The organism is Cupriavidus sp. C3SS-1, assembly GCF_057073755.1.
Window position 1 is genome coordinate 1 of the sequence record NZ_CP172702.1, and the last position, 54794, is coordinate 54794.

58 protein-coding genes and 2 pseudogenes (1 of these 60 running past the window's edge) are annotated in these 54794 nt (G+C 64.8%); 33 read left to right on the forward strand and 27 right to left on the reverse strand.

Annotated elements, in window-relative coordinates:
* Positions 1–918 precede the first annotated feature (918 nt).
* Positions 919–1200, reverse strand: a complete 282-nt coding sequence (locus ACIGJC_RS31455; protein WP_011114071.1) for a type II toxin-antitoxin system YafQ family toxin — start codon at positions 1198–1200, stop codon at positions 919–921.
* Positions 1187–1450, reverse strand: a complete 264-nt coding sequence (locus ACIGJC_RS31460) for a type II toxin-antitoxin system RelB/DinJ family antitoxin (protein ID WP_011114070.1) — start codon at positions 1448–1450, stop codon at positions 1187–1189. The genes ACIGJC_RS31455 and ACIGJC_RS31460 overlap by 14 nt, the downstream gene beginning before the upstream one ends.
* Before the next feature lie 172 nt (positions 1451–1622).
* Between ACIGJC_RS31460 and ACIGJC_RS31465 the strand changes: the two genes are divergently transcribed.
* The 13 genes from ACIGJC_RS31465 (at position 1623) to kfrC (ending at position 9700) form a co-directional block, all read left to right on the forward strand.
* Positions 1623–2051, forward strand: coding sequence for an antirestriction protein (locus ACIGJC_RS31465; protein WP_011114069.1), 429 nt, complete (start codon positions 1623–1625; stop codon positions 2049–2051).
* A gap of 44 nt (positions 2052–2095) precedes the next feature.
* Positions 2096–2314, forward strand: a complete 219-nt coding sequence (locus tag ACIGJC_RS31470) for a hypothetical protein (protein ID WP_012478187.1) — start codon at positions 2096–2098, stop codon at positions 2312–2314.
* An 11-nt stretch (positions 2315–2325) separates the two neighbouring features.
* On the forward strand, positions 2326–3534 hold the full coding sequence (locus ACIGJC_RS31475; protein WP_011114068.1) for a hypothetical protein: 1209 nt from the start codon (positions 2326–2328) through the stop codon (positions 3532–3534).
* Between the two features lie 16 nt (positions 3535–3550).
* The gene (korC, locus tag ACIGJC_RS31480) at positions 3551–3808 is read left to right on the forward strand and encodes a transcriptional repressor KorC (RefSeq protein ID WP_011114067.1); all 258 of its coding nucleotides are present in this window, start codon (positions 3551–3553) and stop codon (positions 3806–3808) included.
* 157 nt (positions 3809–3965) lie between these two features.
* On the forward strand, positions 3966–4202 hold the full coding sequence (kleA, locus tag ACIGJC_RS31485; protein ID WP_011114066.1) for a stable inheritance protein KleA: 237 nt from the start codon (positions 3966–3968) through the stop codon (positions 4200–4202).
* A gap of 208 nt (positions 4203–4410) precedes the next feature.
* Positions 4411–4737, forward strand: coding sequence for a KleE stable inheritance protein (gene kleE / locus ACIGJC_RS31490; protein WP_011114065.1), 327 nt, complete (start codon positions 4411–4413; stop codon positions 4735–4737).
* 1 nt (position 4738) lies between these two features.
* Positions 4739–5068 carry a DUF2761 domain-containing protein gene (locus tag ACIGJC_RS31495; RefSeq protein ID WP_011114064.1) on the forward strand — a complete coding sequence of 110 codons (330 nt, stop codon included), beginning with the start codon at positions 4739–4741 and terminating at the stop codon, positions 5066–5068.
* A 106-nt stretch (positions 5069–5174) separates the two neighbouring features.
* A complete protein-coding gene (locus ACIGJC_RS31500; protein ID WP_011114062.1) occupies positions 5175–5483 on the forward strand; it encodes a transcriptional regulator KorA in 309 nt (102 codons plus the stop codon).
* Entirely contained in the window at positions 5480–6244 is a 765-nt protein-coding gene (locus ACIGJC_RS31505) for a ParA family protein (protein WP_011114061.1), read from the forward strand. The genes ACIGJC_RS31500 and ACIGJC_RS31505 overlap by 4 nt, the downstream gene beginning before the upstream one ends.
* Entirely contained in the window at positions 6241–7290 is a 1050-nt protein-coding gene (locus tag ACIGJC_RS31510) for a transcriptional repressor gene korB (RefSeq protein ID WP_011114060.1), read from the forward strand. The genes ACIGJC_RS31505 and ACIGJC_RS31510 overlap by 4 nt, the downstream gene beginning before the upstream one ends.
* A 178-nt stretch (positions 7291–7468) precedes the next feature.
* Positions 7469–8500, forward strand: a complete 1032-nt coding sequence (locus tag ACIGJC_RS31515; RefSeq protein WP_011114059.1) for a DNA-binding protein — start codon at positions 7469–7471, stop codon at positions 8498–8500.
* Between the two features lie 170 nt (positions 8501–8670).
* Positions 8671–9018 carry an IncP plasmid survival protein KfrB gene (kfrB, locus tag ACIGJC_RS31520; RefSeq protein ID WP_000664557.1) on the forward strand — a complete coding sequence of 116 codons (348 nt, stop codon included), beginning with the start codon at positions 8671–8673 and terminating at the stop codon, positions 9016–9018.
* Between the two features lie 28 nt (positions 9019–9046).
* Positions 9047–9700: an IncP plasmid survival protein KfrC gene (gene kfrC / locus ACIGJC_RS31525; RefSeq protein WP_000826922.1), complete on the forward strand. Its 654-nt coding sequence runs from the start codon at positions 9047–9049 to the stop codon at positions 9698–9700.
* Between the two features lie 202 nt (positions 9701–9902).
* On the opposite strand, the gene ACIGJC_RS31530 is transcribed toward kfrC, so the two are convergent.
* The 3 genes from ACIGJC_RS31530 to ACIGJC_RS31540 are packed head-to-tail and all read right to left on the reverse strand — an operon-like array spanning position 9903 to position 11466.
* Entirely contained in the window at positions 9903–10343 is a 441-nt protein-coding gene (locus ACIGJC_RS31530) for a conjugal transfer protein TraM (RefSeq protein WP_000718516.1), read from the reverse strand.
* Positions 10343–11068 carry a nucleotide-binding protein gene (locus ACIGJC_RS31535; protein ID WP_011114058.1) on the reverse strand — a complete coding sequence of 242 codons (726 nt, stop codon included), beginning with the start codon at positions 11066–11068 and terminating at the stop codon, positions 10343–10345. The genes ACIGJC_RS31530 and ACIGJC_RS31535 overlap by 1 nt, the downstream gene beginning before the upstream one ends.
* A complete protein-coding gene (locus tag ACIGJC_RS31540) occupies positions 11068–11466 on the reverse strand; it encodes a TraK family protein (RefSeq protein ID WP_001127128.1) in 399 nt (132 codons plus the stop codon). Before ACIGJC_RS31540 ends, ACIGJC_RS31535 begins: the two co-directional genes overlap by 1 nt.
* A gap of 373 nt (positions 11467–11839) precedes the next feature.
* Between ACIGJC_RS31540 and traJ the strand changes: the two genes are divergently transcribed.
* The 8 genes from traJ (at position 11840) to ACIGJC_RS31580 (ending at position 25108) form a co-directional block, all read left to right on the forward strand.
* Positions 11840–12214 (forward strand): conjugal transfer transcriptional regulator TraJ, encoded by a 375-nt coding sequence (traJ, locus tag ACIGJC_RS31545; RefSeq protein WP_000426567.1) that lies wholly within the window; start codon positions 11840–11842, stop codon positions 12212–12214.
* 34 nt (positions 12215–12248) lie between these two features.
* Positions 12249–14489 (forward strand): TraI/MobA(P) family conjugative relaxase, encoded by a 2241-nt coding sequence (gene traI, locus ACIGJC_RS31550; protein ID WP_011114057.1) that lies wholly within the window; start codon positions 12249–12251, stop codon positions 14487–14489.
* A complete protein-coding gene (locus ACIGJC_RS31555) occupies positions 14486–16399 on the forward strand; it encodes a type IV secretory system conjugative DNA transfer family protein (protein ID WP_000694765.1) in 1914 nt (637 codons plus the stop codon). The genes traI and ACIGJC_RS31555 overlap by 4 nt, the downstream gene beginning before the upstream one ends.
* Entirely contained in the window at positions 16396–16932 is a 537-nt protein-coding gene (traF, locus tag ACIGJC_RS31560) for a conjugative transfer signal peptidase TraF (protein WP_006122512.1), read from the forward strand. The genes ACIGJC_RS31555 and traF overlap by 4 nt, the downstream gene beginning before the upstream one ends.
* An 11-nt stretch (positions 16933–16943) precedes the next feature.
* Positions 16944–19007, forward strand: a complete 2064-nt coding sequence (locus ACIGJC_RS31565) for a DNA topoisomerase III (RefSeq protein WP_011114056.1) — start codon at positions 16944–16946, stop codon at positions 19005–19007.
* 21 nt (positions 19008–19028) lie between these two features.
* Positions 19029–19418 carry a protein TraD gene (locus ACIGJC_RS31570; RefSeq protein WP_006122510.1) on the forward strand — a complete coding sequence of 130 codons (390 nt, stop codon included), beginning with the start codon at positions 19029–19031 and terminating at the stop codon, positions 19416–19418.
* 3 nt (positions 19419–19421) lie between these two features.
* Complete coding sequence (locus ACIGJC_RS31575) at positions 19422–23768, forward strand: zincin-like metallopeptidase domain-containing protein (protein ID WP_011114055.1); 4347 nt, start codon at positions 19422–19424, stop codon at positions 23766–23768.
* Positions 23769–24256: 488 nt separating this feature from the next.
* On the forward strand, positions 24257–25108 hold the full coding sequence (locus ACIGJC_RS31580; protein WP_011296189.1) for a recombinase family protein: 852 nt from the start codon (positions 24257–24259) through the stop codon (positions 25106–25108).
* Position 25109: 1 nt separating this feature from the next.
* On the opposite strand, the gene ACIGJC_RS31585 is transcribed toward ACIGJC_RS31580, so the two are convergent.
* From ACIGJC_RS31585 to ACIGJC_RS31670, 18 genes are all read right to left on the reverse strand, one after another.
* Complete coding sequence (locus ACIGJC_RS31585; protein ID WP_011178411.1) at positions 25110–25784, reverse strand: DNA adenine methylase; 675 nt, start codon at positions 25782–25784, stop codon at positions 25110–25112.
* A gap of 154 nt (positions 25785–25938) precedes the next feature.
* Positions 25939–26370: an OmpA family protein gene (locus ACIGJC_RS31590; RefSeq protein WP_001665065.1), complete on the reverse strand. Its 432-nt coding sequence runs from the start codon at positions 26368–26370 to the stop codon at positions 25939–25941.
* Between the two features lie 15 nt (positions 26371–26385).
* A complete protein-coding gene (locus tag ACIGJC_RS31595; protein ID WP_011114053.1) occupies positions 26386–27084 on the reverse strand; it encodes a TraX family protein in 699 nt (232 codons plus the stop codon).
* The gene (locus tag ACIGJC_RS31600) at positions 27084–27350 is read right to left on the reverse strand and encodes a hypothetical protein (protein ID WP_010890140.1); all 267 of its coding nucleotides are present in this window, start codon (positions 27348–27350) and stop codon (positions 27084–27086) included. Before ACIGJC_RS31600 ends, ACIGJC_RS31595 begins: the two co-directional genes overlap by 1 nt.
* A gap of 28 nt (positions 27351–27378) precedes the next feature.
* Entirely contained in the window at positions 27379–28014 is a 636-nt protein-coding gene (locus ACIGJC_RS31605; RefSeq protein WP_011114052.1) for a transglycosylase SLT domain-containing protein, read from the reverse strand.
* A 13-nt stretch (positions 28015–28027) separates the two neighbouring features.
* Complete coding sequence (locus ACIGJC_RS31610; protein WP_010890138.1) at positions 28028–28615, reverse strand: TrbM/KikA/MpfK family conjugal transfer protein; 588 nt, start codon at positions 28613–28615, stop codon at positions 28028–28030.
* A 17-nt stretch (positions 28616–28632) separates the two neighbouring features.
* Positions 28633–30351: a P-type conjugative transfer protein TrbL gene (gene trbL / locus ACIGJC_RS31615; protein ID WP_011114051.1), complete on the reverse strand. Its 1719-nt coding sequence runs from the start codon at positions 30349–30351 to the stop codon at positions 28633–28635.
* Between the two features lie 10 nt (positions 30352–30361).
* Positions 30362–30589 (reverse strand): entry exclusion lipoprotein TrbK, encoded by a 228-nt coding sequence (trbK, locus tag ACIGJC_RS31620; RefSeq protein WP_000644148.1) that lies wholly within the window; start codon positions 30587–30589, stop codon positions 30362–30364.
* A gap of 9 nt (positions 30590–30598) precedes the next feature.
* Entirely contained in the window at positions 30599–31363 is a 765-nt protein-coding gene (gene trbJ / locus ACIGJC_RS31625; protein WP_010890135.1) for a P-type conjugative transfer protein TrbJ, read from the reverse strand.
* Positions 31364–31383: 20 nt separating this feature from the next.
* Positions 31384–32805 carry a TrbI/VirB10 family protein gene (locus ACIGJC_RS31630; protein ID WP_011114050.1) on the reverse strand — a complete coding sequence of 474 codons (1422 nt, stop codon included), beginning with the start codon at positions 32803–32805 and terminating at the stop codon, positions 31384–31386.
* Positions 32806–32809: 4 nt separating this feature from the next.
* Positions 32810–33298 (reverse strand): conjugal transfer protein TrbH, encoded by a 489-nt coding sequence (locus tag ACIGJC_RS31635; protein ID WP_006122479.1) that lies wholly within the window; start codon positions 33296–33298, stop codon positions 32810–32812.
* Positions 33299–33300: 2 nt separating this feature from the next.
* Positions 33301–34200 carry a P-type conjugative transfer protein TrbG gene (trbG, locus tag ACIGJC_RS31640; RefSeq protein WP_006122480.1) on the reverse strand — a complete coding sequence of 300 codons (900 nt, stop codon included), beginning with the start codon at positions 34198–34200 and terminating at the stop codon, positions 33301–33303.
* Positions 34201–34217: 17 nt separating this feature from the next.
* Positions 34218–35000, reverse strand: a complete 783-nt coding sequence (locus ACIGJC_RS31645) for a conjugal transfer protein TrbF (protein ID WP_011114048.1) — start codon at positions 34998–35000, stop codon at positions 34218–34220.
* Positions 34997–37555: a VirB4 family type IV secretion/conjugal transfer ATPase gene (locus tag ACIGJC_RS31650; RefSeq protein ID WP_011114047.1), complete on the reverse strand. Its 2559-nt coding sequence runs from the start codon at positions 37553–37555 to the stop codon at positions 34997–34999. The genes ACIGJC_RS31645 and ACIGJC_RS31650 overlap by 4 nt, the downstream gene beginning before the upstream one ends.
* Positions 37552–37863 (reverse strand): conjugal transfer protein TrbD, encoded by a 312-nt coding sequence (locus tag ACIGJC_RS31655; protein WP_001207961.1) that lies wholly within the window; start codon positions 37861–37863, stop codon positions 37552–37554. The genes ACIGJC_RS31650 and ACIGJC_RS31655 overlap by 4 nt, the downstream gene beginning before the upstream one ends.
* 3 nt (positions 37864–37866) lie before the next feature.
* Positions 37867–38331, reverse strand: a complete 465-nt coding sequence (trbC, locus tag ACIGJC_RS31660; protein WP_011114046.1) for a conjugal transfer system pilin TrbC — start codon at positions 38329–38331, stop codon at positions 37867–37869.
* Positions 38332–38347: 16 nt separating this feature from the next.
* Positions 38348–39310: a P-type conjugative transfer ATPase TrbB gene (gene trbB / locus ACIGJC_RS31665; RefSeq protein ID WP_000132020.1), complete on the reverse strand. Its 963-nt coding sequence runs from the start codon at positions 39308–39310 to the stop codon at positions 38348–38350.
* A gap of 309 nt (positions 39311–39619) precedes the next feature.
* Positions 39620–39982 carry a transcriptional regulator gene (locus ACIGJC_RS31670; RefSeq protein WP_011114045.1) on the reverse strand — a complete coding sequence of 121 codons (363 nt, stop codon included), beginning with the start codon at positions 39980–39982 and terminating at the stop codon, positions 39620–39622.
* A 113-nt stretch (positions 39983–40095) separates the two neighbouring features.
* Between ACIGJC_RS31670 and ACIGJC_RS31675 the strand changes: the two genes are divergently transcribed.
* Complete coding sequence (locus ACIGJC_RS31675) at positions 40096–40437, forward strand: single-stranded DNA-binding protein (RefSeq protein ID WP_000019167.1); 342 nt, start codon at positions 40096–40098, stop codon at positions 40435–40437.
* Between the two features lie 46 nt (positions 40438–40483).
* Positions 40484–41704: a plasmid replication initiator TrfA gene (gene trfA / locus ACIGJC_RS31680; protein WP_011114072.1), complete on the forward strand. Its 1221-nt coding sequence runs from the start codon at positions 40484–40486 to the stop codon at positions 41702–41704.
* Positions 41705–41816: 112 nt separating this feature from the next.
* On the opposite strand, the gene ACIGJC_RS31685 is transcribed toward trfA, so the two are convergent.
* Complete coding sequence (locus tag ACIGJC_RS31685; protein WP_003131969.1) at positions 41817–42251, reverse strand: mercury resistance transcriptional regulator MerR; 435 nt, start codon at positions 42249–42251, stop codon at positions 41817–41819.
* Between the two features lie 71 nt (positions 42252–42322).
* Between ACIGJC_RS31685 and merT the strand changes: the two genes are divergently transcribed.
* The 6 genes and pseudogenes from merT to ACIGJC_RS31715 form a co-directional block, all read left to right on the forward strand.
* Positions 42323–42673: a mercuric ion transporter MerT gene (merT, locus tag ACIGJC_RS31690; RefSeq protein WP_003131974.1), complete on the forward strand. Its 351-nt coding sequence runs from the start codon at positions 42323–42325 to the stop codon at positions 42671–42673.
* A 12-nt stretch (positions 42674–42685) separates the two neighbouring features.
* Positions 42686–42961: a mercury resistance system periplasmic binding protein MerP gene (merP, locus tag ACIGJC_RS31695; protein WP_003131987.1), complete on the forward strand. Its 276-nt coding sequence runs from the start codon at positions 42686–42688 to the stop codon at positions 42959–42961.
* A 71-nt stretch (positions 42962–43032) separates the two neighbouring features.
* On the forward strand, positions 43033–44718 hold the full coding sequence (merA, locus tag ACIGJC_RS31700; RefSeq protein ID WP_003158917.1) for a mercury(II) reductase: 1686 nt from the start codon (positions 43033–43035) through the stop codon (positions 44716–44718).
* Between the two features lie 17 nt (positions 44719–44735).
* On the forward strand, positions 44736–45101 hold the full coding sequence (gene merD, locus ACIGJC_RS31705) for a mercury resistance co-regulator MerD (RefSeq protein ID WP_000995360.1): 366 nt from the start codon (positions 44736–44738) through the stop codon (positions 45099–45101).
* Positions 45098–45334, forward strand: coding sequence for a broad-spectrum mercury transporter MerE (gene merE / locus ACIGJC_RS31710; protein WP_003132004.1), 237 nt, complete (start codon positions 45098–45100; stop codon positions 45332–45334). The genes merD and merE overlap by 4 nt, the downstream gene beginning before the upstream one ends.
* Positions 45331–45756 (forward strand): annotated as a pseudogene (locus ACIGJC_RS31715) (EAL domain-containing protein); the annotation flags it as partial. The gene merE and the pseudogene ACIGJC_RS31715, both read left to right, overlap by 4 nt.
* A gap of 142 nt (positions 45757–45898) precedes the next feature.
* Here the strand turns inward: ACIGJC_RS31715 and ACIGJC_RS31720 are convergent.
* The 3 genes and pseudogenes from ACIGJC_RS31720 to ACIGJC_RS31730 form a co-directional block, all read right to left on the reverse strand.
* A pseudogene (locus ACIGJC_RS31720) lies at positions 45899–47932 on the reverse strand (Tn3-like element IS1071 family transposase); the annotation flags it as partial.
* A gap of 401 nt (positions 47933–48333) precedes the next feature.
* A complete protein-coding gene (locus tag ACIGJC_RS31725; RefSeq protein ID WP_483674383.1) occupies positions 48334–49119 on the reverse strand; it encodes a glycosyltransferase family 2 protein in 786 nt (261 codons plus the stop codon).
* A 33-nt stretch (positions 49120–49152) separates the two neighbouring features.
* Complete coding sequence (locus ACIGJC_RS31730; protein ID WP_007180429.1) at positions 49153–50844, reverse strand: site-specific integrase; 1692 nt, start codon at positions 50842–50844, stop codon at positions 49153–49155.
* Positions 50845–50987: 143 nt separating this feature from the next.
* Here ACIGJC_RS31730 and ACIGJC_RS31735 point away from each other — a divergent pair, with 143 nt between their 5' ends.
* From ACIGJC_RS31735 to ACIGJC_RS31750, 4 genes are all read left to right on the forward strand, one after another.
* Positions 50988–54014: a Tn3 family transposase gene (locus ACIGJC_RS31735; RefSeq protein ID WP_007181927.1), complete on the forward strand. Its 3027-nt coding sequence runs from the start codon at positions 50988–50990 to the stop codon at positions 54012–54014.
* The gene (locus ACIGJC_RS31740; RefSeq protein ID WP_156903410.1) at positions 54011–54373 is read left to right on the forward strand and encodes a hypothetical protein; all 363 of its coding nucleotides are present in this window, start codon (positions 54011–54013) and stop codon (positions 54371–54373) included. Before ACIGJC_RS31735 ends, ACIGJC_RS31740 begins: the two co-directional genes overlap by 4 nt.
* A complete protein-coding gene (locus tag ACIGJC_RS31745) occupies positions 54370–54633 on the forward strand; it encodes a hypothetical protein (RefSeq protein ID WP_007180432.1) in 264 nt (87 codons plus the stop codon). Before ACIGJC_RS31740 ends, ACIGJC_RS31745 begins: the two co-directional genes overlap by 4 nt.
* 76 nt (positions 54634–54709) lie before the next feature.
* On the forward strand, positions 54710–54794 hold the 5' portion of the coding sequence (locus ACIGJC_RS31750) for a hypothetical protein (RefSeq protein WP_007180433.1). The gene runs 488 nt beyond the window's last position; only the first 85 of its 573 coding nucleotides appear in the window; it begins with the start codon at positions 54710–54712; the stop codon falls past the right edge of the window.

Consider the following 54794-nt stretch of genomic DNA (forward strand, 5'->3'; position numbering starts at 1 on the left):
TTTCCGGGGCCTTCCCTGCCCTGCCCCACCGGCGCGGCCGTTGTGGACAGTTTCGGGACAAGTCGGCCGAGGCCGGCCGGCGCAGCCCTGACGTTGACACTTGAGGGGCAGCGGGGCCGGCGCGATGTTGACACTTGGGGGGCAGCGGCCGATTTCGGCCTGGTCGAGCCGTCCAGGCGGCCGCCGAGGCGGCCTAAGTGCCTGATCGGCATGGAGTTATCCACCGAAGTTGTGGATAACCCTGTTAGGAACCCTGCCCCGGTATTGACACTTGAGGGGCGGCCCTACTGACACTTGAGGGGCGCGGTTCTTGACACTTGAGGGGCAGCGTATTGACACATGGGGGGCTTATCCATTGACACTTGAGGGGCGGCCTCTTCGCGCTTTTCCTTGGCGTGACAACGGTTTACGCGCGTTTTTCGGTCATGCTAACCAGGTTTTTAACCGTCTTTATAACCTTTTTATATAACCAGGTAGTTTTAACCAGAGGCTGGCGAAAAAAACGGCAACACGGCCCAAGCTACCGCGCAGCATGACCGGCCGCCGAAGGGGGGAAACCCCCCTTCTCGATCCCACCCGGCCGCAAGCGGCCTCCCATCCCCCCAGGGGCTACGCCCCTCGGCCGCCTTGCGGCCTCACCCCACAATGGAGCGCCTTCGGCGCTACGGCTTAGGAGAGCCAGGCGCAAGCGCCTGGCGGAAGGCAGTAAGTTCGAGAGCTTGCGAGGGGGCAAAGCCCCCTCACACTCCCCAACCAGGTCGCCGCGGTTCGACCGGCCGCGCGATCCTCAAGCATCGCAGCAGCTCCACCGCCGCAGGTTTTACGCCAAGGAAGGGGGTCGGCCAGCTCGGCCGGTGGCGCGGAAAGCGCCCCTCAAGTGTCAATGAAACGTGAGACGCGGGGCCAGGCCCGCGCCGATCACAAGCCGAGTTCGGAGTGAGAGCCGAGGCGCACCAGGCGCAGCGTGTCGGCGTCGGGCTTCTGGTAGATCAGCACCAGGTCGGGCTTGACGTGGCAATCCCGGTGATCCTTCCAGTCCCCGGTCAGCGCGTGGTCGCGGTGCCGAGGTTCCAGCGGCTGGTCGTCGGCGAGCGCGACCAGGACGGGCACCAGGTCGGCGTCGAGCGTGGCCCGGTGCTGCCCTTTCGCCTCGCGCTTGTAGTCGCGCTTGAACTGGCCGGTGCGCTCAATCTGCCGCATGCAGATCGGCCATCAGATCGTTGACGGTGGCGAAGCGCGGCAGCTTGCCCTTGCGGGCTTCCTTCATCGCCTCGATGGTGGTGGCGTTCGGAATCAGCGGCTCGAAGGGCAGCGCCTTGTCCTGGGCCACCTTCGTGAGCAGCAGCCGCACCGCGTCGGACACGGTAAGGCCCATCGCGGCCAGGACGGCCGCCGCTTCTTCCTTGATCGCGCCGTCGATGCGCGTTTGTACGAGCTGGTTTGCAGCCATGATTGGTTCTCCGGTTGGGTTCGTGAATTACATTGTAATGCACGCCAAGGGAAAGGGCAAGGTTTAGCGGCTAAAACGTTTAGCTAAAGTGCTTGACGATTAGGACATTTTGCCCTAATATAGCACTTGAAGGCCGGGCATTTCGCCCAGGTCAACTACCGGAGAAAGTCCGATGAACACCCAAGAGCAACCCGTTACCGCTTCCCTGGTCGCCGAGGCCCAGCGCCTCGACTTCCTGCCCGCCTACTTCGGCCCGCGTCTGATGATGCGCGGCGAGGCCCTGGTGTATGCCTGGCTTCGCCGGCTCTGCGAACGCTACAGCGGCGCGTATTGGCACTACTACACCTTGTCGGACGGCGGTTTTTACATGGCCCCCGACCTGGCCGACCGCCTGGAGATCGAGGTGGACGGCAACGGCTTCCGAGGCGAGTTGTCGGCCGACGCCGCCGGCATTGTCGCAACCCTGTTCGCGCTGGGTCAGCTCGCGGCCGAGGCCGCCGACACGGACGCCGGCGATGCCCTGATCGACCGCTATCACTTCCTGCGCGGCTTCGCAGCCAGCCACGCCGAGGCGGCCGCGATCTACCGGGCTATTGACTGATGAGGGGCGGCCCCGGCTTCGGCCGGGGCTTCCAGGAGGCGACCATGACCAGGAACAACGCTCCCCAGGCACCGACGAACAGCTACGCGACGGACGGCAAGTGCCACAACGCCGAGCCGGGCACCTACGGCCACGAATGCGGCAAGCCGGCCGCATGGATCGGCACGAACCACAAGGGGTTCAGCTCGGGATTCTGCGACGACTGCAAGCGCCACGGCTACGAAGCCCGCGACGTGATCGCGTGGCGGCGTGCTGACACTTGAGGGGCCGGCCGATGGCGAAGAAACGCAAGACGCCGGCCCAGCCGGGCCAGGACTGGAACGCGCCGGCGGCCGAGCTGCTGGCCGAGCTGCCCACCGACCGCGACGAGCTGCTGGCCGCCGCCGTGGCGGCCGTGGTGGAGATCGACGCGGCGATCATGCGCGGTGACGGTGCGGCCGCCGAGGCGGCCAGCGACCGATACGAGGCCGTCATCTGGAAGATGAACGGCGGAACGCACGTGGGCAGCATGGCCGACCACGACGCGCCCGGCCAGGTCATCGAGCGCCATTGCGCGGCGGTGCCTGGCGACGTGCCCTTGTGGGGCCAGCGCGGCCAGTTCCTGGTCGCGGATGGCGACATGCGCGCCCTGGTGGAGTACGAGGCCGGCTACGGCGGGCCGCTGGGTGCCCACTTCCAGTTCCACGTCATCGACCTGGACAGGCCGTTTATCTCCGAAACGGGCTACCGCTCGCACTTCGACACGGCGCAGGGCTGCATGACGGTGGACGAGGTTGCGCGCGGCATCCTGGCTGCGCAGCGAGCCGAGAAGAAGCGCCCGGTGATGGTCGAGGCCAGCTACCGCGACCGCCTGGCCGATGCTCCCCTGCCCGCTTGGCTGGCCGGCTTGGAGCCGCCGGCGCGGCGCGCACCGGCGACCGTCCTGGTGCCGCCGGGGTTCGTCCTGGTCGATGTGGTGCTGCCCTCGCATCGGGCCTTCATCGCCAGGCGCTGGGCGGCCGAGGCCGCGACCAGGATCAAGGCGGCCAGGGCCGCCGGGTTGGACGCCAAGGGAAAAATCACCGGCGCAGGCCCGGAGCGAGATCCCGCATCGCCAGAAACGACGATGACCTGCAGCATCGTCAAAGCCGACGATGCCGAGCCGGGCGAGGGCGGGCCTGTATCGCCGGAAACAACGATGCCGCGAGCGAGCGCGGCAACCTGCAGCATCGCCAGGAATGGCGATGGAGGCCCGGCCGACCTGGTGGAGTTCAAGCCCGGCCAGCGGTGCGAGATCGTGAGCGTCCATCACCCGGTTTTCGACCGCTACATCGGCAAGCGCATCATCATCGTGAAGGTGCATCCCGACACCCGCCAGGTGTGGGCGCACGACGACAGGCCGGTAACGTACAAGACCAATCGCGCAGGCCGGCGCGTGGTCGATTCAGACCCGAGCTGCATCCAGTCGATCTACGGCTTCGACCAGTTGCGGCTTATCACTTGACCAGGAGAACGAACGAATGACGAACGACGCCAATATCCGGCTGGAGTGCTTGAAGCCGGCCGAACGCTGGGCGCAACCGACCGGCGAGGAAGTCCGAGAGGTGCTGCGCCTGGCCGGGTTCAGCGGCAGCAAGGCCGCGAAGGCGCTGGGGCTGGGCGCGAAGGGCGACCGCACGATCCGCCGCTGGATCGGCGAGGACACCCCGATTCCCTATGCGGCATGGGCGATCCTGTGCGACCAGGCCGGGCTGGGCGTGATCTGGAAAGAGGATTGACGCCAAGGGAAAGGTTTTAGCGGCTAAAGTTTAGCCTTCGGATTCCGGTAAAGCGAAAAAAGTTTAGCTAAAGTGCTTGACAGGTTAGGGCATTTTGCCCTAATATAGCACTTGAAGGCCGGGCACATTGCCCAGGTCAACTACCGGAGAAAGTCCGATGAGCGACAACAAGATTATGCCCTGGATTGACGAGCTGGAGGGCGCGGCAGCGACCGACTTCCCGGCCCGCCGTGACGAGATCGCGGCCATGATGGCCGAGGCGGCCGAGCTGGTGTGCAAAGCCGAGGAACTGCGCGGCAAGGCGTACTTCGCCGGATGCTCCCTGGAGGGGCAGGCCAAGGGCCATTGGTCGATGGAAGCCGTCGAGCAGGCCAAGCGCCGGGCCGGCTGGTAAGAGCACATGGCCCGGTCGGCAACGGCCGGGCCTATCGAGGACGCCAAGAAGGAGTATTGCGTGAGCCGAGGCAAGATCAAGGGCGGCCCCAGGTGGAGGAACGCCCCGGAGTGATCCGGGGCGCTTGGCCTGGTGCTGGCACACCGTAACCATGCTTCCGAGTGGGAGCACCCAGCATTCAACACGTAAGCGCGTGGAGGGTCAAGCTATGTCCAACATCATCAAGTTCCCCAAGGAGATCGAGCAGCCCGCCGCGCCCGCGCCGGTGGAGCCTGCCGCCGCGTCTGCTGCCCCCAACAAGGCCCCCGGTGCTGGCCTGCTGGCCGGCCTGGTCAAGTTCGTATGGGTGGCGACCGTGCTGGTCTGGCCGATCCTCAAGTGGGTGCTGTCGATTGCCACCTTCTTCCAGTTCGTGCGGATGCTCTACCACTGGAACACGCCTGGCGTGTATGCCGGTTGGTCGTTCCTGGCGTACTTCGCGGTGCTGACCGCGATCACCTACTTCGTTTCGATCTACAAGCCGAAGGGGCTTTGACATGAAAAAACAGACCCTACCCTACCCGCCGGGATTCGTGGAGCCGAACACCGGCCGGGTGGCCGTCCTGGTGCGCGAGTACGCGGCCAGCGACTTGAACGGCGATGCGCCGGCCTATTGGTACAGCGCGCAATCCGAGGAATGGGGCCTTGACCCCTGGCGACTGGTGGAAGGCGTCGATCCGCACACCGCCGGCGGTCAGTTCGACGTGTGCTTTGCCAACGGTTCGAGCCGCACGGTCGGCCCGCTGATGACGTTCTTCATGAGTGCCGCTGACGCGGCCAGGTTGAACGCCAAGAAAGAAGATCACGCGCCCATTTTTAGCCGCTAAAACGCTTGACGCGGGCGGCGAGTTTAGCTAAACTTCTGCACATGGTCGGCGGCTGGCACCGCCTTTTGTTCAACAACCGGGTGTGGAGTTTATATGGGTGTTCTCCATGAAGAAACGGCTAACCGAAGCCCAATTCCAGGCGGCGATCAAGGGCCTGGAGATCGGGCAACAGACCATCGACATAGCGCGCGGCGTGCTGGTCGATGGAAGGCCCCAGGCCGAGTTTGTGGCCTCGCTGGGGCTGACCAAGGGGGCGGTATCGCAAGCGGTCAGCCGCGTGTGGGCAGTGGCGGGGGAAGTGCTCCCGCAGGGCTTCGAGCGGGTGACGGCGGTACTGCCGGAGCATCAAGCGTTCATCGTCAAGCGTTGGGAAGCCGACGCCAAGGGAAAGAGGAAACAGGAACCCAACTCATGAAAACACTGGTCACGGCAATTCAGAAAGGCGGTCAAGGCAAGACGTTCGCAACCTGCCACCTGGCGTTCGACTTCCAGGAGCGCGGCCTTCGGGTTGCAGTGATCGACCTGGACACCCAGGGCAATGCGAGCTGGACGCTGGCCGGCCACGACTCGGGCTATCCCGCCAGTCGCATGTTCACCGCCGGCGGCGACGAGCTGCGCGCCTGGTTCGCTGACCGGGAGGATGACGGCCTGGCGCTGATCGCGGCAGACGCCAACCTGGCGAACCTGGACAAGATGGAGCTTTCCCAGGCGGCCGCCGCGCTGCGGGCCAGTGTGGCCGCGCTGGGCGAGTTCTTCGACGTGTGCCTGATCGACACGGCCCCCTCCCTTGGCGTCGCCATGACGGCGGCCGTGCTGACGGCCGACTACATGCTGTCGCCCATCGAAATGGAGGCGTACAGCTTGCAGGGCATGAAGAAGATGGTCGCGGTCATCAGCAACCTGCGCAAGCAGAACCCCAAGCTGCGCTTCCTCGGCATGGTGCCGAACAAGGTGGACGCGCGGAAGCCGCGCCACGTCAACAACCTGGCGACGTTGCAGCAGGCATACCCGCAGCTCATCTTGCCGTTCAGCATCGGCGCGCGTGACAGCATCGCCGAGGCGCTGGGCGAGCAGATGCCGGTGTGGAAGATCAAGAAGACCGCCGCGCGGAAGGCCACCCAGGAGGTGCGTGCGCTGGCGGATTACGTGTTCACGAAGATGGAGATCGCGCAATGAGCGCCAAGACCAACGCCAAGAAGAAGGAGCAGGACAAGCCGCAATCGTCCGGGCTGGGCCTGGACGGGCTGGGCGACCTGGCCGGCCTGCTGAACGAGCAGCCGGCGGCCAACGCCGGCGGCGCAGGCCCGCAGGAGCTGCCGCTTGACCTGATCGACGAAGACCCGCACCAGCCGCGCACGGCCGACAACCCCGGCTTCTCGCCGGAGAGCATCGCGGAGATCGGCGAGACGATCAAAGCGCGCGGCGTGAAGTCGCCCATCAGCGTGCGCGAGAACCCGGACGCACCGGGGCGCTACCTCATCAACCACGGCGCGCGGCGCTATCGCGGCTCGAAGTGGGCGCACAAGACCACGATCCCGGCCTTCATCGACAACGACTACAACGAGGCCGACCAGGTTATCGAGAACCTGCAACGCAACGAGCTGACGGCGCGTGAGATCGCCGACTTCATCGGCCGCGAGCTGGCGAAGGGCAAGAAGAAGGGCGAGATCGCCAAGGAGATCGGCAAGTCGCCGGCCTTCGTCACGCAGCACGTCACGCTGCTGGACTTGCCCGAACCCATTGCCGAGGCGTTCAATAGCGGCCGGGGCAAGGACGTGACTGTCATCAACGAGCTGGTGACGGCCTACAAGAAGAACCCCGACGAGGTGGCCGCCTGGCTGGCCGACGACAGCCAGGAGCTGACGCGCGGCTCGGTGAAGCTGCTGCGCGAGTTCCTGGAGGACAAGCGCAGTCACGAGGACGGCGACCGTGATCCCAACACCGTCGATGCGCTGACCGGCAAGACCGACGCCGAGGCCGGCGACGGCGAGCAGGGGCCGCAGGATGATGACGCCAAGGGGAAGAAGGAGCCGAAGGAGGCCGACCCCGACAAGCTCAAGAAGGCCATCATCCAGGTCAAGCACGACGACCGGCCGGCACGGCTGATCCTCAACCGCCGGCCCCCGGCCGAGGGCTGGGCCTGGCTCAAATACGAGGATGACGGCCAGGAGTTCGAGGCCGACCTTGGCACCGTGCAGCTTGTCGCGCTGCTGGAGGGCTGACACGCCCAGCGCCGGGCATCGCCGACCACCGACCCCCACCCATCGCCCCGCCATCGAGCGGGGCTTTTTTTGCCCGCGTTTTAGCCGCTAAAAAAAGTTCAGCTAAACCGCTTGCGTAGTGTTGTATGTTGTAGTATGCTTCACGCTACAACATACAACCGGCCAAAGGAGGCCCGACATGGCGATCTCGAAGGAGCAGATATTTGCGGTGGCCGACGAACTGGACGCGGCCGGCCAGAACCCCACGCTGGCGAACGTGCGCAAGCAGCTCGGCAGCGGCAGCTTCACCACCATCAGCGAGGCGATGAACGAGTGGCGCGCACGCAAGGCCAGCCAGGCCGCCCCGATCCGCGAGCCGGCACCGCAGGCGATCACTGACAAGCTGGCCGAGCTGGGCGGCGACTTGTGGGCCGTGGCGCTGGAAATGGCGAACAACCGCCTGGCCGCCGAGCGCGAGGCGCTGGAGGCCGTGCGCCAGGAGACGGAAGCAGCGCGCCAGGAAGCCGCAGAGCTGGCCGACCAGCTCACCGGCGAGCTGGACGAGGCCAAGGCCCGCATCGCGGCCCTGGAGGCCGTCGAGGCGGCCGCCAAGGGCGAGGCCGACGAGCTGCGCGGCAAGCTCGCGGCGACCAGCGAGCGCGCGGCCACGGCCGAGGCCAGGGCCGGCGAGCTGCGCACGGAGCTGGATCACGCCCATCAGGAAGCCCGCCAGGCGCGCGCAGAGCGCGACAAGGCCCAGGAGAGGGCCACGGCCAGCGCCGACCAGGTGGAGGCCCTGCGGGCCGACCTCGCGGCCGCGAACAGCCGTACCGCCGAGATCGAGCGCCGCGCCGGCGAGCTGCGTGCCGACCTGGAGCGGGCGAACCAGGCGACCGACCAGGCGCGCGCCGCTCAGGCCGAGCAGCGGAAGGCCACCGAGGCGGCCGCCGCCGAGCGCGACCAGGTGCGCGCGGAGCTGGTGAAGGTGCAGGCCAAGGCCGAGGCGGCCGAGCAGGCCCACCAGGAGCAGCGCAAGGCGATGGCGGCCGAGGCACACCGCCAGGCCGAGCGGCTGACCGCCGCCCAGGGCGAGCGCGACCAGGCGAAGCGCGACGCTGCCCAGGCCCGCGAGGAAGCGGCCGGGCTTCGCGGCCGGCTGGAGGCCCTGGAAACCGTCATGGCGCAAGGCCGGGCGGCCGATCCGACCAGCGGCGGACGCAAAAAGACCTGATAAATCGGTTGGTTTTCCTTAAAATTACCCTGGAACCCTGACAAAACGCACAACCCGGCCGCTGGGAAGAGCCGGCCTCGCTTTGCCGAGGTCGGCTTTTTTGTTGGAGCGCGGCTTGCATGGGGCCACCATCACCCTTTTGAGAACTACGGCAACCATAGGAGTGCCCGATGAAAGAACGCCTCTTGGTCATGAACGGTCAACGCATCGTTCAGGCCGAAAAGGACGGCGCTTGGACGAATCAGAAAGTAGACAAGGCGGGCGCGTTGAAGCCCGGCATCTACAACCTGTACACGGCCCAAGCGGCCGACAAGAAGCAGACCCACGCCGGCGTGATCGTTCATGCCGACGCCACCAACGTGTACCAGCAGATCGGCAAGAACTTTGTCATGCACGCTCGGTCAGATTTCGATAAAGTACCTGAAATTGGGAGCGCAAAGAGCATCAGCTACAACGCCCAGGGCAAGGCGGCAGTCGCCGCAGAGGCCCCGAAACTGACGCGGGGGCGCTCCATGTAGCTTTAGCGGCTAAAAAGGAGGCACGCCCTTGAAACGACTCACCATCCCCGGCAGCGGCACCGAGAGCCGCGCCACCAAGCCGGCCCGCGTCAGCGCGCCGGCCACCCTCGGCGGTGCCGCCTTCGGCGCTTCGCGCGAGGACACCGGAGCCGACTTGCTGGAGGCCGCCCAGGCGGCCGAGATCGAGCAGCAGGCCACCCTAGAGGCGGCCCCGGTCGAGCAGTCCTACCCCGAAACCCTGGCGCTCTACGTGCAGGCCAAGCACGACCAGGTGGAGCACATCGAGGACAGGCTAGAAAACCTGATCGACCGGCAGCAGGCCCGTTTGCAGCAGACCCAGGCGTCCGCGCCTGGCCGGCTTTCCTTGCCCGGCTCTAAGCGAGCCTGGCAGAACCAGCAGGCGCAGCAGCAGGCCCGCTTGCAGACGCTTCACGCGCGCCTGGAGGCCGTCCGCGAGATCAAGGAAGGCATGGGCCTGCACTCGCCGAAGATCGAAGAGCTGGCGACGCGCAAGATGCGCGCCGAGAACCCCGAGCTGGCTTCCGATTGGGATGCCATGCGCGAGGCCGCCCGCCGGCATGAGCTGCTGATGCGCAAGCAGGAGCAGGAGCGCAAGCAATCCCAGGCCCAGGAGCGGCCAGGGAGATCGCAGTCCTTGGGCCTGTCAGCCAGGCCCGCATAAAAACGAAGCCCGGCGGTCGCCGGGCTTTTTTCTCGAGCATCGCCATTTCTGGCGAGGGAGGCCCGCCGAGGGCCTGGTGGAATCATCCTGCAGCATCGTCACAAGCGACGATGCCGGGAGCTGGCCAGCATCGCCGAACCTGGCGATGCCGCCGGCGCGGTCGACCATCGCCAGTTCTGACGATGAGATCCCGCATCGCCATCTACAGCGAGGCCCACAGGGCCAGGCCGGCGGCCACGACCGCCATGCCGGCCGCGACCATGTTCATCATGGCGACGCGCCGCGCCTCGCGGATCGGCGCGACGAGCTGCGCCGTCACCGCCTCAACCTCACGCCGCACGGCCTCGGCGGCCGCCTTCGCGCCCTCCTGCATTCCCCGCGTCATGGCGTCCTTGCTGGCCGCCAACGCCGCGTTGAGCGTCCTTTCCGCCTTTCCCTTGGCGTCATCACCCCATCGGTGGGCGATGGACTCCAGTTCCGACTTGAAGGCGTCCAAGATTTCCTGCTGGGCCGATGCGCTGTCCTGCATCAGCTTCATGTTGATGGTCTGGAGGATCAAGATCGGATCGTCGCGGCCCACGGCGATGCCGTGCTTGGCCGCGATCTCCCGTATCAGCTCCTCGATCTTGTCGTCGGCCGCCATCAGAGCACCGCCGCGTTTTCGAGCTGGGCGAAGAGCTGGGTTTTCACGATCTTGAGCCGCTGCCGCGTCATGATCGTGAGCGCCGAATCGGCCAGGGCCTCATCGAAGGTGCGCCGATCCTGGAGCATTTCGGCGAAGTCGCGGCCGTAGGTTTCCTCTTTCAGCGCCGGAATCTGGATGATGGCGGACACACGGCCCTTGTTGGTCGTGTACGCCTTCAACTGCTCGAACCCCTTGCCCTCGTGCTCGATTGGCCCCCAATACGGGTTCAGCCAGACCACGAACAGGCATTCGGCCGGGAACTGGCTGGCGAGCTGGGCGAAGCCGCTCACCGTGTCCACCAGGGCCTGGCCGCCGGTGACGACCGTATGCACCACGAGTTCGTGGCCCATGTCCTGGAGCAGCGCCGGCACCTGGTTGCTGATGAGGTAGTGCGACAGCGGCACGAACGAGCTGGCCCCGTTGTCGATGATGACGTCGCCCTCGGCCGACGCGATCATCTCGACCAGGGCGTCGAAATTCCGGGTGTTGATCTCGTCGCCGTCCATGATGTTGAGCCGGCGCACGTTGAGGGCTTTGTAGCCCTCGAACGTCGCGTTCACCGGATCGGTGTCGATGCAAAGCGGCTTCTGTCCCTTGCCGGCTTTGTACTGCGCGATGGTGGCCGCGATCATCGACTTGCCGACGCCGCCCTTGCCTTGCAGAACCATGTGAATTTTCGCCATTACAGTAAATCCTCTTTCTTTGGAGTCGCATCAAACGTGAAGCCGCCGATCTTGGGCGGCTCACTCTTGGATTCCGAGGCCGGCGGGGCGGCCTTCGGCTCGGGCTTCGCGCCCTTGGGCTGGCTGTCCGGGGGAGTGGCGGGAGGCGGCGGGGAAGCTACCGGCGCGGCCTTGATGTACCGCTTCACGTGCTGGGTGAAGGTTTCGTACCGACAGCGCAGCCGGCCGGTTTCCTTCATGTGCTCCCAGATCGTTTTCATCGCATAGCCCGCATCGAGCGCCGCTTGAACGTCGCTCTTGACGGCCAGGAACGCGACCACGTGCTTGTCCTGGCGCGGCTTCTTGGCTTCCCGTCCCTTCACCCATTCAGCCAGCTCTTCGGGGTAGGTCTTTGGCATCGTGTTCGTCCATCTAATCCTCTCATCGCAAATGTAACGCTACTAAGCGGCGCTACGGAAACGCAAAAAGTCCGCTATCGGCGTGCATTGGCACGCTTCGATAGCGGCATTATGGGCCATTGTGGCGGTTTTCGCTATATCCGTTGCTGCTTTTGCGGCCTGATAGCGCGATAGTTGCGGATAAATCGTAATGGCTGGTGTAGACTTTCCTTGGTGTTATTAACGCCGTAAGGCGGGCAGGATGTGTGAAGTTAGCTAACCGGCGAGCCGGTTATCTATCTTCACTGTCCCTTATTCGCGCCGGGGGCGCTCAACGGGTCATCCTGCTCTGCGAGGCAGCCGGCTACCGCCGGCATGAGAGACGAGGCGAGGCATGGAGAACGACGAAAAGGAACACGGCCGCCGGCGGCGGCAGCACCTGCGGGTGCCGGTGTTCCCCGAAGAGAAAGACGAGATCGAGGCGAACGCCAAGAGGGCGGGCGTCAGCGTGGCGCGCTATCTGCGCGACGTGGGCCAGGGCTACCAGATCAAGGGCGTCATGGACTACCAGCACGTGCGCGAGCTGGTGCGCGTCAACGGCGACCTTGGCCGCCTTGGCGGCCTGCTCAAGCTCTGGCTGACCGATGACGTGCGAACGCTCCAGTTCGGCGAGGCGACCATCCTGGCCCTGCTGGGCCGGATCGAGGCCACCCAGGACGAAATGAGCCGGATCATGAAGGCCGTGGTTCAGCCGAGGGCCGAGCCTTGACTTCTTTAGCGGCTAAAAAGCCGGAGGGGCGGCCATGATCGCCAAGCACGTGCCGATGCGCTCGCTTGGCAAGAGCGACTTCGCGGGCCTGGCGAACTACATCACCGACGCCCAAAGCAAAGACCACCGGCTGGGCCACGTGCAGGCGACGAACTGCGAAGCCGGTTCCATCCAGGACGCCATCACGGAGGTGCTGGCGACCCAGCACACGAACACCCGCGCGAAGGGCGACAAGACCTACCACCTGATCGTCAGCTTCCGGGCCGGCGAGCAGCCCAGCGCCGACACCTTGCGCGCGATTGAGGAACGCATCTGCGTCGGGCTGGGTTATGGCGAGCATCAGCGAATCAGTGCCGTCCACAACGACACCGACAACCTGCACATCCACATCGCCATCAACAAGATTCACCCGACGCGGCACACGATGCACGAGCCGTACTACCCGCACCGGGCGCTGGCGGAACTCTGCACGGCCCTGGAGCGCGACTACGGCCTGGAGCGCGACAACCACGAGCCGCGCAAGCGCGGCGCGGAGGGCCGGGCCGCCGACATGGAGCGGCATGCCGGCGTTGAAAGCCTGGTCGGCTGGATCAAGCGCGAGTGCCTGGACGAGATCAAGGGCGCGCAGTCCTGGCAGGAACTGCACCAGGTCATGCGGGACAACGGAATGGAGCTGCGCGTCCGCGCCAATGGCCTCGTGTTCGAGGCCGGCGACGGAACGATGGTGAAGGCGAGCACAGTAGCCCGCGACCTTTCCAAGCCGAGCCTGGAGGCGCGGCTTGGCCCGTTCGAGGCTTCGCCCGAACGGCAGGCGCAAACCACCGCGAAGCGGCAGTACCGCAAAGACCCCATCCGCCTTCGCGTCAACACCGTGGAGCTGTACGCGAAGTACAAGGCCGAGCAGCAGAGCTTGACCACGGCGCGCGCCCAGGCCCTGGAGCGCGCCCGGCATCGCAAGGATCGGCTGATCGAGGCGGCCAAGAGGTCGAACCGCCTGCGCCGCGCCACGATTAAGGTGGTCGGCGAGGGCCGCGCGAACAAGAAGCTGCTGTACGCCCAGGCGAGCAAGGCCCTGCGCAGCGAACTCCAGGCGATCAACAAGCAGTTCCAGCAGGAGCGCACGGCCCTCTACGCCGAGCACAGCCGGCGCACGTGGGCCGACTGGCTCAAGAAGGAGGCGCAGCACGGCGGCGCCGACGCCCTGGCCGCCCTGCGCGCCCGCGAGGCGGCCCAGGGCCTCAAGGGCAACACCATCCGGGGCGAGGGCCAGGCGAAGCCCGGCCACGCGCCGGCGGTGGACAACATCACGAAGAAGGGGACGATCATCTTCCGCGCCGGCATGAGCGCCGTGCGCGATGACGGTGACCGCCTGCAAGTCTCCCGCGAGGCCACGCGCGAAGGGCTGCAAGAAGCCCTGCGCCTGGCGATGCAACGCTACGGCAACCGCATCACCGTCAACGGCACGGTGGAGTTCAAGGCGCAGATGATCCGCGCCGCCGTCGATTCCCAGCTACCCATCACCTTCACCGATCCGGCTCTTGAGAGCCGGCGGCAGGCGCTTTTGAACAAGGAGAACACCCATGAGCGAACCGAAAGACCAGAGCATCGAGGACGAACTGGACGCGGCGCTGGCGGCCCTGGACAGCGGCCCGCTGCCGACCAGCACGCTACCGGAGCCGCAGCCGTCGCCCGAGCAGGCGACGGCCGGCCAGCCGCCGGCCGAGGCGACCGCGCCGACGCCGGCCTTCACGCCGCCACCGTCCACCGGAAGCCCGACGTTGGACGCCTTGGAAGAAAACCGCCGCCCCAAAGCCAGCACCGTTTGCGAGCACTGTCCGAACTCGGTGTGGTTCGCATCGCCGGCGGAAGTGAAGTGCTATTGCCGCGTGATGTTCCTCGTCACGTGGAGCAGCAAGGAACCCAACCAGATCACGCACTGCGACGGGGAATTTCTCGGCCAGGAACAGGAGTAGGCCAGACGCCGCCGGGCGTCGCCGCCGCCGACAAGTACATCGCCGAACGCGAGGCAAAGCGCCTAAAAGGTTTCGATATACCGAAGCATTCCCGATATACTGCCGGTGATGGTGCGCTCACGTTCCAGGGCACCAGGACTATCGAGGGCCAGGCGCTGGCCCTCTTGAAACGAGGTGATGAGGTCATGGTTATGCCCATCGACCAGGCCACGGCCCGGCGCTTGACGCGCATCGCGGTCGGCGATGCCGTCTCGATCACCGCGAAAGGCTCCATCAAAACGTCGAAAGGAAGGAGTAGATGAAGATCAAGATGAACAACGCGGTAGGGCCGCAAGTCCGAACCGCCAAACCGAAGCCGAGCAAGCTGCTGCCGGTGCTGGGCGCGGCCTCGATGGTCGGCGGCCTCCAGGCCGCGACGCAGTTCTTCGCCCACACGTTCGCCTATCACGCGACCCTCGGCCCCAACGTGGGCCACGTGTACGCGCCCTGGTCGATCCTGCACTGGACGTACAAGTGGTACAGCCAGTACCCGGACGAGATCATGAAGGCCGGCAGCATGGGGATGCTGGTTTCGACCGTGGGCCTGCTGGGCGTGGCCGTGGCGAAGGTCGTCACGTCCAACAGCTCGAAGGCGAACGAGTACCTGCACGGCTCGGCCCGCTGGGCCGAGAAGAAGGACATTCAGGCGGCCGGCCTGCTGCCACGCGAGCGCAACGTCCTGGAGATCGTCACCGGCAAGGCCGCACCCACGGCTACCGGCGTGTACGTGGGCGGCTGGCAGGACAAGGACGGCAATTTCTTCTACCTGCGGCACAGCGGCCCCGAGCACGTGCTGACCTACGCGCCCACGCGCTCGGGCAAGGGCGTCGGCCTGGTGGTGCCCACGCTGCTGTCGTGGGGCGCGAGCAGCGTCATCACCGACTTGAAGGGCGAGTTGTGGGCCTTGACCGCCGGCTGGCGGCAGAAGCACGCCAAGAACAAGGTGCTGCGCTTCGAGCCGGCCAGCACCTCGGGCGGCGTCTGCTGGAATCCGCTGGACGAAATCCGCCTCGGCACCGAATACGAGGTGGGTGACGTGCAGAACCTTGCCACGCTGATCGTTGACCCGGACGGCAAGGGCCTGGACTCGCACTGGCAGAAGACCGCCTTCGCGCTCCTGGTCGGCGTGATCCTGCACGCGCTGTACAAGGCCAAGGACGATGGCGGCACCGCCACGCTGCCGTCCGTCGATGCGATGCTGGCCGACCCGAACCGGGACATTGGCGAGCTTTGGATGGAAATGGCGACCTACGGGCACGTAGACGGCCAGAACCATCACGCCATCGGCTCGGCGGCCCGCGACATGATGGATCGGCCCGAGGAAGAAGCCGGATCGGTGCTGTCCACGGCCAAGTCGTACCTGGCCCTGTACCGCGACCCCGTGGTGGCCCGCAACGTCAGCCGGTCGGACTTCCGCATCAAGCAGTTGATGCACGAGGACGACCCGGTAAGCCTCTACATTGTCACCCAGCCCAACGATAAGGCCCGCCTGCGGCCGCTGGTGCGCGTCATGGTGAACATGATCGTGCGCCTGCTGGCCGACAAGATGGACTTCGAGGGCGGCCGGCCGGTGGCGCACTACAAGCACCGGCTCTTGATGATGCTGGACGAGTTCCCGAGCCTCGGGAAGCTGGAGATCATGCAAGAGTCGCTGGCCTTCGTGGCCGGCTACGGCATCAAGTGCTACCTCATCTGCCAGGACATTAACCAGCTCAAGAGCCGCGAGACGGGCTACGGCCACGACGAAAGCATCACGTCGAACTGCCACGTGCAGAACGCCTACCCGCCCAACCGCGTCGAGACGGCCGAACACCTGTCCCGCCTCACCGGGCAGACCACCGTGGTGAAGGAGCAGATCACGACCAGCGGCCGCCGCACGGCGGCGATGCTGGGCCAGGTGTCGCGCACTTACCAGGAAGTGCAGCGGCCCTTGCTGACGCCCGACGAATGCCTGCGCATGCCGGGGCCAAAGAAGAACGCCCAGGGCGAGATCGAAGAAGCCGGCGACATGGTGATCTACGTCGCGGGCTACCCGGCGATCTACGGCAAGCAACCCCTGTACTTCAAAGACCCAGTGTTCTCGGCACGCGCCGCGATCCCTGCGCCCAAGGTCAGCGACCGCCTGCGCGCCGTCGCACAGGCCGAGACGGAAGGGGAGGGCATCACGATATGAGCCGCATCCTGAAACGCATCGCGGCAGGCGTCGTCATCGCGGGCGTGGCCGCCCTGCTGCTGGCCGCCGGCGGCTATGCCGCCGGTGCCCGCGTGAACACCACCAAGAGCATTCCGGTCGGCCTGTACTGGACGAGCAGCGCGCCGGTGGAGAAGGGGGCCTACGTCCTCTTCTGCCCGCCGCAGCTCGGCGTGTTCGATGACGCCAAGGAGAGGGGCTACATCGGGGCCGGCTTCTGCCAGGGCGGCTACGGCTACATGATGAAGCGCGTTTTAGCCGCTAAAGACGATGCCGTCGCCGTCGCCGATGACGGCGTGCGCGTCAACGGCGAGCTGCTGCCCCTCAGCGCGCCGATCAAGGCCGACAAGGCCGGTCGGCCGCTGCCGCGCTATCAGTCCAACAGCTACACGCTCGGCAATTCCGAGGTGCTGCTTATGTCGGACGTGAGCGCCACATCCTTCGACGGCCGCTACTTCGGCCCGATCAATCGTTCGCAAATCAAGACCGTGATCCGTCCGGTCATCACCTGGTAGGGAGACACACCATGCGCCTTTTCATCGCAGAAAAGCCGTCCGTCGCCAAGGCCATCGCCGGCGAGCTGGGCGCGACCGGCAAGGGCGACGGCTTCATCGAGTGCGGCACCGACAAAGTGACCTGGTGCTTCGGGCACATGCTCGAACAGGCCGACCCCGACGAGTACACGCCCGATGACGTGCCGCGCGGCCAGTCCGGCAAGAAGGTCTGGCGCGTCGATGAGCTGCCCATCATCCCCGAGAGCTGGATTCTCAAGCCCAAGGACGACGCGAAGAAGCAGCTCGCCGTGATCGGCAAGCTGCTCAAGGAGGCCAAGGAGATCGTCAACGCCGGCGACCCCGACCGCGAAGGCCAGTTGCTGGTTGACGAAGTGCTGGAGCACTTCCGCAACAGCAAGCCGGTGCGCCGCTTTTGGGTGAGCGCGCAGGACTCCGTTTCCGTCAAGCGCGGCCTGGCCGCGTTGAAGGAGAACACCACCTATGCAGGCTGGGCCGACGCTGCACGCGGGCGGCAGCGCGCCGACTGGCTGATCGGCATGAACCTCAGCCGCGCGTACACGCTGCGCGCGCAGCGCGGCGGCTCGCGCGCCCTGCTGACCGTGGGCCGCGTGCAGACGCCGACGCTGGCCCTCGTGGTCGCCCGCGACCGCGAGATCGAGGCATTCAAGGCCGTGCCGTACCACACCATCCGGGCGGTGGTGCAGCACGCCGGCGGCAGCTTCGCCGCCGCATGGAAGGCGAAGGAGGATCAAGCCGGTCTGGACAGCGAAGGCCGCCTTGTCGATACCGCCGTCGCCGACGCCCTGGTGGCCGCCGTCAAGGGCCAGCCGGGCACCATCGCCGCGTACAAACAGGAGGCCAAGAAGCAGAACCAGCCGCTGGCCTTCGCCCTGTCCGACATTACGGCACTGGCCTCGGCCAAGTTCGGCTACAGCGCCGAGGACGTGCTGAACACCTGCCAGGCGCTCTACGAGACGCACAAGCTGACCTCGTACCCGCGCACCGACTGCGCCTACCTGCCGGAGTCGCAGCACGCCGACGCGCCGCGCGTGCTGGAGGCGATCAAGCACGTCAACCCCGAACTGGCCGGCCTGGTCGATGGTGCCGATCCGCGTATCAAGTCCAAGACGTGGGACGACTCGAAGATCACCGCGCACCACGGCATCGTGCCGACCATGCAGAAGGGCAGCAAGGCCGCCCTCAGCGAGCGCGAGCGCAACATCTACGACCTGATCGTGCGCGCCTACCTGGCGCAGTTCTACCCGCTGCACGAGTACATGCAGACCACCGTGGGCGTCGAGATCGCGGGCGAGAACTTCGCCGCGAGCGGCAAGGTAGTCACGCGCAACGGCTGGCGTGACGTGTACAGCCAGGCCGACGAGGAAGGCGAGAAGGACGAGGACGACGACAGCGGCACGCAGGCCCTGCCGTCGATGGCCCAGGGCGACGCCGTGACCTGCACGGACGCCACCCGCAAGGACGCCAAGACGAAGCCGCCAGCGCGCTTTACCGAGGGCACGCTGATCCGCGCGATGGAGAACATCCACAAGTTCGTCAGCGATGCCGAGCACAAGAAGATGCTGCGCGAGGGCGACGGCATCGGCACGTCGGCCACCCGTGCGTCGATCATTTCCGAGTTGAAGCGGCGCGAGTTCCTGGCCGTCAAAGGCAAGCAGATCATCAGCACGACCCTCGGCCGCAGCGTCATCGACGCGCTGCCCGAGGTTGTGAAAAGCCCGGTGCTGACCGCGCTCTACGAGCGGATGCTGAAAGGCGTCGAGCAGGGCACGGCCGCCCTGGACGCCTTCATCACGAAGCAAGAGACGTTCATCCGCGACCAGGTGGCGAAGGCCAACAGCGGAGCCGTGACCATCGCCGGCGGCAAGGAAGCCGCGCCGGTGTCATCCCTTCACAAGTGCATGGCCTGCGGCAGCGGCTTGTCGCGCCGGCCGAGCAAGAAGAAGGGGCAATTCTGGTGGGGTTGCAGCAACTTCCCCACATGCAAGCAGACCTACCCCGACCTCAAGGGTCGGCCCGACTACAGCAAGGGCCGCAACGGCCCGGCATCCGAATGACCACAGCGAAGGAGATCGACCATGAACGAGCAAACCACCACCAACACCGCCGCCCACGACGAGCCGCTGGCCGTCCTGCCGCCGGTTGACGACGACGCCGCCGGCCGCGAGGCCGTGCGCGAGAAGATGGCCGACGCGCTGACGCCCGGCTTCCAGGTCGAGTTCGACCCCGACGAAGCCGAGCGCGTGGGCGCGTTCGTGGAGGACGCGCTGTCCGAGCAGGACGCCGCCGCGAGCGGCGACGACCTGGTGGAAGTCGATGGCGCGCTGGAGCCGGCATTCCTGGACGACGAAGGCCCGAGCGCCGACATCCCGCCGTTCATCACCACCACGAACGCCCGCGAGCTGTACGACCTGCGGCCCGGCGAGACGGTTGCCCAGGCCGCCGCGCGCAAGGCGTCGGAGGGCTGACCCATGCCGATCACGAAAGCCGAGGCGCAAGGGGTGACGCGGGCTTTCGTCCGCGACTACCCCGGCGCGCTGGAGCTGGCCTACAAGTTCCGCGAGGACGCGGCCGAGCTGTACGGGCCGCGAGCGGCCGAGGTGCCGGCCGACATGAAGGGCGGCTACGTGCCCAAGGAGACGCTGCACGCCGGCCGCGCCTACCGTGGCCGCGTGGACGTGCCCTTGCAGAACGTCGAGAGCGCCGGCGACCTACTGATGACGCTGCGGCACGAGGTGCTAGGCCACTACGGGGCCAACACCTTCGCGCCGGGCGAGAAGCGCGCCTTGCTGGACGGCCTGGCGGCCGCCCGCAACGAACCCACCCTCAAGCCGCTATGGGATGACGTGAACCGGCGCTATGCCGGCCAGTCCCTGGACGTGCGCGCCGAGGAAGTGTTTGCCCTGCACTGCGAGGGCATCGAGCCGAGCCAGCACCAGGTCGCCGACCAGGTGCAGCAGCGCGGCCAACAGTCATTCACGGAAACCTGCATCGCCCGCGTGCGGCCCATGCAGGCCGACGACCTGCACAACATCGTGTGCATGGTCGCCCAGGGCCTGCGCGACCGTTCCCGGACACAGCAGAACTTCCCTCAGTTCAACGAGCTATTCCGAAGGGACGAGAACATGGAGCCGAAGAAGCCGTTTCACGAAGTCGTGGCCGAAAAGCTGATCGAGCAGCTCAAGGCCGGCACCGCACCGTGGCAAAAGCCGTGGGAGCCGGGCGAACCCAACGCCTACCTGCCGATGAACCCGACCACCGGCAAGCGGTACAAAGGGATCAACGCCATCCACCTGATGGCCCAGGGCCGCAGCGATGCGCGCTGGATGACCTACAAGCAGGCCGCCGCCGTGGGCGCGCAGGTTCGCAAGGGCGAGAAAGGCACGCCGGTTCAATACTGGAAGTTCAGCGAAGAGCAAGACAAGCTGGACGACAGCGGCCGGCCCGTCCTCGATGCGAAGGGCCAGCCGGTCAAGGAAACCGTCATGCTGGAGCGGCCGCGCGTGTTCTTTGCGACCGTGTTCAACGGCGAGCAGATCGACGGCCTGCCGCCGCTCCAGCCGAAGAAGGAACAGACTTGGAACGCCGTCGAGCGCGCCGAGCACATCCTGAAAGCCTCGGGCGCGACGATCACCCACGCCGCCGGTGATCGGGCGTTCTACCGCCCTTCGACCGACAGCATCACCCTGCCGGAGCGCGGCCAGTTCCCCAGCTCCGACCGCTACTACGCGACCGCGCTGCACGAGCTGGGCCACTGGACGGGCCACGCTTCGCGCCTTGACCGCGACCTGGCGCACCCGTTCGGGAGCGAGGGGTACGCCAAGGAAGAGCTGCGCGCCGAAATCGCTTCCATGATCGTCGGCGACGAGCTGGGCATCGGCCACGATCCGGGCCAGCACGCCGCCTATGTGGGTTCGTGGATCAAGGCGCTGCAAGACGAGCCGCTGGAGGTGTTCCGCGCGGCCGCCGATGCCGAGAAGATTCACGACTACGTGCTGGCCTTCGAGCAGAAGCAGGTTCAGGAGCAAGACCAGCAGCAGAGCCAGGCCCAGGACGAAGCCGTGGCCCAGGCCCTGGCCGTGGACATTGCCGAAGTCCTGGACAACCCGGACGTGTCTTTCAGCCACTACCAGGCATTCCAGGGCGACACCCTGGAAGACGCCTTGCGCAGCCGTGGCCTCGAAACCGTGGGCAGCATCACCGGCACCGATCCCGAGCAGTTCTACGCGGTCGCGCATGACCGGCTGTCGCCGGTGTTCGGCATCGACCCGAGCCACACCGACACCGACAACGCCTACCTGGAGCGCAAGGGCTTGGCGCAAGAGTTCGCCAACATGGCCGAACAGCTCCACCTCGCGCAGCAGCTCCAGCAGCACGGCGAACAGATCGTGTCGAGCATCGACGCCGAAGCCAGGTGGAGCGACGGCCAGCGCATCTTTGCGTTCCACGACCAGGACGGTGAACCCCACCAGGTTCGCAGCCTGGACGAGCTGAACAACTACGCGCCCGACCAGTTGATGGCCCTGCCGGCGCTGACCCAGCAGCAAGCGGCCGTCGCAGACCAGGAGGCGAACATGACCCCACCGACCAACGACCAGGCGGCCGCCCTGCTGGCCGCCCATCCTGCCGACGCGGTGCAGGGCATCGAGCAGGCCGCCGCCGCGCGCCGGCAGCTCGCCGCCGGCGAGATCGACGGCCAGGCGTTCGCCGACGCGACCCGTCAACACCTTGGCGTTGAGCTGCCGCCCGACTGGAGCGGAGAGCTGCGCATCGTCGGCGTGGCCGAGCAGGACGGCCAGACCGTCGATGCCGCCCAGGCCGGCATCGAGCCGCAGGCGTTCCAGGTCTACGCGCGCAAGGCCGATGCGCAGTTCGGCGAGGACGCCTTTGCCTTCGTCGCCGGCACCCGCACCGAGGGCCAGGCCGAGGCTCTGACCGAGCGCCTGCACCTGGTCGATGCGCTGGGCACCGACAACCAGCACGAGCGCGCCGCCAAGCTGGCCCGCGTGCAGGAAGAGCGTGTACGGCGCGACCCCAACGCGACCGAAGAGGACATTTCAGCCGCTAAAGAGGCACGCAAGACCGCCGAGGCGTCGGCCATGCTCAACGACAGCGACGCGCAGCGCCGCGCGGCCGAGCTGGAGCGCCAGGAACGCGAGCGGCAGCAGGCGCAGCCGCAGGCCGAGAAGCCCGAACGGCAGTACATCAACGTGCCGTACAAGGAGAAGGACGAGGCCAAGAGCCTCGGGGCGCGTTGGGATCGGCAGCAACAGTCCTGGTACGTGCCGCCGGGCACCGATGCCGCTCCCTTCGCCAAATGGGCGCAGGGAGCCGCTACAGCGGCCGTAGAGCCGCGTTCGGCCCAGCCGGCACCCGAAGCCCAGGGCGAGGCGCAGAAGCCCGCGCAGCAGGCCCAGCAGGCCCGCCAGTACCTGGCCGTGCCCTACGAGCAGCGCAACGCGGCCAAGGCCGCCGGCGCGCTTTGGGACAAGGCCGCGAAGTCCTGGTATGTCGGCCCGCGCGCCGACGCGGCGAAGCTCGAACGCTGGAAGCCCGAGAACGTGCAGGCCCAGCAAGGGCCAGCGATGACGCCAAGGGAAGAGTTCGCCGAGGCCATGCGCAGCGCCGGCCTGTTCACCGGCAGCAACGCCCAGGGCGATCACCCGATCATGGATGGCAAGCGGCACCGCGTGCCGGTCGAGGGCGGCAAGAAGGGCGCGCTCGATGGCTTCTACGTGGGCCACCTGGACGGGCACCCGGCCGGGCGGATCATCAACAACAAGACCGGCACGGACATTACCTGGAAGAGCAAGGGCTACGCCTTGAGCGACCAGGAGAAGGCCAAGCTCCAGGCCGAGGCGGCCGAGAAGCTGGCACAGCGAGCCGTCGAGCAGGACAAGGCCCAGGAGGCCACCGCGCAGCGCGTCGGTCGGCAGATGGCCGACCTCGTGCCCATCGAGCAGCCGACGCCCTACCTGCAAGCCAAAGGCATCCAGGCGCAGGCCGGCGTGATGACCGACCGCGAAGGCCAGAAGACCTACATCCCGGCCTTCGACGCAGAGGGCAAGCAATGGACGATGCAATACATCCAGGAGGACGGCACTAAGCGGTTCGCCAAGGACTCGAAGAAGGAAGGATGCTTCCACCCGGTCGGCGGCATGGACGCCCTGGCGGCCGCGCCGGCGCTGGTGATCTCGGAGGGCTACGCCACGGCGGCCCAGGTGGCCGAGGCCGTGGGCCACGCCACGGTCGCCGCCTTCGACAGCGGCAACCTTGAGGCCGTGGCGAAGGCGCTGCACGCCAAGTTCCCGGACAAGCCGATCATCATCGCCGGCGACGACGACCGGCACCTGGTCATGACCCACGGCAACAACCCCGGCCGGGAGAAGGCCGAGGCGGCCGCCCAGGCCGTGGGCGGCAAGGCGATCTTCCCGATCTTCGCGCCGGCCGAGAACACCTACCCGCGCGACTTGCCCGCCATCACGCCCGACAGCTTCAAGACCCACCTGCGCGCCGAGCAGCGCCTTGCCGACGCCGCCGCCGGCAAGGTCGAGCTGGCCGGCGACGAGGCGGCCAAGCTCAAGGCGTCGATGTTGAGCGGCGCGCAGATCGCGGCGCTGTCCACGATGAAGCAGCACACCGACTTCAACGACTTGGCGCACAAGAGCGAGCTGGGCATCGAGGGCGTGAAGCGGCAGATCGGCGCGGCCATCAGCCAGGTGCAGCGCGACGAGCAGCAGCACCAGGAGCAGAAGCACGTCGAGAAAAAGCAACAGCAGATCGAGCAGCGCCCACGGCGGGCCGCTCGCATCGGATAAGTCGAAAAATCCGGCTAAAGTGGCCGAGCTGCACATCAGGCCGCGCGGTTTTCCTCCCTGATCGCCGGCGCGGTTTCTTCCTCCCTGAACCGCATGCAGACTTGCCGCCTCGGACACCCCGAGGCGGTTTTTTTTCGCCTCGCTCGAGCATCGCCGCATCCGACGATGCCGAGACGACCAGGCCGCGCACGTCGAGCTGCAGCATCGCCATTGCCGACGATGGCACCAGGTCGCCGGCGGTGGCCACCGACCTCGAGCTCGCATCGCCACATCCGACGATGCGCGCCGGCGTCGACCATCGCCAGGTCTGACGATGGCGGCCGCCCTGCCCTGGATCTCGCATCGCCATTTCTGGCGATGAGATCCACGGAGCGGCCATTTAGACCCGCCAATAACGACCCGGCCAAGATAAATCGCATGACGGCCTTTTTGGCCGGGGGTAGCATGACCGGACACTTTGCGTATACCCAAAATGACCGGAGGAACCCATGACCAGCCGCAACGGCTACTTCCCAGGCAAGACCAAGGCGAAGCGCAGCGCGATCATCACGCCGCGCACCGCCCAGGAAACACAGATTGCGGCCATGCCGCGCCAGTCACGCGCAGCGCGCCAGGCGCTCGCCAAGACGCCACCGCTGCGCGTCGGCGGCGATGGCCTGGTCGAAGGTGCCGACCGCATCATGCGGACGCCGACCGAGCACCAGGCCGCCGGCGTCGCTTTCAAGGTCGCGCGCATCTACTTGCGCGTCAGCACCGACGAGCAGGACTTGACCAGGCAGGCCGCCATCGTGGAGAGCACCAGGGCCGCCGGCTTCTACGTCGCCGGCATCTACCGCGAGAAGGCTTCGGGCGCTCGCGCCGATCGCGCCGAGCTGCTGCGCATGATCGGCGACCTGCAACCCGGTGAAGTCGTCGTTGCGGAGAAGATCGACCGCATCAGCCGCCTGCCGCTGCCCGAGGCCGAACGCCTCGTGGCCTCGATCCGCGCCCAGGGCGCGCGCCTGGCTGTCCCTGGCGTGGTCGATCTATCCGACCTGGCCGCCGAGGCGAAGGGCGTGGCAAAGGTGGTGCTGGAGTCGATCCAGGACATGCTTTTGAAGCTGGCGTTGCAGATGGCCCGCGACGACTACGAGGATCGCCGCGAGCGGCAGCGGCAGGGCGTCGAGCTGGCGAAGGACGCCGGCCGCTACACCGGCCGCAAGGCCAACACAAAGGTGCATGAACGCATCGTGGCGCTGCGCAGCGCAGGCCACAGCATTCCAGAGACGGCCAGGCTGGCCGGGTGCAGTGAAAGCCAGGTCAAGCGCGTATGGGCGCTGCACAACCAGGCGCAGGCGTGACCTACTCGGCCGCCTCCAGCTCGCGCAGGCATTCCATGATCGCCGCCCGCTCCAGCGGATCGAGCTTGGCGAGCTTCGCTTGCCAGCGGGCTTTCTTCCGCTTGATGCGCTCGCGCTCGCGGAAGTTGCTGCCGAGGTAGCGCAGATCGTGCAGCTCGGCCGGCTCGGGGTAGTTCATCCACAGCCGTTCGATAGCGATGCCGCCGCGCGTCATCGCGTTGAAGTCGATGGTTCTCCATGACGCCAAGGGAGAGCTGTCATAGATCGTTGAGCTGTAGCCCGACACCATCACCGCGCACGGCAAGCCGGCCAGCACGTCGAGCAGCCGCACGTGGTCGGCGTCGTCGTATTCGTGGCGGTATAGCTTGCCGCCGCGCCGGCTGTCCATCACGTAGGGCGGATCGGCGTAGACGAACTCGGAGCCGGTGAACTGGTGGGACTCCAGCCAGGCCACGGCGTCGCCGTGGTGCAGCTCCAGGCCGGGCACGTCGAGCTGCTGCCAGACCTCGATCACCTCGGGATCAACGTCGATGCCGACGCTGCGGGCAGCGGGCCGCTTGCGCTCCAGGATGTTGCCGCCGCCCAGGTGCGTTTCGATGTACGTGTCGTGAGGCGGGATGTTGTTGATGATCGTCTGGTAGACGCCGGCACCGCCCTTGCCGCCGGGGTATCTCATGGCCTTCTTCCTGGAGTAAATCGGGACTTGGCCAGCATCGTCAGAAATGGCGATGCTGTCAAGGGAAGCCGGCCGGGCCTGCATCGTCAGAGCCGACGATGCGAAGCTGCTGGAGCGACCTGCAGCACCGCCAGGAATGGCGATGCCGGATCGCTCAGTAGGTGGGGATGTAGACCACCTCAATGTCCACGCGCTGGTTCTCGCGCCGGCCCTCGGCCGTCGAGTTGTCTGCCACGAAATCGGCGGCCGATGCGAAGTTCACCATGATCTTGAGCGGCGAGACGCCGCGCGCCACCAAGTACGACCTGGCCGAGAGCGCACGGCGTAGTGCAAGGGCCTCATCGGCCGCGCTGGGCCGTAGTGTGCTGGTGCGCCCGCTGATGTAGATGATCGCCGCATTCCTAGCGTCGGCCAGCAGCTCCAGGGCCTCTGGCGTCGGCTGGAATGTCGCGCTGCTGTCGGGGAAGGACACCGATACGCCGGACTTGATCGGCGTGCCGAAGTTGCCGGCGTCGCCGGCGGCCAGTGCGCTTTGCGCGCTGACCAGGAACGCCAGAGAGAGGGCCAGAAGAACGGGTTTTCGCATGGGGCAGGACTCCAATCAGAAGAACAGGTAGCCGGCCTTGCTCATGGGGATGCGGATCAACCAGAGCGAGGCCAGGTGCAGCGGGTAATAGGCGTAGAAGGCCCAGCGCAGGCGCGGCACGCGCACATCCACCCGCGAGGCCAGGAAGAGCACCGGCAGGGCTGCCAAGGCCCACAGGTTGCGATTGACGAACCACAGGGCCGCGCAGGCCAGCACCGCGACCGCCGCGGCGGCCCAGCTCGGCCGGCGCGTGTACGACCACACCGCCAGGCCGAAAGCCACGGCCGGCCACCAATATTCGACCGAGCTGCCGCCGACCAGGAACACCACGCCGGCGGCCGCCAGGTGCAGCTTGCCGCCACGTTCGACCAGGTAAGCCGTGGCCGTGACGACCAGCAGCGTGAACATCACGTTGAGCGGCCACCAACCGGCGTACAGGCCGCCGAGGGCCACGAAGGGCACGGAGGCCAGCGCGCCGAACATCGCCAGGCGCGACATGGTGCGGCCGTACACGCCGCGTTCGAGCGTGCCCGGCCGGGCCAGGTTGTAGGCCAGGACGAACACGAAAAGGGGGAGCGCCACGCGGCCGGCCTCGAACAGCACCGGCAGCGTCGCGTTGAACAGGTACTTGTTGACGTGATCGCCGGTCATGAGAACCAGTGCGAGCCACTTCAACGCTTCGACGGTTCCATCAGGAATCCGCAGGGCCTTCATCAGCGCCGGCCCCCGCGAATCGCGTAGGCGCGCAGCACCAGGAAGATGATGTAGAGCGCTGGCAGTGAGAGCACGAAGGCGATGGGCTTGCCGATCCACGCCGGCAGCGCCCACAGCAGAAGGCCCAAGGCGAAGATCGGGCCGAGGCCCAGCAGAAGCAAATCGAGCTGGTTCTTGGCCTGCCCTTCCGCCCACTTGCAATAGGCTTGAAGCAACCGGCCGACGCCCAGCGTGTACCGCATCATGAAGGCGTGGAATTTGTCCATGTTTAGCCGCTAAATCGGAAGAGCCGGCCTACTCGGCCGACCCCTCGCGTGAAGTGTTGAAAGACACCGTGCGGGGCACGTAGCCGGCCACCGACACGCTGCGAGCTGCTGCGGCCGCTGGGGCGGCCTGCTGGGGTGCTGGTGCCGGCCTGGCCGCCGGCGTCGCCCGCTGGGCCACCGTCGCGGGCTGGCTGGGCGTCGAGGGCGTGGCCCCGGCCTTCGTCACGTCAAGCGTGACGAACCGAGCTTCGAGCCAATCGGCCCACTTCGACGCCTTGCGCATCAAGTCGGCCCGGTACACCGCGTTGTACTGCGGCGTGCGCGAGTGGTAGTTCGCCGCCTTCGTCCAGAGGTCGCCCTTGTCGTTGCGGATGTGCATCCGCAGCCGCCAGGCGGCCAGGTCGAACGAGTAGCAGCCGGCAGCCGCCACATCGTTCGCCGTGATGCCGTATCGGGCCAGGTCGCCCAGGTACGCGGTGTTGAACTGCATCGGGCCAACGTCATGCGTGCCATTCGAGTTGCGCACCCACTGGCCCGGCTTGCCGCCCTCTTTCTCGGCGACGGCCAACACGATGTTGACCGGCACCTCGTACTTGACGGCGGCCGAGATCGAGCAGACGACGCGCTCCTGGAGCTGCGGCGGCAGATCGGCGAAGAACGGCATGCCCTCCCCTCCCTCAGTTCAGCCAGGACTGACGGCGGCGCTCTTCGTCCTCGCGCCGGATGCGTTCGTTGTACTCGGCCAAGGCGCGGTCATAGTCGCGCGCTTCGACCCAATACCCGCCCCGCTCTGGCGTCCCGACATAGCGCGGCAGCGTGCCGCTGCTGGCGAAGTCGGTGTAGGCGTGGCCGGTGTAGGCCCCGCAGTAGTCAGGCAACTGGTTGCTGATGTACGTGCGCCCATCGTCGTAGCCGCCCGTCCACATCACCAACGTCGAGTTCAGCGACTGCGCGTCGCACCGGCCAGCGCCGCGCGAGATCGCCGACACGAGCGACTGCATTTCCGGCGTCTGGCTCGCCACCGGGCAAAGCTGGAGGAAGTTCAGGCGGGCGCGGATCGTGTCCGACAGCTTGCGCTTCGTGATGTTGAAGTACCGCGACAGCGACGGCGTGCATTCGCTCGGGCGCGTGCCCGACGACAGGCACAGGATCGCCTCGCAGGCCAGGCGCGTGTCGCCGGTCAGCACGTCTTGCGCGCTGGCCGTGCCGGCGGTCGATCCGAGGGCTGCCACGAGGGCGGCCAGGGCAAACAGTTTCTTCTTCATGGTTGGACTCTCCTTGGTTACGCAGTTGTGCCGTCGCGGCCTTGCTCGCGGTTGGCGAACGCAGCTACTTCGGACTCGGGATCGGCATCGGCAGGGCCGCCTGCCAGGCTGTTGTCGCCGAAGCTCGGCGCGGGCTGCTGGTCGGGCACGTCGATGTTCTCGGCCGTGCCGCTTCCTTGCGCCTTGATCGCGGCGGCGATCTTTCCGCCAGTGGTGTCGGCGATCCGCTCGGCTGCGGCTTCGCGCAGGCTCGCGGCTTTGGCCTTGGCAACATCGGCGGTTCCCTTCGCCAAGTTCGCGCCGGCGTCGGCGGCGATGCGGCCGGCCGTGCCGAGGGCCGATGCGGCCGATGCGAGCAAGCCGGGGCCGGTGCTGCCCGGTGCGGCCTGCTGCCCTTGCCCTGCCCCGCCGGCGGGCTTGGGTTCGTTCTTGGCGGCCTTGTCGGCACTGCTGCCGGTGCTGGCCGTCGAGCTGCTGCCCTGGCCGCCGGCGTCGGCTTTGCCGCCGCCCTTATCGCCGCCCTTCGAGCTGCCCGAGCTGCTGCCGGTCGAGGGGCTGCCGCCACCCGACGAAGAGCCACCGCCGGAGCTGCCGCTAAAGCCCGCAGCCTGAGCGAAGGGCGTGCTGCCGGTGCCGGCGTCGCCGCCGCCGCCCGCACCGCCGCCCGAGCTGCCGCCGCCCGAGAAGGCCGACATAACGTCCGTGCCTGCCGACACGTTCTCATTGGCCTTCGAGAAGGCGGCCATGACGGCAGAGGCACCACCGGCGGCCGAGGCTGCGCCGGCGGCCAGAGCGGCGCCGCCGGTCGCGGCCGCTGCTGCTGCCATGCCTGCGGCACCCAACGCAGCACCTGCACCGAACTGGCCGATGCCGGCACCGCCCACGCTCGCGCCGGTGATGATCCCGGCGATGAGCGGCGGAATCTTGTTGACCAACGCCAAGAGGATGATGACGACGATCAGCATCACGCCCATTTCCTTGAGGCTGATGCCGGCGCTCATGCGCGAGTAGTAGTCATCGAGGAAGGTCTTGCCGATGCCCACCAGGAGCACCATTGCGAAGAGCTGCGCGGCCACGCCCAGGACGACCTTGTAGTAGTTGATCGCCATGTCGGAAGTCCAGCGCGAACCACCGAAGCCGAGGAAGAACACGCCGCCGTAGGCGAGCACCCAGCCCGACGCGAGCAGCAGAAGCATATTCACACCGACCAGGGCCAGGATGACCAGGATCGCCACGGCCATGAGGATGCCGGCCATGCTGTCCACCGGCGACCACACCGAGGACTGATCCATCACCTTGTCGAAGATCGCAAAGCCCACGTCCACGATGCCCGAGGGCGACAGAGCATTGCCCAGGCCCGTCGCGTTGCCGGCGAGCTGCCGCAACGACGCATAGATGGACGAGGCGAAGTTAGGGCCGTTGGTTAGCGCCCACCAGAAGAAGCCGGTAAAGATCGTGAAGCGGACGAACTCCGCGAAGAACTCGCCAATGTCGGCCTTGCGCAAGGCCATCATGCCGAACGTCCAGACCATCGAGATCACAACCAGCGTCCAGAAGAGCCAGGTTGCGGCCGTGGTGATGACACCGGCCCAGCCGCTCGCGGCGGCCTGGTAGCGATCCAGCACGCTATCGAACACGCCGGCGTTGTCGATGGCCGCGTGGGCATCGACCGCGAAGAACGCCAGCCAGACGAACAGCGGCAGGGCGAGGGTTTTTAGATTGGCTGGCATTCTCATCGTCAGCACCTCACCATTCGCGTTTCGGGCTGGGCTTGAAATCCCCACCACGACGCAAGCACAGCGACGAAAAAGCCTGCTGGACGCCCTTGTCCTCGATCTTGGCGATGTTCTCGGGCTTGCAGTTCTCGTCGTTCACTTCCGGCATGGGGGCCGTGGCCGGCTTGTTGTCGCAGCCGGCGACCAAGGCCGCCACGAGGGCGGCCGAGGCCAAGGACAGAGCCTTGATTGCTTTCATGAATCCCCCTTACCAGGTGCGCGCCGGGCTGGCCCGGTAGCTGCCCTGGCGCAGTTGTGCGGCCGCTGCCGCCTGCTGGGCTTCCTTGTCGGCGTCGGCCTGCATCTTGGTTGCCATCGCGTTCTGCTGCGCGATCAGCAGGCCACGAATCTGCAAGAGCTGGTTGGCCTGCTGGCTGGCGAGCTGGTTGGCGTAGCCGATGGCCTGCATTTGGCCCTGCGCGCCCTGCGCTGCCGATTGAAGACGCTGCAACGTCGCTGCATCGGCCGTGAGATTCGTTTGCTGCCTATCGAGGCCCTTGAACAAGGCATCGTTGGCCTTCTTCTGCGACTCGCTCGCGAGCTGGGCCACATTCCGAAGTGCTGCGCGTTCCGCGTCGGAGCACCCTGCCGCCGTAAAGCACGGCGAGTTCTTGTAGTAGTTCACGTCCTGGAACTTGCCGATGTAGCTGTCCAGGCTGCCGAGTTGGGTCTTGTAGTAATCCAGCGTGTTGACCGCGTTCATCAACCCGTTGATGGTCGATTGCGCCTGATCCCAGATATACGCGGCCGGGGCCATCGTGTTCTGGAGTTGGTTTTGATACTGCTGGAGCTGGGTGCTGTACTGCTCAATTTGCTTGAGCGTCTGGGCCACCGATTCGATGGCCGTCATGATGTTCTGCGACAGGTTGGTGCCGTCGATGACGGGGATGCCAGCCTGCACAGGTGTGACCGCCAGCGTGCTCGAAACAGCAATGACGAGGGCCAATTTAGCGGCTAAAAACTTCGGCTTCATGGTGCTTTTCTCCTATGGCGTTAGTAATCGAAGGAACGGTACGGCTTGGAAAACGTCATGTCCTTCGTGACCACGACGTTGAAGCGATACCCCGGCCGAATTTCCAGCGTCGGCGAAATGCTCAGGTTCTTGGCGATGAGTTGCGCCGTAACCTGGCCGAGCTGCTGGCCGAGGGCTTCGCTTAGGGCACTGCTGGCGCTCGGTGCGCCATAGGTGTTTGTGGCCTGGTTCTGGCGTTGGCTGTAGGTGATGCCTGCTGTCACGCCGGACATGAGGAAGGCCGAGCCGAACAGGCGCACATAGTGGTTGTTCACCTGGTCGTGGAAGCCCGCGTATCCCGCGCTGTCCGCGCCTGGCATCGCGCCAATGTCCATCGCCTTGCCATCGGGGAACACGATGCGTTGCCACGCAACCAGCACGCGCGCTTGGCCGTAGGCCACGTCGCTCGAATACGAGCCGACGAGGCGCGATCCCTGCGGGATCAACAGGTGCTTGCCGGTCGGTGTGTCGTACACGTCCTGCGCGACCTGGGCCATGATTTGGCCCGGCAGATCGGAGTTGATGCCCGAAATGAGCGTGGCCGGCACGACGAAGCCCGCGCGCAGCTCGAACGGTGTGCGCGGCGCTTCCGGCTGCGAATCCAGCTTCCAGCGGTCGCCCTGCCCACCTTGGCCGAACTGCGCCATGCTGTTGCGCCCGCCGCCGCTGGTCGAGGTTTGCAGGAGCTGCGGCGCACCGCCCGCGCCCATGCCGCCGGCGGCCGGAGCCGCGCCGCCACCACCGACGCCCATGCCGCGAATCTGCGCCAGGCGTGCTTGATAGGCGGCGGTCGGATCGTTGCTGCGCTGCGCGTCGATTTGCTGCTGCACCGCTGCGATGCGGTTCAGCATTTCATCGCGCGTCTGCGGCGTGCCGGTGTAGGTGCTCGGGCCACCCGGCGCGGAGCCGTTGCTACGCGGGGCATCCACGCGCACGGTGGTCTTGGCCTTCACGGCTTCGCCGAACATCTGCATCTTCGCCATGCGGATGCGCTGGGCCTCGTCGTCGTTCACCGGCTGGCCCGGGTTGCCGGGGTTGGCCGGCGGGGCCGGCGGCGCGTCCGGGTTGGACGGCCGCGCGATCTCCAGCGGAGCCGACGCCGGGCCGGTCGGCATGTCGGGCACCTTGAGCGGGCTTGCCGGCTCGATCAAGCCGCCGGTCTTGTCGCCTGCGATCTCCTTGGCGAACATCGACGTGTTGCCGGCCTTCTCCTTGGGGCCGTCCGCCGGCGCGTTCTGCTTGGCCGCGCGATCCGCCGCGACCAGGGCCATGACCAGCACGAACGACAGCAGGACGCCGCCGAGGATGTACATGGGCATGTTGTTGACGCGACGGACGCCCGCCTTCTTGGACACTTCGCCAGGCGAAGCGTCAGGTGCCATCTGATCGGCGTTTTCTGTCATGGCGTCACTCCTTGCGCACCCAGTACCCGGCCGGCGCGAACGTGCCGTTTTGCGCCAGGTAAGGGCGGGTGATGGATTGATTGCCGACCATCAAGGTCAGGCGGTACAGGTTCGAGTCGCCAGCCTGGTCGAGCACGTAGCGCAACGGCAGGCCGCCCGACGCGGCCGTGGTGGCCGGTGCGCTCGCCTGCGATGCCGCCGAGGCCGGGGCCTGCGTGGAAGCGCCGGCCGGGGCGTACTCCAGGAGGGCATAGCCCTTGTCGCGCAGCGACTTGACGAGCGCCTGGCCGAACGGATCGGGCGTCGGCTGTTGCAGCTCCAGGCGCGTGCGCGCCGGCGCGTACAGCGTGGCGAGCTGCTGCACCGCGTCGGTGGCGAGCTTCTGCTGATCGAGCGCGGCCGACTGGACGAAGTTGCCGTACTGGCTGGTGGTTGCGCAGCCGCCGAGGCCCAGGGCGAGGGCGAGCAGCGCGAGAGAGACGATCTTGCGCATGGTCACTTCCTCCGGCTGATGGTCACGCGGTCTTGGCTACTGCCAACACCGGCAATCAGGATCGCGCGGTCAAACACCGTGTCCACGATGTAGCGATTGCCCTGCACGCGGTAATTGACCAGCACCGTTTCGTCGTCGGTGAACAAGCCGCCCTCTTTGCGCACGACCAGGAGCGTCGGCGCTTCGGTCTGCTGCATCGTGCCGGGCATTTCGATGATGGTCTTGCGGCCATCGTTGTAGACGCGCACAGGCTTCCAGCTCGCCGACCCGGACAGCTCATAGTCGAACGAGAGATCGCCCAGGTACTCGCCCGTCGCCGGCAGGGTGTTGTCGGTGCGTTCCTGCTTCTCGCGGCGCTGGATCGCGTCCCACTTGGCTTGCGCTTCCTCGGGGTACGTGAACGAGACTTGCGGCATGTACTCGGTGCGATGCGAGCGCAGGCGGAAGTGGTAGCTGCGGCGGTTCGTGGTCACAACCAGGCTGGTTTCGAGGCCCACGTCCATCGGCTTGATGATGAGGTGCTGAACCTCGGTCGCGCCGCTGCCGGTGATGGCCGGTTCCACCGTCCACCTGGCCGTGTCGCCCAGGTTGATCGAGTTCACTTGTTCGCCGGGCTGCAAGGCCACGTCGCACACCTGGAGCACCGCGCAAACGATGCTCGGCTGCTGCGCGCCGTACACGAACTTGATGGCACCGCCCGAGCCGGCCACCGGCTTGATGCCGGTCGCCGACCCCGCTTCCCACCGTTTGGCGATGGCGAGCGCCGCGCGCTCTTGAGCGGTCAGCGTCGGGTTGGTCTTGTTGAAATACTTGTCGGCAATGTCGTCGCCAGGGGCGGCCAGAGCCAGGGAGGGCACCGCCACAGCAGCGCCCACGATCAAAGCGGAGAGGGTTTTCTTCATGGTGGATGACCTCGAATTCATTGGATGCGGGACCAGGAGTAATCACGCACGTAGATGCTCAACGGGTTGTTCCGCAGTTGCTCATCGGTGGTGTTGGGCGTGACCTCGGCGATGTAGGTAGTCACGAGCGCGCGCCAGGTGACGGGCTGACCTTTCAGCGTGCCTTGGCGGTCGCGCGTGGTTTCCACCCACTCGACTTGCCAGGTGTCGGGCGTTTGCGGGATGACGGTCTTGATCTCGACGCTGACCATTTCCTTCTCGGCGCGCTTGAACGGGCTGGAATCGGGCGTGCCGTTCAACCACTCGTTCATCTTTGGCGTCGCCGGATCGTTGGGGGCGAGCATCGAGTACGCCTTGAACACGCACTTGCGCTGCAAGGCCACGTCAGGCGACACCATGCGCGCGCAGCTCATCCAGTCCGCAACGGCGGCGTGGATGACACGCGGATCGGCCTTCCCTGCGGCCTGCACCGGGCCGGCGGCCACCGTCTGGCCCAGCTTGTCCACCTCGACCACGTAGGGGATGAACTTCGACTGGCTGCCGATGTGGATCACGCCACCCACGCCGGCCAGCGCGATCAACAGCGACAGGATGCCTATCACCTGCCAGGTTTGGCGCTGCGAGACGACGCTGCCCACGTGATCGTTCCAGGTGCGGCGCGCGGCCAGGTAGGGGTTCTCGGCCTCGCCCGCACGGCGGCCGCCGGCGAGCGGTTCCTTCGAGCGGCGCGGATCGCGCGGCTCGGCGGAGTTGGCGGGCTTCTTGAAGATCAAGCCCTTGAGGGTGTCGGCGATGCTCATGCGGCCTCCAGGTAGTCGTTGAGATTCAGCCCACGGCCGGCCAGCCACTCATGCACCCATTCGTGGCCGAACTTGGCTTCGAGGCTCTTGATGGTGGCGACCGATTCCTTGTCGGACGCACCGACGAAGGCCAGGGCCATCGGCCCCAGGGCAAGGTCATAGAGACGGCGGCCGTTCTCCGAGACGTAGTAGTACTGACGCTTCGGAATGGCAGTCGCCAGGATTTCGATCTGACGCGCGTTGAGGCCCATACGGCGATAGAGCGCCGATGTGTCCTCATCCCTGGCGTAGACGTTAGGCAGGAAAATCTTGGTCGCGGTCGATTCCACGATCACGTCCAAGATGCCCGAGTTGGCCGCGTCGGAGAGGCTTTGCGTCGCCATCAGCACAAGGCAGTTGGCCTTGCGCAGCACCTTGAGCCATTCCCTGATCTTGGCGCGGAACGCGGGGTGGCCCAGCATCAACCAGGCTTCGTCCAGGATGATGACGGAGGGCTGGCCTTTCAGTGCGCGCTCGATGCGGCGGAACAGGTAGAGCAGCACCGGCAGCGCGAACTTCTCGCCCAGGTTCATCAGCTCTTCGATCTCGAACACCGTGAAGTCGGACAGCGACAGGCCGTCCTCTTCGGCGTCGAGCAGGTGGCCCATCGAGCCGTCCACCGTGTACTGCTTGATGGCCTCGCGGATCGCCTCGTCCTGAATCGTCACCGAGAACTCGGAGAGCGTGCGCGCGCCGCTGGCGTGCATGCTCATGATCGCGTTGCCGATCTCGTTGCGCTGCGCCGGCGTGGTGTTGACGCCGTTCAACGCCAGGATGGTGTCGATCCACTCCATCGCCCAGGCCCTATCCCCCTTCGTTTCGAGGAACTGGAGCGGGCAGAACGCCAGGCGGTCATCGTCGGCGGCCACCGTGAAATGCAGGCCGCTCTTGCCCTTCGTGGCCGCGCGGATGCCGGCCGCGAGTGGGTACATCGACATGCCCTTGTCGAAGGCGTAGATCGACATGCCGGCGTAGCGACGGAGCTGCGCGGCGATGATGCCCAGGTGCGTCGATTTGCCTGCGCCGGTCGGGCCGAACATGAAGGTGTGGCCCAGGTCGCGCACGTGCAGGTTCAGGCGGAACGGCGTAGCGCCCACCGTCACGCAGTGCATGAGCGCCGGCGACAGCGGCGGGTACATCGGGCACGGAGCCGTGGCGCTGCCCGTCCAGATCGAGCTTGTCGGCAGCAGGTCGGCCAGGTTCATCGTGTTGATGAGCGGCCGGCGCACGTTCTCGACGCCGTGGCCGGGCAAGCTGCCCAGGTACGCATCGAGCGTGTTGATCGTCTCGATACGGGCCGCGAAGGCCAGGCGGTTGACGGCCTTCTCGACCAGGAGCGCGGAGGCCGCCAGGCGCTCCCGATCCTCGTCCATCAGCACGACTACGCTGGTGTAGTAGCCGGCCGCCACCAAGCCGCTGTTGACCTCGGCGATGGCCGCCTCGGCGTCGCCGACCATCGCGGCCGCGTCCTGGTTGATCGAGCCGGTATTCGTGTTGAACACCTGATCGAAGAAGCCGCGAATCTTCTGCTTCCACTTCTTGCGGAACTTGTCCAGGTGCTTCAAGGACTCGTGCTGATCCATGAAGATGAAGCGGCTCGACCAGCGGTATTCGCTGGGCAGCTCGGCCAGGGCCGAGAGCACCCCAGGCGTTGACTCCAAGGGGAAGCCTTCGATGGCGACCACCTGGATGAACTTGCGCCCGATCTTGGGCACGACGCCGCCCCACAGCTCTTGCCCGCCGATTACCGCATCGAGGTACATCGGATTGCTGGGCAGCATGACCGGGTGATGGAGGCCCGTCACGCAGAACTGCAACCAGCTCAGGAAGTCATCGTGCGTGACTTCCCTGCCCTCTTCCGACACGACTTTTTGGCCGCGCAGGCGCGTCATCTTGACCGCCGAGGACAGGCGCGATTCCAGGCTGGTGATCTCGCGCTTGAACTGCGCAATCAGGCCCGTAGTGCGCGCCGTATGGTCGGGAGCCACCGCATCGTCATCGAACATGAGTTCGACAAACTTGCGCTGGGCCAGCACTGGCGGGAACCACGTGACGGTCAGGACAAAGTAGCCCTCGAACATCGCGCCCAGGCCCTCGAACAAGCGCCGGCGTTCCTCGTCAATGGCGAAGGAAACGGAGTCGGGGAACGATGACACGCCCCGCTCCGAGTAGTTCGGCGCAGGCCGACGCACAGCATCGACATGCACCATCCAGCCGTTCCCCAGGCCCGCCAGGGCCTGGTTGATGCGGAACGACACCATTTCCCGCTGTTCCTCGGTGCTGCTGGCGTTGTCATCACCCTTGTACAGCCAGGCGGCCATAAAGGAGCCGTTCTTGCCCACGATCACGCCGTCATCGACCACGGCGGCGTAATTGAGCAGATCGGCCAGGCCGGCATCCTTGGCGCGATGCTTCTTGAGCTTCAGCTCGGCATCGACAGCCCGGATGCGGGCAAAGAGGATGAGCAACAGAACCGCACCGAGCACAGCAATGGCAATTGCGATTGCTTCGATCATTTGTATTGCTTCCCTTGACTCGGCGTGTTGTCACGGAAGGGCGTGCTGCGAGCCGGGTAGTACGGCTTGTACCGGCGGTGCCGCAGGTACACGTGTCGCAGCTTCGGATCGGCCTTCGCCATGAGGCGCAGCGCGAAGAGCGCGCCGAACCACAAGGCGATGCCGAACACCGTTGCCCTCACTTCTTGGGCGCTGAAAATCAGCGCGCCGGCCAGCAGGCCCGAGAACATCACCAGCTCACGATCCCCGCCCATGAACAGGTTTTCTCGGTTGCCGGCCCTACGGATGGGGATCGCGCGCAGAGCCATGACTTACCCCGCGATGTGGCCGCGCTCGGCCCAGCGCATGACGGCTTCGCCGGGGAAGCCGGCCACGTCCAGCGCGGCGACCTTGACCTGGTGCAGCGCGCCATCGGTCAGGGCGGCGATTTCCGCGCCACGGCCGAAGAACGTGCTCATCATGTTCTGCGCGCCGACCAGCAGGGCCATGACCAGGACGATGAAGATCAACGTGCGGAAGAAGCCGTTGAGTTCGCCGCCGAAGATCAGGATGCCGCCGGCGACCACGATGCCGATGATCGACAGCGCGAAGGCCACCGGGCCGGTGACGGAGTTGCGGAGGTTGGTCAGCCAGCTCTCATACGGCAGAGAGCCGCCGGTGCCCTCGGAGGCGAATGCGTGCTGGGGGGCCAGCAGGAAGAACGCCAGGAGGGCGAAGAGGCCCATGTAGAACAGGGCGTTGCGGTTGAGGCGGAATGCCGGGAAGGTTGCTTGCATTGGTCGTAACTCCTAGTCAGAGGGTTTTGGTGATGTACTGGCCGTTGGCGAACCCGGAAACCTCCAAGATTTCCTGGATGCGCCGCGAGCCTTCGACGCGGGCGATATGAACAACCACGTGAACCGCCTCGCCGATAAGCGGTTCAATGGGTTTCGGGGAATCGGGGTGCATGCTGATGAGCATGGCGAGCCGATCCAATCCAGCTTTGGCGTTGTTTGCGTGCAGGGTTGCAGCACCTCCTTCGTGCCCGGTGTTCCAGGCCATCAACAGATCAAGGGCTTCGGGGCCGCGCACCTCGCCGACCAGGATTCGGTCGGGGCGCATGCGGAGGGTGGTTTTCAGCAGCGCCGTCATGTTCACGTCGATGCTGGTGTGGTACTGGACGTAGTTCTCGGCGGCGCACTGGATTTCGCCGGTGTCCTCGATGATGAAAACCCGCTCGGTCGGGTCTTGAATCACCATCTCGTTGATGATCGCGTTCACCAGCGTGGTCTTGCCCGAGCCGGTGCCGCCGATCACAAGGATGTTCCGGTGCGCGCGCACCGCTGCAATCAATGCCTCGCGCTGCGGCGCGGTCATGATTCCGCGTTCGACGTACTGATCGAGCGTGAAGATGGCGACGGCCTTCTTCCGAATGGCGAAGGTGGGTGCGGGCACAACCGGCGGGAGCTGGCCGGCGAAGCGACTGCCATCAAGGGGCAGCTCGCCTTCCAGGATCGGCTTGGAGCGCGTGACTTCCTTGCCGTGGTAGCCCGCGATGGTTTCGATGATGGCTTGCGCCTGCGCGACGCGCAGCGTGCCGATGCACTTCATCGGCTCGCCCAGGCGTTCGAGCCAGAGCTTGCCGTCCGCGTTGAGCATGATTTCAACGGTCTTGGGATCGTTGAGGGCGGCCAGCAGCTCCGGCCCCATGTCGCGTTCGAGCTTCTTCTTCGCCCGTTCCTTGATGCTGTTGTGTTCTGGTTTCTGGTCGGTCATTCCGTATGCCCTGTATGCCGTTGCGTTTCGCGCATTCTACACAGGTTCATACGATATACCGAACTAATTTCGACCGCAACACCGAAGCGCACAAGGGTGACTTCGGCCGCGACGTTGCATCGCGGATTGCAGGGGCGAAAGAGGCGACAACGCGGCGCATGCTCCGTGCGCCCTCGCGCCGAACCCGTGGCGTTTGCGTTATGGGTTGTCCGGGGGTTGAGCCACCCCGGCGGGCTTTAGCGGCTAAAACTTGGCTGGCTCTTGTGGCTCAGTTCCGCGCCGCTTCCCTTCCCTTCTCACATCCTGGCGTCAACTCCCTCTAAGTTTCTTCCTTGTCGCTTCGCCCCACTTCTTGACGATGAACGCCTGGTGTTCTGGCAGCACGGCCGCCACGCGCTCGAAGCCTGGCGGCAGGCTTCGGGGTGCCTTGCCGCCGGCCAGGGTGTCAAGGGCTTCTTTGTCCAGGTCGGTCGATTCAAGCAGGAGCGGCAGGGGAGTTTCAAGGGCCTGCGCAATGTCCTCCATCACCTTTAGGGAGGGGTTGGCTTTGCCAGTAGTGAGATCGGACAGGAAGGAGATCGAAACCCCCGACCTGTCCGATAGCTCCTTTTTCGTCATGTGCCGCTCATCGAGCAGCCGGAGCACGTTCGTGAAGAAGATGTAGTTGTACAAGGCCCGTATGCCTTCTCGGTGCGGGCGGCAGAAAATTTTAGCCGCTAAAGTTCTTGACCACGGACGCAGGTTTAGCTAAACTGACGACTCCATTAGCGAAAGGAGCATGACGAATGAGCCACAACCTGTTCCAGTTTATCGGTAATCTTACCCGCGATACCGACGTTCGCCATAGCGAAAACAGCGCCCGCGCCGTTTTCGACCTGGCTGTCAATCGCGTGTGGCGCAACGCAGCCGGTGCGAAGCAGGAGCAGACGGACTTCTTCCGCATCAAGTCGTTCGGCGGCCTGGCCGAGAACGCGGGCAAGTACCTGGGCAAAGGCTCCAAGGTGTTCGTCCAGGGCCGCATCGAGCCGACGAAGTACGAGAAGGACGGCAAGACCGAATACGGCTTCGATTTCATCGCCGAGGAAATCGAATACCTGGACACCAAAGCGCCAGGCGGCGGCCAGTAAGGCCAGGCCCGGCCACGGCCGGGCAGTATGCTAGGAGGGAGATTAGATGCAGAACGAGTTCAACGAGCAGGAATACAGGCGCAAGCTCATCGAGGGCGGGCTTAGCGAAGCCGACGCCACCGACCTTGCCGCCCGTACCGCCGCCGCTCGCAGGGACTCGGGCAGCGCCGGCGGGGCCTTCCGCCCCGCCGGTTCCCTCTTCGAGCTGCCGGCCACGGCCGGCGACAACGAGGCGGCTTTGCCGCCGAAGCTACCGACGCCGGCAAGTGCCGCCGTCGAGCGATCCGAGCGCATGGCGCAGGAATCGGCCGAGCTTGCGCGCACGATGGGCCTGCCGCCCGAACCGCGCACCGCCGTGAACAAGATGGCCGAGCAGATCGGCGCGCTGGCCCAGGACAAACGGAGTAGTGCGATGGCGACCAAGAAGCGAACGGCCGGCGGTGAGCTGGCCGAGAAGGTCAGCGAGGCCAAGCAGACGGCCTTGCTCAAGCACACGAAGCAGCAGATCAAGGACATGCAGCTCTCGCTGTTCGACCTGGCTCCCTGGCCGGATCACATGCGGGCACTGCCCAACGACTTCGGGCGGTCGGCGATCTTCACCGTCCGCAACAAGAAGGTGCCGCGCGCCGCGCTGCAAGGCCAGTCGATCTACCACGTCAACAAAGACGTGGAGATCACCTACACCGGGATCGAGCTGCGCGCCGACGACGACGAGCTGGTATTCGCCCAGGTGCTGGAGTACGCGAAGCGCACCGCGCTCGGAGAGCCGGTTTCCTTCACGTTCTACGAGCTTTGCCAGGACTTGGACTGGTCAATCAACGGTCGGTACTACACAAGGGCCGAGGAATGCCTGACGCGGCTCCAGGCGTCGGCCATGCAGTTCTCATCCCAACGCATCGGCCGGCTCGAATCGGTGTCGCTGATCCGGCGCTTCCGCGTCCTGGATCGCGGCAAGCGCACGTCGCGCTGCCAGGTCGAGATCGACGCCGAAATCGTGGTGCTGTTCGCCGGCGACCACTACACGAAATTCGTGTGGGAGAAGTACCGCAAGCTGTCGCCCACCGCGCGGCGCATGTTCGACTACTTCGCCACCCACAAGGAGCCGTACCCGCTCAAGCTGGAGACGTTCCGGCTGATGTGCGGCTCGGATTCCACCCGGCCGAAGAAGTGGCGCGAGCAGGTAGGCGAAGCGTGCGACGAGCTGCGCGAAAACGGCCTGGTCGAAAGTGCGTGGGTGAACGACGACCTGGTGCATTGCAAGCGGTGATCGCCCCCCTGCCCTCCCCTGGAGCCGCCCGAGATCGAGGCGGCTTTTTTTCTCGAGCATCGCCACTTCCGGCGAGGCAGGGGTCGTCTCAGAAAACGGAAAATAAAGCACGCTAAGGCATAGCCGAACCTGCCAAGCTTGCTCCACCCTGTAGTGACGCGATCAGCGGGCAGGAAACGTTCCCCCTTCGCGCATGGCAGGCGCACACCAACTCAGACAGCACGGCCTCCATGCGCGCCAGGTCAGCCATTTTCTCGCGCACGTCCTTGAGCTTGTGCTCGGCCAGACTGCTGGCTTCCTCGCAATGGGTGCCATCCTCCAGCCGCAGCAGCTCGGCGATCTCATCCAGGCTGAAGCCCAGCCGCTGGGCTGATTTCACGAAGCGCACCCGCGTTACATCCGCCTCGCCATAGCGGCGGATGCTGCCATAGGGCTTGTCAGGCTCCAGCAACAAGCCCTTGCGCTGATAGAAACGGATGGTCTCCACATTGACCCCGGCCGCCTTGGCGAAAACGCCAATGGTCAGGTTCTCCAAATTGTTTTCCATATCGCTTGACTCCGTACATGAGTACGGAAGTAAGGTTACGCTATCCAATTTCAATTCGAAAGGACAAGCGCATGTCTGAACCAAAAACCGGGCGCGGCGCGCTCTTCACTGGAGGGCTTGCCGCCATCCTCGCCTCGGCTTGCTGCCTCGGGCCGTTGGTTCTGATCGCCTTGGGGTTCAGCGGCGCTTGGATCGGCAACTTGGCGGTGTTGGAACCCTATCGCCCCATCTTTATCGGCGTGGCGCTGGTGGCGTTGTTCTTCGCCTGGCGGCGCATCTACCGGCAGGCAGCGGCCTGCAAACCGGGTGAGGTCTGCGCGATTCCCCAAGTGCGAGCTACTTACAAGCTCATTTTCTGGATCGTGGCCGCGCTGGTTCTGGTCGCGCTCGGATTTCCCTACGTCATGCCATTTTTCTACTGATCGGAGTTCACCATGAAGAAACTGTTTGCCTCCCTCGCCCTCGCCGCCGTTGTTGCCCCCGTCTGGGCCGCCACCCAGACCGTCACGCTGTCCGTACCGGGCATGACCTGCTCCGCCTGCCCGATCACTGTCAAGAAGGCGATTTCCAAGGTCGAAGGCGTCAGCAAAGTTGACGTGACTTTCGAGACACGCCAAGCGGTCGTCACCTTCGACGATGCCAAGACCAGCGTGCAGAAGCTGACCAAGGCAACCGCAGACGCGGGCTATCCGTCCAGCGTCAAGCAGTGAGTCACTGAAAACGGCACCGCAGCACAACGGACGTCATTGTCTGGCGCCACAAACGATAAAGGATCTGTTGCATGACCCATCTAAAAATCACCGGCATGACTTGCGACTCGTGCGCGGCGCACGTCAAGGAAGCGCTGGAAAAAGTGCCAGGCGTGCAGTCGGCGCTGGTGTCCTATCCGAAGGGCACAGCGCAACTCGCCATCGTGCCGGGCACATCGCCGGACGCGCTGACTGCCGCCGTGGCCGGACTGGGCTACAAGGCAACGCTAGCCGATGCGCCACTGGCGGACAACCGCGTCGGACTGCTCGACAAGGTGCGGGGATGGATGGCCGCCGCCGAAAAGCACAGTGGCAACGAGCCCCCGGTGCAGGTAGCGGTCATTGGCAGCGGTGGAGCCGCGATGGCGGCGGCGCTGAAAGCCGTCGAGCAAGGCGCGCAGGTCACGCTGATCGAGCGCGGCACCATCGGCGGCACCTGCGTCAATGTCGGCTGTGTGCCGTCCAAGATCATGATCCGCGCCGCCCACATCGCCCATCTGCGCCGGGAAAGCCCGTTCGATGGCGGTATTGCGGCAACTGTGCCTACGATTGACCGCAGTAAGCTGCTGGCCCAGCAGCAGGCCCGCGTCGACGAACTGCGGCACGCCAAGTACGAAGGCATCCTGGGCGGTAATCCGGCCATCACCGTTGTGCACGGTGAGGCGCGCTTCAAGGACGACCAGAGCCTTACCGTCCGTTTGAACGAGGGTGGCGAGCGCGTCGTGATGTTCGACCGCTGCCTGGTCGCCACGGGTGCCAGCCCGGCGGTCCCGCCGATTCCGGGCTTGAAAGAGTCACCCTACTGGACTTCCACCGAGGCCCTGGCGAGCGACACCATTCCCGAACGCCTTGCCGTAATCGGCTCGTCGGTGGTGGCGCTGGAGCTGGCGCAAGCCTTTGCCCGGCTGGGCAGCAAGGTCACGGTCCTGGCGCGCAATACCTTGTTCTTCCGTGAAGACCCGGCCATCGGCGAGGCGGTGACAGCCGCTTTCCGTGCCGAGGGCATCGAGGTGCTGGAGCACACGCAAGCCAGCCAGGTCGCCCATATGGACGGTGAATTCGTGCTGACCACCACGCACGGTGAATTGCGCGCCGACAAACTGCTGGTTGCCACCGGTCGGACACCGAACACGCGCAGCCTCGCGCTGGACGCAGCGGGGGTCACTGTCAATGCGCAAGGTGCCATCGCCATCGACCAAGGCATGCGCACGAGCAACCCGAACATCTACGCGGCCGGCGACTGCACCGACCAGCCGCAGTTCGTCTATGTGGCGGCAGCGGCCGGCACCCGTGCCGCGATCAACATGACCGGCGGCGATGCGGCGCTCGACCTGACCGCAATGCCGGCCGTGGTGTTCACCGATCCGCAAGTGGCGACCGTGGGCTACAGCGAGGCGGAAGCCCACCACGACGGGATCGAGACCGACAGCCGCACCTTGACCTTGGACAACGTGCCGCGTGCGCTCGCCAACTTCGACACACGCGGCTTCATCAAGTTGGTTATCGAGGAAGGCAGCCATCGGCTGATCGGCGTACAGGCGGTCGCGCCGGAAGCGGGTGAACTGATCCAGACGGCGGCTCTGGCCATTCGCAACCGCATGACGGTGCAGGAACTGGCCGACCAGTTGTTCCCCTACCTGACGATGGTCGAGGGGTTGAAGCTCGCGGCGCAGACCTTCAACAAGGATGTGAAGCAGCTTTCCTGCTGCGCCGGGTGAGAAAAAGGAGGTGTTCAATGAACGCCTACACGGTGTCCCGGCTGGCTCTTGATGCCGGGGTGAGCGTGCATATCGTGCGCGACTACCTGCTGCGCGGATTGCTGCGCCCGGTGGCGTGCACACCAGGCGGCTACGGCTTGTTCGATGACGCCGCCTTGCAACGGCTGTGCTTCGTGCGGGCGGCCTTCGAGGCGGGCATCGGCCTCGACGCGCTGGCGCGGCTGTGCCGGGCGCTGGATGCGGCGGACGGCGACGAAGCGGCCGCGCAGCTTGCCCTGCTGCGTCAGTTCGTCGAGCGTCGGCGCGAAGCGTTGGCCGATCTGGAAGTGCAGTTGGCCACCCTGCCGACCGAGCCGGCACAGCACGCGGAGAGTCTGCCATGAACAACCCCGAGCGCTTGCCGTCCGAGACGCACAAACCGATCACCGGCTACCTGTGGGGCGGACTGGCTGTGCTGACTTGCCCCTGCCACCTGCCCATCCTCGCTGTCGTGCTGGCCGGCACAACCGCCGGTGCTTTCCTCGGCGAGCATTGGGTCATCGCGGCGCTCGGTTTGACCGGCCTGTTCCTTCTGTCCCTGTCGCGGGCGTTGCGGGCATTCAGGGAAAGAGAATGAGCGCTTTCCGGCCGGATGGATGGACGACGCCGGAACTGGCCCAAGCGGTCGAGCGCGGGCAGCTTGAACTGCACTACCAGCCCGTCGTCGATCTGCGCAGTGGTGGGATTGTCGGCGCGGAAGCCCTGTTGCGCTGGCGTCATCCGACGCTTGGACTATTGCCACCGGGCCAGTTCCTGCCCGTGGTCGAATCGTCCGGCCTGATGCCTGAAATCGGCGCTTGGGTGCTGGGCGAAGCCTGCCGCCAGATGCGTGACTGGCGAATGCTGGCATGGCGACCGTTCCGGCTGGCCGTCAATGTTTCGGCGAGCCAAGTGGGACCGGACTTCGACGGGTGGGTAAAGGGCGTGCTGGCTGATGCCGAGTTGCCCGCCGAGTATCTCGAAATCGAGCTGACCGAATCGGTCGCGTTTGGTGATCCGGGGTCTCCTCGTTTTCAGTGCAATAAGTGACGGTACGAAAAGCTAGCACTGGCGCGGAGGTGGTGTTGGTAGATCGTTGATTTCATTGACTTTCCTGTTCACTTTCAAATCTGCGATTCGTGGCGTCAAACCGTGGTCGGTTTCATCCATTGGTGCCAGTTATCGATGCATTTGGCCGCGAAGGCAGGATTTGGTCAGCATAGCGGTCAACCGGGAAGCGAAACACACCCCGCAAGTTGATGCTCTCCAGCCTGGTGGGCGCAATCTTCCCGATCAGTTCCGGTGGAATGACCTGGCGGCGGTTCGACCAGCGATCCAGGACCGCCTGCATCTGTGAGGTATTCCACGCCATCACGATGTTGGCCATCAGGCTCAACGCATCGGCCACAGCCTGCATTTCATCGACACGTTTGGCCTGCGCCGGGCTGATCCGGCCGGTATAAATGGCGCGCTTGAGGGCGTTAACAGCCTCGCCCCGATTGAGCACCCGGCGCAACTCGTTCCTGAAAGCGTCCTTGACAAAGTAGTCAGCCAAAAACGCCGTACGCAGCAACCGCCCCAATTGCACGCCAGCCTCATAGATTGGATCGCCCTGGGCGGCAGAACCGAACCGCGCAAGAGCTGCCACCGCACTGGCATGTCCGCTCATGACCGAGGCTGCCAGGTGCACCAGACTATCCCAATGCTTTTCGATCAAAGCGACGTCGACATTGGCTTCGCACACCGCAGCGATTTCTGCGGGCACTTTGGTGCCGCGTGGCACAAAGAGGTGGCGCTGTTTGAGTTCCTTCAACCGCGGGCAAAGATCAAAACCAAGCAAACGGGCATGTGACATGGCAAAGTCGGTGTAGCCATGGGTATCCACAGCAAGCTGGCTGGTCTCCAGCTTTTCTTGGCGGATGACACCTTCAATGGCCACGCCCGCCTGGCGCTCATTGAGCACAAAGGGCTGCGCATGGAAGATGCCCCACCGGTCTTTTACATGGGAGTAGATTCCAATGGAAGGTGTGTTGCGCCGAGGATCAAGCCGGGCTTGCCACACCCGTTTGGTGGTCTCCATGCTCATCATGTCAGAAGATGCCAAATCGGACCGCCCCCAGGTGGCGGCAATCGGGTGTCGCTGCATGAATTCCAGCACAGCCTGGCAGGCCTGGCTCAGACGCCGTTCGTCCCGCGCCCAGCGCATGGCCTGGCGAATGCTGGTGGCAGACAATTGCGGAATCATGCGCGCGCATTCGACCGCAGTCAGACTGGTGCCGTGGGCCATGATGCCGGCATAGACCATCAGCAGCTCGTCGGTAGAGCGCGGCTCACGTCCGAGCATGATCCAGCTAAAGCGCACCTGGGCGTCAACGGCCAGAATCACTTCCGGCAATTGAACCTCACCGATGCGGTGATCCAAAGCCGCGCGCAGCTTGGTCACTTCTGGGTCTTCGTCCTCTGCGGGCAATGGCGACAAATGGAGTTCATCATCCACGCGCAGTACGCCACTGCGGGCTGCAGCGGCCACCGCATCGACACCGGCAGTTACTCTGGCCAGCAAAGGCTTCAAGAAAGTGGCAGCCTTGCTGGGTAACGATAGACGGGCATAGTGTTTCTTGGACTCTGCCTGCCAACGCTCGTCCGTGAAGAACAAGCGCGCACGACCCCGAAAGCTCAGGCTGTGCTCAATCCAGACCGAGCCATTGCGCACCGCGCGGCGCAGGGCAAACAGGGTGGCCACCTCCAACGCCTGAAACGCCCGTTCCCGGTCTGGGCTGGAGATCGAAACCTGCCAGATCATTCCCAGACTTGGTGCCACCACTTCAACTGGCAGCTTTCTGGATCCTTTGAGATATAAAGCTTGCAGCTTGGCAAGGTACTCGATGGCAGGATGCTCGCCGGTGGCCTGCCAGGGCAGCTTTGCAATGGCGACGAGCAACGACCGCACGGGGCGAATTCCATCAATCAATCCCTCGCGGACCAGGGAGGCCCTGCTCGGTGGTTTGCGTTTCTGGGTTTCGGTGATCAAGGCTTCAAGACGGGCACGCAACTCAGCATCTGGCACCGCACCTTGCGCGCTCAAGGCAACAAGTTCGCCGAGCAGCGTTTTGTACATTGCGGCCCAATTGACGGTAGCGGGGACATCGGCGGCAGCCTGACGCCACAGATCGGCGATCCGGCGCTGCACCATAAGGGGGTCGCTTCAGAAAACGGAGAATATTGCACGCTAAGCCCCTCGACGGAGGCGCCCGCCGTTGCTTGGGCTTCAGAAATGCCATGGAGCCGAATGGTCTGAAAATCCGGCTCAGGCCCATGGCTCATCGCTAACGCATTTCCGGAAGCGGCCGCAACGGCCGGAATCTCCCTTCCTGCAGACAGTGGCTTTTTGCGACACATTTAGTCGCCAGTCAGGTCGATGTACTCCCAGCCGAGCGGTGAGAGGTACGTTCTACGCGAGTTGAGCCGGATTGACCCAACTCGCTCAGACCCACAACCGTCATGCTGCTCACGAAGGCGGCGCCCAACCTTGAGGCGGCGTCCCGTTGGTGCATCGTCTTTCGCAAGAAACGTGCGCTGGGCTCACAGGACGTCACATTAGTGCCCAGGATAGTCAAGGAAGAACTCGGGATGAGCCTCCCACTTCTTCTTGAAATACTCGCCGTTTCTGAGAAAGAGTTTGGTGTAGCTCCGACCCTGTGAGTTGGCGTTGGTAGTCTGATGCGGCTGATGCCGGATACCTGTCAGGTCTCTATAGCAGACCTTCAATCCGAGCCTTTTGATCTGGAAGCTCATGTCGGTGTCTTCGAAACAGGTCGGATCGTAAAAATCGTCGAATCCACCAGTTGCATTGAAAACAGATCTCGGAACAAAAAACCCGCCAGTGCCCAGATAGCCGATGTCGGCGCGATAGCCATTGAGCAACGCCTCTTGGTTCATCGCGCGATTTTGGCAATAGTCGGCAATCATGCCGCCCAGATCGGTACGCGTGCGATCGAACCACCCAGCCGCCCATCCTACGACGCCAACGCTTGCGTCTCGAGAGAGGATCTGCAGTGCCTCGACCAAGAACGACGAGCTGGTAAACCACTGATCTGAATCGAAGAACGCCAGATACCTACCTGTCGCCAGACTTGCACCGAGATTTCTCCCGGAGGCACAGCCGTTGACGGGGTTAACTACTACCCGGACGTCCGGGAAGTTCTCAGTGATAAAGTCTGCACCGCCATCCGTACTCGCGTTGTCAACAACGATAATTTCCCGCAGGAGGCATTTTCCATGAGTCTGTAGCGACTCGAGGCAGCGCCCGATAATGTTGCGATTGTTATGGGGTTCTACGCCGGAACCCCAGAAAATTCCGTCATTCCACATTGTGAACGTCAATCGGTTTGTTGCCTGACGTGCCGAGCGAGTAACTCAGTCGGTAAATGCCTGCCCGAACTGCCGTGCCCGCTTTACATCGTCGGTATGCAAGTAAATCGACGTGGTCGAAATCGACGCGTGACGCAGGTTATCTCGTACGGCGCTCAGCTCAACCCCTCTGGCGATCGCGTGGGTCGCATGGGTGTGCCGCATCCAGTGCGGAGAGGCCCGATGCAGCTTTTCAGCCAGCACCGGATGGTCGTTCTTGATAATCTGCGCGACGAGCCGAAAAAACCGGCGCATGACTTCCCACAGCCGCAAGGGCTTGATGCCGGCATCGGCGTCGTCAAGGCTGCCAATCAGGGACGTGGTCGGATTCCAGTGAGCACGGCTGACAGGAAGCCCCCGCTCCTGCAGATATCGGTCCAGCGCTGTGCGCGCTAGGGGTGTCAGGGTAACGCGGGCTGGCTTGCCGCCCTTGCCGACCACGTGCAGCCAGTGATCACCGGCTGCGTCGACTTCGATGCTGCGCAGTGTGGCGTCAGCCAGTTCGCTGATCCGCAGTCCCGTTGCGTAGCCGAAATCCAGCATGAACCGCAACCGTTGCGCAGCGGGCGCCTGCCAGCCGTACGACCACTCGAGCCCGTTGGCGATGGTGCGCGTCAGCATCCATTCTCCTTCGGTGAAAGCGTGCGAGGTTTCAAGAGCCATGGCGCGCTTGCTGCCGCGTACCTTGATGCCGGAGAATGGGTTGGCCACGACGTAGCGCTGCTCGACCAGCCAGCGGAACATGGCGCTGAGCACGGCAAGCGCATGCGCAATCGAACGGGCCGAGAGGTTGTCGACAAACGGGCGCCAGTCCGTTGATGTGCGCGGCCGCGGTGGCCCGACCCAGCGTTCTCGCGGTGTAGGTCTGCGCAGAAACGCCCTGTAGTCGGTGGCATCCCGGGTGGTCAGCGAAGACAGCGCCTTGCCGCGAGCAACGATGCCCCAGAGAATCAGCCGTTCGGCTTCCTTGCGGTAGGCCCGCTGCGTGGCCGGGGATTCGTGCAACGCGAGCCATGCCTGGATAGCGTCGTAATCGTTGTCGACGCCGAGGATGCAGGCCGACACCGGTGCGCGGAAGGCGCCGGCGGATCCGTCGATCTCGTGCGGTAGCCGTAGTTGCTCCCAAGGCGTCACGACTGACTGCCGATCCGCGATGATCAGTGCGCGGGCCCGCTCCGTGAGCGCCGGGTACGCGGCAAAGAAGGCCTCGATCCTTCTTGCACTGGCCGGCCCGAGACCCGGAATGACGGTCCACCACTGCCGGCGACGCGGAATCCGTACCGTGAGATCGGCCAGGGTCCGGATGCCGGCCGCGTGCAGGGTGCGGGCAGCGCGATTCGGCAGCCAGTGCGCAATGTCGTCGCCGATCTGCGGAGCTGGCGCAGGCATGATGCGCAGTAGCTCGACAGCCTGCGTGGTGGCGCGCGCATGATGCATACGCTTTTGGGCCGGGCATTCGAACAGCGTGGCCAGATCTGCCCGCTGTCGGTTACGGGCATAAAGTGCCAGTTGCCGGCGGATCTGGCCGATGACGCCGCGGGCTGACTGGCTGTGGCTGAGCCGATCTTGCATGTACCGGTGTGCCGCCTCACGCGAGGATGCGCCCTCGTACCAGGCACGCAGCGCTGCCAGTGCATCAGCATCAGGAAAGTCGGTCGGGATGTCGGCGGCGGACGGGCTCGTGGGGCGCGTTTTCATGTCATCGAGTTTAATATGGAAACAATGCCACAGAGATAATAAAGCTTATCTCTGTAGAATGCGGGAGTTCAATATTTCTGTCGTACCCCATGTCGTGATATCACAAAATTGAAGGATCTGACGTTGCGTGGAGAGGATGGTCGATGATCAACAAGAATAAGCTGCTCAGCGTCTTTTCCGACGCCGAACAGGAAGCCCTGTATGGCCTGCCTGATTTCGACGATGCGCAGCGGCTGGAATACCTGGCATTGACCGAATCCGAACTGGCGCTCGCCAGTAGCCGGCCCTCCATACCCGCGCAGGTCTATTGCATCTTGCAGATTGGCTACTTCAAGTCCAAGCACGCCTTCTTCCGCTTCGATTGGGACGAGGTTGAGGACGATTACGATTTCGTGTTGAGCCGCTATTTCCACGGCGAGCCGTTCGAACGCAAGCCGATCACCCGGCACGAGTACTACGCCCAGCGCGAACAGATCGCTGAACTGTACGGCTATCGACCGTGGGTGGCCGCCTTCCTGCCGCAACTCATGCAGCAGGCCGCGCAGATCGTACGTCGCGACGTGACACCGGGATTCGTCGCCGCCGAGCTCATCGTGTGGCTCAATGAGCACAAGATGATCCGGCCCGGCTACACGACCTTGCAAGAGCTAGTCAGCGAAGCCCTGTCCGTCGAACGTCGGCGGCTGGGCGACCTGCTCACCGGCGTATTGGACGAATTGACCCAAACCGCGCTAGACCAACTTCTGGTGCGCGATGATACTCTGTCGAAACTGGCGGCGCTGAAACAGGATGCCAAGAATTTCGGCTGGCGTCAGATGGTCCGCGAACGCGAAAAGCGCGGCACGCTGCAGCCGTTGCACGAAATCGCCAGGACGCTGCTGCCCCGGCTGGATATCTCGCAGCAGAACGTGCTGTACTACGCAAGCCTGGCGAACTTCTATACCGTCCACGACCTGCGCAACCTGAAGGCGGATCAGGCGCAGCTCTACCTGCTGTGTTACGCCTGGGTGCGCTTCCGACAGCTCACCGACAACCTGGTCGATGCGATGGCCTTCCACATGAAGCAGCTCGAGGAAGAAAGCAGCGCGGGCGCGAAACAGTCACTCATCGCCGAGCAAGTAAAACGCCATCGGGAAACGCCGCAGATCGGCCGCCTGTTGTCGCTCTATGTGGACGACAGCGTAGCCGATCCGACGCCGTTCGGCGAGGTGCGTCAGCGCGCCTATAAAATCATGGCCAAAGATGTGCTACAAAACACGGCGCAACGCATGACGGTCAAGCCGCTGAGTCAACTGGCACTACACTGGTTGGCGGTGGACGGCCTAGCCAAACGTATTCGCCGTCACCTGCGCCCCTTGTACGTCGAGCTCGACTTCGTCGGCACCTCCCCAGACAACCCGTGGCTCGCGGCGCTGGCTTGGGTCAAGGGGGCCTTCGCCAAACAGCAGCGCCTGTCACAACGACCGCTCGCCGAATGTCCCGCGGCCACGCTGCCGAAGCGCCTGCGACCGTACCTGCTGATCTTCGGCGCTGATGGTCAGCCGACCGGTTTGCACGCCGATCGCTACGAATTCTGGTTGTACCGCCAGATCCGGAAGCGCTTCCAGTCGGGAGAGATCTATCTCGACGACAGTCTGCAACATCGTCACTTCTCCGACGAGCTTGTTTCGATGAACGAGAAGGCCGACGCGCTGGCGCAGATGGAGATCCCGTTCCTGCAGCAGCCAATCGATGCCCAACTCGATGCGTTAGCGGCCGAGTTGCATGCACAATGGCTGGCCTTCAACCGAGAGCTGAAACAGGGCAAGCTTACGCACCTGGAATACGACAAGGATACGCAGAAGCTGATTTGGCGCAAACCGAAAACCGAGAACCAGAAGGTGCGTGAGCAGGCATTCTACGAGCAACTGCCATTCTGCGATGTTGCCGACGTGTTCCGCTTCGTCAACGGCCAGTGCCAGTTCCTGTCGGCGCTGACGCCATTGCAGCCGCGCTACGCGAAGAAGGTAGCGGACGCCGATAGCCTGATGGCGGTTATCATCGCTCAGGCAATGAACCATGGCAACCATGTCATGGCGCGCACCAGCGACATTCCGTACCACGTTCTGGATAGCACCTACCAGCAGTATCTGCGTCAGGCGACGCTGCATGCGGCCAACGACTGCATCAGCAACGCCATCGCCGCGCTGCCGATCTTCCCGTACTACTCGTTCGATCTCGATGCGCTGTACAGCGCCGTCGATGGGCAGAAATTCGGCGTCGAGCGACCGACCGTGAAGGCGCGTTACTCGCGCAAATACTTCGGACGAGGCAAAGGCGTCGTCGCCTACACGCTGCTGTGCAATCATGTCCCGTTGAACGGCTACCTAATCGGCGCGCACGAGTACGAGGCGCATCACGTGTTCGACATCTGGTATCGCAACACGTCGGATATAGTGCCGACTGCGATCACCGGCGACATGCACAGCATCAACAAAGCCAACTTCGCTATCCTGTATTGGTTCGGGTTGCGCTTCGAGCCTCGCTTCACAAACCTCGATGACCAGTTGCAGGAATTGTATTGTATCGACGACCCGGCGCTGTACGAGAAATGCCTGATTCAGCCGATCGGACAAATCGATCGGCAGCTCATCACCAGTGAGAAGACAAATATCGATCAGATCGTCGCCACGCTGGGCCTCAAAGAGATCACGCAGGGCTCGCTGATCCGCAAACTATGTACGTACTCGCAGGAAAACCCGACACGTCGCGCGATTTTTGAGTTCGATAAGCTCATTCGTACCATCTACACGTTGCGTTACCTGCGCGACCCGCAGCTCGAGCGAAACGTGCATCGCTCCCAAAACCGCCTCGAGTCTTACCATCAGCTTCGTTCGACCATCGCCCAGGTCGGCGGCAAGAAGGAATTGACCGGCCGCACCGACATCGAAATCGAGATCAGCAACCAGTGCGCCCGGCTGATCGCCAACGTCATCATTTTTTACAACTCGGCGATTCTGTCGCATCTACTGACGAAATGGGAGGCCAGTGGCAACGCCAAGGCGCTGGCGCGGCTTACGCAGATATCACCGGCAGCCTGGCGGCATATCCTTTTGAACGGGCACTACACTTTTCAAAGCGACAACAAAATCGACCTGGACGCGCTCATTGCAGGGCTCGAATTGGAGTGATCGAATTTTCGGCGGTTCTGGCTTGGAATCCCTTATTCCTGTTACGGTGGAATACGATGCCACAACCAGGTAATCCTTTACCCCCAGCCGTGGTCAACACCTGGCGACTGAGCGTCGGCACGTCGCTGTTCGTGATCGATATCCTGGCCGACGGCAGCTGGCGACCGGCGTATATTGCGCCAAAGCGGCTGGGTGGCTGGACGATGGATGTGTTGCCGAACATGCCGCCGACGTTAGTCGATATCGCTCCCTCGGTACGCACCTGGGCGCGACAGTACGGCGCGAATGTAACGAACCGGCGCACGCCGGCGCGCCGGTTTCCCGCGCAAACCGCTTCTTCGAACAGGACGCCAGAATGAACATGCTGAAACGTCGTCTCGATGCGACAGACGAAAAGCTGCAGGAGCTGAAAACAGCCCGCAAAGCGGCAGCTAAGGCGCAGCGCCAGCAGGTCAAGCAAACGCGCGCGGATCGCGAGCGAAAGATCATGCTGGCCGGCGAGGCGTTGCTGCGGCGTGTCGATCGCGGCGAGTGGGATGAAGCCGATTTCCGCGCGATGATGGACGATTATCTGTCGCGGCCCGCCGATCGCGCGCTGTTCGAGCTCGACGATGTATAGCCTTTGATGTTCGACGTCGACGCACCGCACAGCCAGGTCGGCAAATGTTGATTTGATTCACGATGAAGGATGCCCGATGCTGCCAACGCTCCGCATGAACCGGAATTTTGTCGAGGCCTTGCTGGCCGAGCGCGCGCCCTGCTTTGCGATGGGACTCGTGG

Bases quoted from the DNA above. Each gene is read 5' to 3' on its own strand.
- merA (WP_003158917.1), top strand. From the start codon at position 43,033: ATGACCCATCTAAAAATCACCGGCATGACTTGCGACTCGTGCGCGGCG.
- korC (WP_011114067.1), top strand. From the start codon at position 3,551: ATGACGAACGACGCCAATATCCGGCTGGAGTGCTTGAAGCCGGCCGAA.
- trfA (WP_011114072.1), top strand. From the start codon at position 40,484: ATGCAGAACGAGTTCAACGAGCAGGAATACAGGCGCAAGCTCATCGAG.
- ACIGJC_RS31505 (WP_011114061.1), top strand. From the start codon at position 5,480: ATGAAAACACTGGTCACGGCAATTCAGAAAGGCGGTCAAGGCAAGACG.
- ACIGJC_RS31650 (WP_011114047.1), bottom strand. From the start codon at position 37,555: ATGATCGAAGCAATCGCAATTGCCATTGCTGTGCTCGGTGCGGTTCTG.
- merP (WP_003131987.1), top strand. From the start codon at position 42,686: ATGAAGAAACTGTTTGCCTCCCTCGCCCTCGCCGCCGTTGTTGCCCCC.
- trbB (WP_000132020.1), bottom strand. From the start codon at position 39,310: ATGACCGACCAGAAACCAGAACACAACAGCATCAAGGAACGGGCGAAG.
- trbJ (WP_010890135.1), bottom strand. From the start codon at position 31,363: ATGAAGCCGAAGTTTTTAGCCGCTAAATTGGCCCTCGTCATTGCTGTT.
- merD (WP_000995360.1), top strand. From the start codon at position 44,736: ATGAACGCCTACACGGTGTCCCGGCTGGCTCTTGATGCCGGGGTGAGC.
- ACIGJC_RS31460 (WP_011114070.1), bottom strand. From the start codon at position 1,450: ATGGCTGCAAACCAGCTCGTACAAACGCGCATCGACGGCGCGATCAAG.
- ACIGJC_RS31465 (WP_011114069.1), top strand. From the start codon at position 1,623: ATGAACACCCAAGAGCAACCCGTTACCGCTTCCCTGGTCGCCGAGGCC.
- traF (WP_006122512.1), top strand. From the start codon at position 16,396: ATGAGCCGCATCCTGAAACGCATCGCGGCAGGCGTCGTCATCGCGGGC.
- ACIGJC_RS31495 (WP_011114064.1), top strand. From the start codon at position 4,739: ATGAAAAAACAGACCCTACCCTACCCGCCGGGATTCGTGGAGCCGAAC.
- kfrB (WP_000664557.1), top strand. From the start codon at position 8,671: ATGAAAGAACGCCTCTTGGTCATGAACGGTCAACGCATCGTTCAGGCC.
- ACIGJC_RS31580 (WP_011296189.1), top strand. From the start codon at position 24,257: ATGACCAGCCGCAACGGCTACTTCCCAGGCAAGACCAAGGCGAAGCGC.
- ACIGJC_RS31685 (WP_003131969.1), bottom strand. From the start codon at position 42,251: ATGGAAAACAATTTGGAGAACCTGACCATTGGCGTTTTCGCCAAGGCG.
- ACIGJC_RS31540 (WP_001127128.1), bottom strand. From the start codon at position 11,466: ATGCCAAAGACCTACCCCGAAGAGCTGGCTGAATGGGTGAAGGGACGG.
- ACIGJC_RS31635 (WP_006122479.1), bottom strand. From the start codon at position 33,298: ATGCGCAAGATCGTCTCTCTCGCGCTGCTCGCCCTCGCCCTGGGCCTC.
- ACIGJC_RS31570 (WP_006122510.1), top strand. From the start codon at position 19,029: ATGAACGAGCAAACCACCACCAACACCGCCGCCCACGACGAGCCGCTG.
- trbC (WP_011114046.1), bottom strand. From the start codon at position 38,331: ATGCAAGCAACCTTCCCGGCATTCCGCCTCAACCGCAACGCCCTGTTC.
- ACIGJC_RS31605 (WP_011114052.1), bottom strand. From the start codon at position 28,014: ATGCCGTTCTTCGCCGATCTGCCGCCGCAGCTCCAGGAGCGCGTCGTC.
- trbG (WP_006122480.1), bottom strand. From the start codon at position 34,200: ATGAAGAAAACCCTCTCCGCTTTGATCGTGGGCGCTGCTGTGGCGGTG.
- ACIGJC_RS31585 (WP_011178411.1), bottom strand. From the start codon at position 25,784: ATGAGATACCCCGGCGGCAAGGGCGGTGCCGGCGTCTACCAGACGATC.
- kleA (WP_011114066.1), top strand. From the start codon at position 3,966: ATGAGCGACAACAAGATTATGCCCTGGATTGACGAGCTGGAGGGCGCG.
- ACIGJC_RS31575 (WP_011114055.1), top strand. From the start codon at position 19,422: ATGCCGATCACGAAAGCCGAGGCGCAAGGGGTGACGCGGGCTTTCGTC.
- ACIGJC_RS31630 (WP_011114050.1), bottom strand. From the start codon at position 32,805: ATGACAGAAAACGCCGATCAGATGGCACCTGACGCTTCGCCTGGCGAA.
- ACIGJC_RS31675 (WP_000019167.1), top strand. From the start codon at position 40,096: ATGAGCCACAACCTGTTCCAGTTTATCGGTAATCTTACCCGCGATACC.
- trbK (WP_000644148.1), bottom strand. From the start codon at position 30,589: ATGAAAGCAATCAAGGCTCTGTCCTTGGCCTCGGCCGCCCTCGTGGCG.
- merT (WP_003131974.1), top strand. From the start codon at position 42,323: ATGTCTGAACCAAAAACCGGGCGCGGCGCGCTCTTCACTGGAGGGCTT.
- ACIGJC_RS31745 (WP_007180432.1), top strand. From the start codon at position 54,370: ATGAACATGCTGAAACGTCGTCTCGATGCGACAGACGAAAAGCTGCAG.
- ACIGJC_RS31645 (WP_011114048.1), bottom strand. From the start codon at position 35,000: ATGAGCATCGCCGACACCCTCAAGGGCTTGATCTTCAAGAAGCCCGCC.
- traI (WP_011114057.1), top strand. From the start codon at position 12,249: ATGATCGCCAAGCACGTGCCGATGCGCTCGCTTGGCAAGAGCGACTTC.
- ACIGJC_RS31455 (WP_011114071.1), bottom strand. From the start codon at position 1,200: ATGCGGCAGATTGAGCGCACCGGCCAGTTCAAGCGCGACTACAAGCGC.
- kleE (WP_011114065.1), top strand. From the start codon at position 4,411: ATGTCCAACATCATCAAGTTCCCCAAGGAGATCGAGCAGCCCGCCGCG.
- ACIGJC_RS31555 (WP_000694765.1), top strand. From the start codon at position 14,486: ATGAAGATCAAGATGAACAACGCGGTAGGGCCGCAAGTCCGAACCGCC.
- ACIGJC_RS31530 (WP_000718516.1), bottom strand. From the start codon at position 10,343: ATGGCGGCCGACGACAAGATCGAGGAGCTGATACGGGAGATCGCGGCC.
- ACIGJC_RS31510 (WP_011114060.1), top strand. From the start codon at position 6,241: ATGAGCGCCAAGACCAACGCCAAGAAGAAGGAGCAGGACAAGCCGCAA.
- ACIGJC_RS31735 (WP_007181927.1), top strand. From the start codon at position 50,988: ATGATCAACAAGAATAAGCTGCTCAGCGTCTTTTCCGACGCCGAACAG.
- traJ (WP_000426567.1), top strand. From the start codon at position 11,840: ATGGAGAACGACGAAAAGGAACACGGCCGCCGGCGGCGGCAGCACCTG.
- ACIGJC_RS31565 (WP_011114056.1), top strand. From the start codon at position 16,944: ATGCGCCTTTTCATCGCAGAAAAGCCGTCCGTCGCCAAGGCCATCGCC.
- ACIGJC_RS31595 (WP_011114053.1), bottom strand. From the start codon at position 27,084: ATGAAGGCCCTGCGGATTCCTGATGGAACCGTCGAAGCGTTGAAGTGG.
- trbL (WP_011114051.1), bottom strand. From the start codon at position 30,351: ATGAGAATGCCAGCCAATCTAAAAACCCTCGCCCTGCCGCTGTTCGTC.
- ACIGJC_RS31475 (WP_011114068.1), top strand. From the start codon at position 2,326: ATGGCGAAGAAACGCAAGACGCCGGCCCAGCCGGGCCAGGACTGGAAC.
- ACIGJC_RS31730 (WP_007180429.1), bottom strand. From the start codon at position 50,844: ATGAAAACGCGCCCCACGAGCCCGTCCGCCGCCGACATCCCGACCGAC.
- ACIGJC_RS31610 (WP_010890138.1), bottom strand. From the start codon at position 28,615: ATGAAGAAGAAACTGTTTGCCCTGGCCGCCCTCGTGGCAGCCCTCGGA.
- ACIGJC_RS31500 (WP_011114062.1), top strand. From the start codon at position 5,175: ATGAAGAAACGGCTAACCGAAGCCCAATTCCAGGCGGCGATCAAGGGC.
- ACIGJC_RS31535 (WP_011114058.1), bottom strand. From the start codon at position 11,068: ATGGCGAAAATTCACATGGTTCTGCAAGGCAAGGGCGGCGTCGGCAAG.
- merE (WP_003132004.1), top strand. From the start codon at position 45,098: ATGAACAACCCCGAGCGCTTGCCGTCCGAGACGCACAAACCGATCACC.
- ACIGJC_RS31515 (WP_011114059.1), top strand. From the start codon at position 7,469: ATGGCGATCTCGAAGGAGCAGATATTTGCGGTGGCCGACGAACTGGAC.
- ACIGJC_RS31600 (WP_010890140.1), bottom strand. From the start codon at position 27,350: ATGGACAAATTCCACGCCTTCATGATGCGGTACACGCTGGGCGTCGGC.
- ACIGJC_RS31470 (WP_012478187.1), top strand. From the start codon at position 2,096: ATGACCAGGAACAACGCTCCCCAGGCACCGACGAACAGCTACGCGACG.
- ACIGJC_RS31655 (WP_001207961.1), bottom strand. From the start codon at position 37,863: ATGGCTCTGCGCGCGATCCCCATCCGTAGGGCCGGCAACCGAGAAAAC.
- ACIGJC_RS31590 (WP_001665065.1), bottom strand. From the start codon at position 26,370: ATGCGAAAACCCGTTCTTCTGGCCCTCTCTCTGGCGTTCCTGGTCAGC.